Raw genomic sequence first — 56,461 nt, 5'->3', positions numbered from 1 at the left:
GGCGGCCTGCTCGGTCAGCGGAACCGACGAGGCCGCGTACTCCGTCGACGAGCCCAGCCGGACGACGGTGCGGCACCGGTCGGGCAGCGCGTCGACCAGCCAGGGGCTGGTGTTCACCGCCACCGTCGCGGCCCGCTGCTCCGGGGTGGCCTTCGCCCGCCCGGCGGCGAGGGAGAAGACCACGTCGGGGTCGGCGGCCCGCACCGCTGCCGCGGCGGCGACCGGATCGGCGAGGTCGACCTGCTCCCGGCCCAGCGGCACGACGTCCCAGCCGTCGACCTCGAGCCGCCGGACGAGGTGCCGGCCGACGAAGCCGCCGGCCCCGGTGACGGCGGCCCTCACGCCCCGGCGCCGACGGGTGCGGCCAGGGCGGGCGGGCGGGTCGCCGCCAGGAGCCGCCCGCGGTCCGCCGCGGCCGCGGCCGGGTCGGCCCGGCGCAGCTCGGCCAGGGACGCGAGCAGCCGCGGGACCTCCACCCACGGGTCGCGGCCCTGCATGTCGGCGATGAAGGACCGGCGCAGGAAGGTGAAGTCGGTGCGCAGGCGGACGAGCTCCGCGGCCAGCACCTCGCTGGGCACGGGGAAGCCGCCACCGGGCAGGGTCAGCCCGCCGACGCCGAAGGGCTGGGTGACCACGGCGCGGACCGCGTCCACGGTGCCGTCGACGAGCGGCCGGAAGAGCTGGTGGGAGCGGCGGTCGATGCGCAGGTCGTTGAGCCCCACGTAGATGCGCGACAGCGGCCGGGCGGCGAGGTCGGCCGCGATGTCCACGGCGTCCTGCGTCTCGATCAGGATCCCCAGGCCGCAGCGCCCGGCCACGGCGTCCAGGGCGCGGTCCACCGACTCCGCGGTGCGCACCATCGGCAGCAGCACCTCGTCGGCACCCCGGGCGATCGCGTCGTCGATCTCCGCCGGCGTCCACGGGCCGTAGCCGTTGACGCGGCAGACGAGCCGGCCGTCGGTGGCCGCGCGCATGCGGCTGAGGTCCTCGGGTGTGTCGGTGCTGATCTGGGTGCCTTCGCCGGCCTGCCGGCGTTCCTTGCCGCGGCGTTCCCAGTCGACGACGATCCCGGCCGCTCCGGCGGCGACGACGTCACTGCCCCACGCGGGGTCCACGGTGAAGAGGAAGAGGTCCACGGGGGGCAGCGTAGGCTTCGCTTACTTCGGCTCGCTCGGACGGGCCGCGGAACCGGTCAGGCGGACAGCGCCGCGGTTCCGGCGGACGCGGGGAAGGCCAGCGCCGATCCGCGCACGGTGACCGCCACGGAGGCGCCGGCCGCCGGCAGCTCGGCCCCGTCCAGCCGGGCGGTCACGGCCGTCCCGTCGGCCAGGGTCAGCCGGATGCGGGCGTCGTGCCCGAAGAAGTCGACCCCGCCGACACGGGCCAGGACCTCTCCCGAGGCGGCGGCGGGAGCCGACAGGCGGAGCTGCTCCGGCCGCAGGAGCACCCGCGCCGGGCCGTCGCCGCGCGGGCCGTCGACGGGCACGGTGCCCAGGGCGCAGCGCGCCGCGCCCGCGTGCAGGTCGGCGTCCAGGACGACCGCCTCGCCCACGAAGGTGGCCACGTCCAGGTCCTGCGGAGTGCGGTACAGGGTCTGGGGGTCGGTCAGCTGGACCAGCCGGCCGTCGCGCAGCACCGCCACCTGGTCGGCCATCGACAGCGCTTCGGCCTGGTCGTGGGTGACCAGCACCGCGGTCGCGCCGGCGGCGTCCAGCGCGGCCGCGACCGCCGCGCGGGTCTCCTCGCGCAGGGCGGCGTCCAGCGACGAGAACGGCTCGTCGAGCAGCACCAGCGAGGGGGCCGGCGCGAGCGCGCGGGCGAGGGCCACGCGCTGCTGCTGGCCACCGGAGAGCTGGTGCGGGGAGCGGGTCGCGAGCGCCTCGTCCAGGCCGACCAGCTCGAGCAGCGCCCGGATCCGGCCGCCGTCCCGGCGCTGCTGCCGCGGCAGGCCGAAGCCGATGTTGCCCGCCACCGTGAGGTGCGGGAACAGGCCGCCCTCCTGCGGCACGAAGCCGATGCCGCGGCGGCGGGCGGGCACCCCGCGCCCGGGCCCACCGGCCACCACCCGGTCGCCGACGGCGACGGTGCCGGAGTCCGGGTCGTCGAAGCCGGCGACCAGGCGCAGCAGCGTGGTCTTGCCGCACCCGGAGGGCCCGAGCAGCGCCGTGAGGGTTCCGGCGGGCACGTGCAGGTCCACCCCCCGGAGGACGGGCGTGGCGCCGAAGCCCTTGGTGAGGGCGGTGACGGTCAGGGAGCTCATGGGGTCAGACCTCGTCGTGCGTCGCGGGACAACAGGACGGTCGCAGGTGCCGAGAGCAGCACCATGACCAGGGCGTAGGGCGCCGCCGCGCCGTACTCGAGGGCGCTGCTCGCCGACCAGAACGCCGTCGCCAGCGTCGTCGTCCCGGTCGGGGCCAGCAGCAGGGTGGCGGTCAGCTCGGTCACGACCGCGAGGAACACCAGCGCCGCGCCCGCGCCGATGCCGGGTGCGAGCAGCGGCAGCGTGATCCGCCGGAGCCGCGCCGGCGCCGAGGCGCCGAGGGAGGCGGCGACGTCGTCGTAGAGCGCCGGCGACTGCTCGACCGCGGCGCGCACGGTGACGATGGCGCGCGGCAGGAAGAGGATCGCGTAGGCGGCCAGCAGCACCGGAACCGTCTGGTAGAGCCAGGGCGTGGCGCGGATGCTGAGGGTCACCAGGGCCAGGCCGACGACGATGCCGGGCACCGAGCTGCCGATGTAGGTGCTGCGCTCGAGCAGGGTGGAGGTGCGCCCGCGTGCCCGGACGGCGAGCCAGCCCGTCGGCAGCGCCATCGCCGTGGTGAGCACCGCCGCCACCGCCGCCAGCCCGAGCGTGGTCCCCGTGGTGGTGAGCAGGGCCGACCCGTCGAGGGCCGTGCCGGCGCCGCGGGCCATCCAGTAGCCAAGGCTGCCCAGGGGCACGACCAGCGCGAGCCCGACGAGCACGGCCAGCCCACCCAGCGTCGGCCCCGTGAGGCGCCTCAAGGAGACCGGCCGGGCCGGGCGGGGGGCACCCCGGGCGGCGCGGGCGTACCCCCGCTGCCCGCGCAGCCGGATCTCCGCGAGCAGCAGCGCGAGGCACAGCAGGACCAGGACGCCGGCCAGCATGGTGGCGCCCGGCCCGTTGAACGTGGCGCGGTACTGGTCGTAGATCGCGGTGGTGAAGGTCGGGTAGCGGAGCATCTGCAGGGCGCCGAACTCCGCGAGCAGGTGCAGGGCCACCAGCAGGCTGCCGCCGAGCAGGGCGACCCGCAGCTGCGGCAGCTGGACCCGCAGGAAGACCGCCCACGTGGAGAGCCCCAGCCCGCGGGCGGTGTCCTCGAGCGCCGGGTCGAGCCCGCGGAAGGCGGCCGCCAGCGGCAGGTAGACGAACGGGAAGTAGGACAGGCTCACGACGAGCAGGGCACCGGCGTAGGTGTCCAGGCCGGGCAGCAGCGAGATCCACGCGTAGCTGTTCACGAAGGCCGGGACCGCCAGGGGTGCGACCAGCAGCACGTGCCAGACCCTCCGGCCCGGCACCGAGGACCGCTCGACCAGCCAGGCCGCCCCGAGGCCGAGCACCGCGCAGCACACCACGGTGCCGGTCACGAGCCGGACGGTGTTCCAGAGCAGCTCCCCCACGCGGGGCCGCAGCACGAGGTCGCGCACGCCGGCCCAGCCGAGGTCGACCGTGTACCAGGCGATGTAGCCCAGCGGCAGCAGTGCCAGGGCCGCGACGGCGATCGCGAGCGCGAGCGTGACCGGTGAGCGTCGCAGCCGCCGCCCGGAGGGACGCGTGCGGGAACCCCGGTCCGCCGGTTCGACCGACGCACCGGGGCCAGGGGCCGCCGCGATCGTCATGCTCAGAGCAGGCCCACGTCCTGCATGAGCTCGGTGACCGCGGGGGCGTCGAGCGAGCCGGGCTCGACCGGCGGCGCGTCCAACGTCTCCAACGCCGGCAGCTCCTCGGCGGACGGGACGCCGAGCCCGACGGCGTACTCCAGGGCGCTGCTCTCGGCCAACCGGGCCTGGGCCTCCGGGCTGGTCAGCCAGGCGACCAGTCGCTGGGCGTCGTCCTGCTGGTCGGAGGAGGCCAGGACGCCGGCACCGGACACGCTGACGAAGGCGCCGGGATCCTGGTTGCCGAAGTAGTGCAGCCGGGCGTCGTCGCCGACGAGCCCGTTCTGGGCCTGGTCGCGGAACCAGTAGTAGTGGTACGTGATGCCGGCGGGCACCTCGCCCTCGTCGACGGCCTTCATGATCGCGGTGTTGCTGGCGTAGATCTCGGCGTTGTCCGCGAGCCCCTCCAGCCACGCGCGCGTCGCGTCCTCGCCCTGCAGCGAGAGGACCGCGCTGACGATCGCCTGGAAGTCCGCGCCCCCGGCGGCGATGCCGACCCGGCCCTCCCAGGCGGGGTCGGCGAGCTCCATCATCGAGGCGGGCAGCTCGTCCTCGCCGAGCTCCGCCGGGTTGTAGATCAGCGCGGTCGAGCGGGCGGCGAACCCCGTCCACGTGCCGGACGCAGGGCGGTACGGCTCGCCGACCTGGTCGAGGGTCTCCTGGTCCAGCGGGGCGAGCAGGCCGGCCTCGTCGACGACGTCGATGGCCGGGCTGTTCTCGGTGAGGAAGACGTCGGCCGGCGAGGCGTCGCCCTCCTGCACGATCTGGTTGGCCAGCTCGGAGTCGTTGGCGTCGCGGAACTCCAGCTCGATGCCGGTCTCGTCGGTGAAGCCCTCGAGCATCGTGCGGACCAGGCTCTCGTGCTGGGCGCTGTACACGGTGAGCGTGTCGGCCTCCGACGCCTCCGACTCCCCGCACCCCGCGAGGGCGGCGAGCACGGCGGCGGAGGCGAGCAGACCGGGGAGCGCCCGGCGCGGCGTTGTCACGGACGTGGTCCTCCTGCATCGGCACCGCGCCCCACCGGTAGGCAAGGCACACCTAAATATAGGCACGCCGGCGACCGCGGTCGTGGGGCACGTCCCCGGCTCCTCCGCTGGTCCGCCGGGGGGTCAGTCCCCCGACGGCACCGCGCGCCCCCCTGCGTCCGCGGCCCGGCCGAGCAGCAGCGCTCGCTCGCGCTCGTTGCGGGTGAGGCCGGCGGCCCGCTCGAACTCCGCCCGCGCCTCGTCGTCGCGCCCCAGGGACGCGAGCAGGTCCCCGCGGACGGCGGGCAGCAGGTGGTAGCCGGCGAGCGCCGGGACGTCGAGCAGCCGGTCCACCAGCTCGAGCCCGGCGGCGGGCCCGTAGGCGCGGGAGACGGCGACGGCGCGGTTCAGCTCCACCACCGGCGAGGGGGTGAGCGCGGCGAGCGCCTCGTAGCACCCGGCGATGGCCGCCCAGTCGGTCTCCTCGACGCTGCGGGCGCGGGCGTGGCAGGCGGCGATCCCGGCCTGCAGCGCGTACGGCCCGAGCGCACCGGGAGCGGTCTCCTGCGCGCGGTCCAGCGCCGCGAGCCCGTGATTGACCAGCGCCCGGTCCCAGCGGCTGCGGTCCTGGTCGGCCAGCAGCACCGACTCGCCGTCCGGGCCGATCCGCGCGGCCAGCCGGGACGCCTGCAGCTCCATGAGGGCGAGCAGCCCGTGCACCTCGGACTCACCCGGCACGAGGCCGGCGAGGATCCGGCCCAGCCGCATCGCCTCCTGGCAGAGGGCCGGACGGGTGAGGTCCTCCCCCGCGGTGGCCGCGTACCCCTCGTTGAACACGAGGTAGAGCACCTCGAGCACCGAGGAGAGGCGGGCGGTGAAGTCGGCGCCGGCGGGCATCTCGAACGGCACGCGGGCGGCGGTGAGGCTTCGCTTGGCCCGCACGATCCGCTGCGCCAGCGTCTTCTCGGGCACCAGGAAGGCGCGGGCGATCTCGTCGGTGGCGAGCCCGCCGACCAGCCGCAGGGTCAGCGCCACCCGGGCCTCGCGGGACAGCACCGGGTGGCAGGAGATGAACACCAGCCGCAGGACGTCGTCCTCGACGACCTCGTCCAGTGCCGCGGCCCAGTCCTCCTCGATGCCCTCGACCAGCTCCCGGCCGAGCTCGAGGGTCTTGCGCTGGAGGTTCTGCGACCGGCGGAAGGAGTCGACGGCCCGGTGCTTGGCGGTGGCCATGAGCCAGGCGCCGGGCTTGGCCGGCACCCCGGACCCCGGCCACTGCTCGAGTGCGGCGACCAGCGCGTCCTGGGCCAGCTCCTCGGCCAGCCCGACGTCGCCGGTGACGCGGGTCAGCGCGCCGACGATGCGGGCGGACTCCATGCGCCAGACGGCGTCGACGACGCGGTGCAGGTCCGCGGTCGCCGACGCCGTCGGGGCAGGAGGGGTGCTCACGCCTGGCGCTGGGCGTTGATCTCCCGCAGCTCGTTCTCCTTCTCCTGGAGCTCGGGGGTGAAGGCCTCGCCGAAGTCCTCGGGCACGGAGAAGGGGCGGATCTCCAGCTCACCGCCGCGGAAGGGCGCCTTGCGGGCCCACTCCACCGCCTCCTCCTTCGAGGAGACCTCGAAGACCCAGTAGCCCGAGACCAGCTCCTTGGTCTCGGTGAAGGGGCCGTCGATGACGCTGGCGTTGCCCTCGTCGTCGAACCGGACCCGGGCGCCGTAGGAGCTCGGCCGCAGGCCGTCGCCGTCCAGCATCACGCCGGCCTTGACGAGCTCCTCGTTGTAGGCGCCCATCGCCTCGAGCATGTCCTGGGACGGCATGGCGCCCTTCTCGCTGTCCTCGGTCGCCTTGACGATCACCATGAAGCGCATCGCGGATCTCCCTGTCGTGGAGGCGGAGGCCGGACCTGACGTCCGGCGTGGGCTCCGCTCTACCTTTCCGTCGATCGGGCTCCCCCGGAATCGACACGTCGGCAGAAACTTCTTTCCGGCCGCTCAGGAGTGCGATCGCCCGGGGCCCGGGTAGGGGCCCGGGCATGGCTGACGACGGGGTGCCGGACGGGTTCGCAGGGCGGCTGGGCGTGCACGTGGAGGCCGCCGACGACGGGTCGGCGCGGATCGCCTTCGAGGTGACCGACGAGCACCTCAACCCCGCCGGCACGCTGCACGGCGGCGTCCTGGCCACGCTGGTCGACACCGCGATGGGGACGGCGGTGCGCAGCGCCACGGGCGACGACGACGTCCCCGCGACCAGCCAGCTGACGGTGACCTACCTGCGCCCCGGGAAGCCGGGCCCGCTCGCGGTCACCGCCCGGGTACGCACGAAGGGCGAGCACCTGACCGTCTGCGAGGCCGAGGTGGAGCAGGACGGCACGGCCATCGGGCACGCCCTGGCCACCTTCGCCCTGCTGCACTGAGACCGGGCGCGCCCGGCGTCACTGCCCCAGCTGGCTCACCAGCAGGATGAACAGGAAGACCAGCACGATCGCGCCCAGGAACACGGCCGGGATGAGCAGCCGGCCGCGACGGCGCCCCGCCTCGGTCGAGCGCCCCGTGGGCCGGCCGTCGTCGTGGTCGTGCGGGTCGGGTGCGGTGCTGGACATCGGCATCTCCTCGGGAAGCGCCGACCGGAGGACGACGGACGGGTCGGGCGGTCCGGCCGTGGCGGCGGGTGCCCCAACTGGGTGATGCCCAGCCCGATCATGGTCACTCGCGGGGTTCTCGGAGCGGTACGGGCCGTTATCCTGGGCCGACCCCGCACGGTGCTCTGCTGCGGCCGGCCCCAGGAGGCACCCCGTTCCCGCTCAGCACGGACGATGCGCCGACACCCATCTCGGCTGCGCCTGCCGAGGCGACGCCGCGCTGCACGCGCAGCGCGCCGCGGAGCGGAGCGAGGCCCGCGCCCAGGGCCGGGAGCCGGTCGAGTGCCCCGAGTGCGGCGGTCCGGCCACCGCGCTGAATATCGAGTCGTGGGGCCACTGCCGGCCCTGCCACACGGCGACGTCCCGGTCCGTCCAGCCGCTGCGCTGGTAGCCAGCTCCGCGCCTCTGCTCAGCGGCCGGGGCGGGACCCGGCCAGCTCGCGGGCGGCTGCGGCGGCGTCGCTGTCGAGCTGCTGCGCCACCGCGTCCCGGAACGCGTCCCACGCCTCCTCGGGAGTGACGCCCAGCGCCCGGGCGATCTCCTCCCAGCCGGCGCCGCCGCGCAGGGCGGCGCGGATGCCGACCAGCCGGCTGTCGTGGGCCTTGCGGGCGACGACCTCGCCGAGGGCCAGCAGCTCCAGGGACTCGTGCACGTCGAGCTGGGTGTCGGTGGCCTTGAGCGAGGCCCAGCTGTCCTCGTCGTCGTCGTCCCGCACGGTGTTCAGGGTGGTGTCGCCGTTGTCGCGACGGCTCAGGAAGTCCAGTCGGGTGGCGGCCGTGGAGAGCGAGAACTCCGCTTCCAGGGCCTCGGGGGTGATGCTCATGCAGCAAGGATCCCCCGCCGTTCCTGCGTGCCAAACCGGGCAGGACGCATCTCACCCGTCCGACGGGCGTTTCTGCTCCGTACACGCGGAAGGGCCCGCACCCCGTCTCCGGGATGCGGGCCCTTCCGGTGCCGCGGCGATCAGGCGTCGACGCCGACGGCTTCCTTGGCGACCGCGGCCAGGGCGACCTGGGCGGCGCTGATCACGCTGGAGCGGCCCTTGTGGGTCTCCTCGTAACGGATGATCACGCGGATGTCGTGCGGCTCCTTGAGCTGCTTGACGGCCTTGGCGGCGTCCGAGGTGCCCAGCGAGTCGTAGCCCTTGATGGGCAGCTCGTCGGCGGTGACGTCGCCGAGCTCCTCGCGGGCGTTGCGGGCGACCTCGGCGGCCTTCTTGTTGCCCTCGCGCTGGGCGATCCGCTCGGCCCGGCGCAGCGAGGCGGCGCGGCCGACCACGAGTGTCTCCCGGGCGGCGTCGGCGAGCGCGGCGGCCCGGCCGACGACACCGCGCACGTTGTCCGAGGTCTCCTCGCCGGCCTGCTGGACGGTGTCCACGGCCTGGTTCACCGTGTTGGCGACGAAGCGCACCGGCGCGTTGACGGCCTTCGCGACACCGCCGGCGACCTTCTGCAGCGGGGTCGCGACGAGCGCGGCCGGGCCACCGAGGGCCTCCTCGGCCAGCACGACGGTCAGCCACTCGACGGTCGCCTTGTGTGCGGTGATCAGCTTCTCGGCGAGACGCTCGGCCTTCGGGAGCTCGGCGGCCTGGGCCAGCACCTTGACGTAGGTCGCCCGGTCGAGCAGCTGGTGCTCGAGCTGGAGGTCGGTGAGCAGGGCCTCCTCGATGGGCGTGGCCTGCTCGAAGGTCGCCTTGAGCGTGGCCGACAGGCGGCCGAGCGCCGGGGTGACGACATCGGGGACGCCACCGAGTGCACGCAGCTGCTCGGTGATCTCGATGGTCCGCGCGGCGGCGTTGTCGGCGTTCTGGGTCAGCTCGCGGCGAACGGCGTCGGTGCGGGCCTGCGAGATGCGGGTGCGTGCCACCTGCTCCTCGGTCTGGGTCAGCAGGACGAGGGCGCGCAGCTGGTTGATGAGCTTGCTGGTCGTGTCGGTCATGACGAGTGACAACTCCGTGAGATCGGGGATGACCTGACGGTTCTGGTCATGCCCCGAGCCCCCGGGGTGCTAACTCCTGCAAGCAAGTTGCTAGCAGTGAGGCCGATCACACTGCCGGGTCAGACAAGTGCGTCGCGCTGCTGCTGCTCGAACGAGGTCCGCGGGGTCACGCCGAAGCGGAGCACCGGCTGGGTGTCGTCGTCGCGCAGGTAGGCCGGCGCCAGTCGCGTCCGGGGCCGGGGCGGCAGCAAGGACGGCGGCAGCCGCTTACCGCAGCCGATGCAGAACCGACCGCGCTGCTCGATCGCGTCGCAATGCGTGCAGGTCATGGATGCCTCCCCGTTGGGCGTGCTCTGGATGGGACGAGGGGACACTGGCAGGTGAGCCGGCCGCTCCGACACGTTCGGGAGGCCGTGGGGCGACATGTCATCGAACCGTCATGCGGACGTGTCGGGGCCGGCCTCCGATCGGTCAGCCGCCCTCGACGGCCGCCAGCAGCCGATCGAGGAAGGGCACCTGCCCACGGACGAGCTTGGTCCTGGCGTCGTCGATGCCCCACCAGGCCGCGCGGTCGATCTCGGGGAACTCCTGGATGCGGCCCGATCGCGGGGGCCACTCGAGCTCGAAGGTGTTGCTGGTGCAGGCCGCGGCGTCCAGGTCGCCCTCGGCGGCCCAGATGGTGAGCACCTTGCCGGAGGCCCGCAGTTGCCCGAGCGGCACGAGATCGGAGGCGGGCACCGGCGAACCCAGCTCCTCGGCGAACTCGCGGTGGGCGACGGCCAGGGGGTCCTCGTCCGGGCCGTGCTCGCCCTTGGGGATCGACCAGGCGCCGTCGTCCTTGCGCGACCAGAACGGACCACCCATGTGGCCGAGGAGGACCTCGCGACCCGCCGGCCCGCGCCGGTGGAGCAGGATCCCGGCACTCGTCCTCGGCACGTCCGGGATTGTGCTCCGCCCGGTCAGGCCAGGCTGGTGCGGGTGACGCCCTGGCTGCGCCAGTACTCGTTGAGCGCGTTGTTGGTCCGCACGAACCAGATGAAGGGCCCGACGAGGATGAACATCCCGGGGAAGAACCACAGGGCGGTGAGCGCGGTGACCGGCGGCGTCCACCCGCGGCGCTCGTAGAGCCTGCCCACCTCGTGGCTGAGGATGAAGGGCGAGACGATCCCGAAGATCACGGCGATGACGAGCGCGAGCACCCCGCCCACGCCCTCGCCGGTGTGCCGCTTCATCTCCTCCTGGGTCTGGAAGTAGTAGACGAAGCCCCAGATCCCGAGGGAGAGGAAGAACAGCAGGATGGTCATGCCGGTGGGCCGCATCCTGCCCAGCGGGCCGCGGGCCTCGGCGTACTGCGCCCACGGCGGTGGGGCGGGCGCCGCGCCGACATCTCCGTGCTCGGACGGCGCGTATCCCTGCTGCTCCTGGCCGCCCTCTCCCTGACCGGGTGGGGGCAGGCCCGGCGCGGGGATCTGCCGGGTCGGTTCGGCCGGAGGCGTGGACGGGGGCGTGCCGTACGGCTGCGGCTGCTGCTCGGGTGTGGTCATCCCGGCTCCTCGTGAGGCGCGTCGCCAGCAGCAGTGTGGCCCCGCACCGGCGTCGATGGGGCCCTCCGGAGCGCGATCGGGGTGCGGCGGGGGGTCAGCCCCGGGCGCCGACGCTGCGCCAGTAGGCGTTGAGCGCCCCGTTGGTCTTGACGAACCAGACGATGGGACCGACGAGGATGAGGAAGCCGGGGATGACCCAGAGTCCGGTCAGGGCGCTGACCGGCTTCTGCTGGCCGCGCCGCTCGTAGAGGTTGCCCACCTCATGACTGAGCAGGTACGGCGAGGGGAGCCCGACGAAGATGGCCAGCAGCAGGCCGATCAGGCCGCCCAGGCCCTCACCGGAGTGCTTCTTCATCTCCTCGTGGGTCGCGTAGTAGTAGTGCCAGCTGTAGAAGCCGAGGGTCACGATCAGCAGCAGGATCGCGATGCCGGTCGGGCGGACCTTGCCCACGGGACCCTGCGGCACGGCGTACTGCGCGTACGCGGGCGCGCCCGGCATCGGCTGGCCCTGGTAGCCGTAGGGCTGGCTGGACTGGGCGGCCGGGTACGACTGGCCGTGGTCCGGAGCTGGGGAGGTGCCTGGCGTGAACATGCGCCCGCTTCCTGTCGGTCGAGCCGGCGTCTCCGGCCCCGGCGCGGAACCTAGGGGTCGCCGACTGGTGGCACCACGACCTCGGGGACGGGCCGGTCGCGCCCCGCCTCGCGCGCCTCAGCCGCCCCACCGGGGGACGGCGCCGGGTCCGACGCCTAGCGTCCGCGCCACTCCGGACGACGCTTCTCCAGGTAGGCGGCGATGCCCTCGCGACGGTCCTCGCTGAGGTAGGGGTTCGGGCCGACGTCGAGACGCAGCGCCTGCCACAGCGGCAGGTCGACGCTCTTCACCGCGGTCTCCTTCATCCGGCGGACGCTGATCGGCGCGTTGGCGGCGATCCGCTCGGCGAGCTCGAGCGCGGTGGGCAGCACGGCGTCGGCGTCCACGATCCGGTTGAGCAGGCCCCAGCGCTCGGCCTCCTCGCTGCTCACGTACTCGCCGGTGAGCAGCATCTCCAGAGCGATGCCCATCGGGATCCGCTTGGGCAGGACGACCGAGCCGAAGTTGGCACCCATGCCGATGGTCGCCTCCGGCAGGCCGAGCTTGATGCCCGGTGCGGCGATGCGGAGGTCGCAGGCCAGCGCCAGCTCGAACCCGCCGGCGACGGCATGCCCCTGGAGCGCGGCCACGATCGGGACCGGCGTCTCGGTGACCACCTCGAACAGCGACCGGCCGGGCCGGTTCATCGGCGGGCGGAACCGCTCCCCGCGCTGGTCCTTCTCGCGGATCTCCTTGAGGTCGAAACCGGCGCAGAAGGCGGGGCCGGTGCCGGTGAGCACGATGGCCCGCACCTCGCCGCCCTCCCCGGCATCGAGCAGCTGGTCGACCAGGTCCGCCTGCAGCTCGGAGGAGAGTGCGTTGCGCCGCTCGGGCCGGTCGAGGGTGAGCACGCGGACGTGCCCGCGGTTCTCGACGACCAGGCCCGACTCGTACCGCTGCGATTCGCTCACGGGACATTCGTACCGGCCCGGCTCCGGGGCGGCAGCACCGCCAGGCCGGAGGGCCGGCGTCAGCGTGGACGGGTCAGCGGTCGACGGCCTCGATGGTCACCTCGTAGTCCCCGAGGCGGGCCACCAGCGGCTTCGTCGGCGTGATCCCCGACGGCAGTTCGACCACCGTGACGTGCCCGCTCATGTCCGCCGAGCAGACTTCCTGGTCGGGGAACAGCTCCCCGAGGCGGATCGCGATCTGCTGCTCTGCGACCACCTCGACACTGAGCGGTCCGCTGGGGCAGCTGGAACTGCCGAAGGTGATTACCCCGAGGTACTGCCCGTGGTTGACCCACGCGATCGAGGGCTGATACGCCGACTCGAGGGGCGACCGGCCACCGGAGTCGGGAGCAGGCGCAGGCGTGTCGGTCCGCTCGTCGACGCCTTCTCCCGGGTCGGGGACGGTGAGTTCTGGAGCAGGAGACGGCGGGCGGATCACGTCGACACGTGGTCCGGGGAACGGCGTGAGCACGAACTGGCGCGCCTCGGGCGTCTCGGCCCCGAGGCGGAACTCCGCGACGTCGGGCGCACTGGCCGGCTCGTCGGCGCCGGCGGTGGCGCAGGCGGCCAGCGCGGGCGCGGCCGCCAGGAGCGTGGCCATCGCCAGCAGGGGCCATGTCGACCTGGGCCCGTCCATGTCGCGCATCGTGCGGCCCCGCGGCCGTTTACGTCCAGCAGGATCGGCCGACGTACGTCCAACAGGATCACCCGACGCCATGTCCACGCGCGGAGTGCCGTACCAGCGCCCACAGAACCCGCGGGGTGGGCGGGCGCGCGCCTGTGCCGGCCCGCCGGGGTGGCGGGCCGGTAGCGCGGAACAGAAATTCGGCAGCGCGGAGCGGGGATCAGGCGGAGACGAGGAAGGGTTCGGGGAGGACGATCTCGGTGCCGTCGGGGCGCCAGGTGCGCCATCGGCCGTCGGGTTGTCGTTCGACCCGGAAGCCGTGGTGGACCTTGGTGTGGTGCCGTTCGCACAGCAGTGCGGAGTTCTCCAGGTTGGTCGGCCCGTCATCCAGGAGCCATTCGGCGACGTGGTGGACATCGCACCAGTGGGTCGGGGCGTCGCAGCCGGCGAACACGCAGGACCGGTCGCGTACCTCGACGGCGCGGCGCAGGTGCGGTGGGACGATCCGCTTGGTGCGGCCGAAGTCCAGGGGCTGGCCTTCGGGGCCCATCACGACGCGGGTGACGTTGCCGTCGCAGGCCAGCCAGCGGGCCCGGGCGGCGGAGATGATCCCGCCGAACCCGGTGCGGCCGGCCCCGGCGCCGGTCGAGGTGTCCATCAGGTCGTCGAGGTCGATCGTGACGACCACGTGCGGCTTGTGCCCGCGCAGCGTCGGCAGCCGACCCGACGCCAGGGCGTTGTCGCAGAGCTGCACGAGGGCATCACCCTGCCGCTGGGAGCGGGTGCGCCGGTCGCCGGCGGGCCGGTCGGCCTGCACGTGGGACTCGACGGCGGCCTGGAACTTCTCCCCGCCCACAGCGTCCAGGGTGCCGTGGAAGGACACCGTCCCGTCGCCGTTCTTGGTGAAGAACAACGACCGCTGCTCGGTGGGGTCCGGTTCCGTGCCGTCAGGGTCCAGCCGGGCCAGATAGTGACCGACGGCCTCGCGCAGATCGGCATGCGAGGCGGTGACGGCGGCCTCGGTCAGCGCCGCGTCAATCTCCCCCACGTCCACGCCCTGGGCCGCGGCGCGGGCCAGGTTCACCTCCGACACCACCGGCGCGATCACCCCGACCGCCTCCGCCGTCACCGCACCCACCGCCGCCGCGGCAGCCAGCACCGGCAGCTGCTCCAGCGTGCGGCCGTTGCGCACCAGCCGCGCCGCCTGAGCCTTGGACAACCGGTGGTGCCCGCGCAGCCAGGACGCCATCGTGGCCTTGCCGTCGTGCTCGCAGGCCTGGGTCAGCTCACCCTCCCGCACCGTGCGCGCCAGCTCGGCGTCCAGCCGGTTCTTCGCGATCACCAGCGCGCCGGCGCGCTCGATCACCGCCGGCCCGAACGACCCCTTGAGGTCCTGACCGGCCAGCGCCGACAGCGCACCGGCGAGGCACTCCAGCGGCGTCGAGCATCCGGTCGAACACATGTACGAATAGTACCGCTACGAAGCCTGGCGCACCACACGAATCCCCAGGTCAGCGGCCTATACACAGATGCGCGCCGGCGACTCCATGCGCCGTGATCCTGTGCCGTCCGGCCGTACCGCGCGACTCGCCCGCGAGTGGGTACAACGAGGCACCGTCGGGGCTACGCTGCCGCCCCCGAAGCTGTCGGGACGAGGACGTGGAGCGGAGGCAGCCCAGGTGACGGACCACCGCCGAGCGGCCGACGGTGCCGCACCGACCGGCAGTGCCGGGAGGAGGCCGCGCCGCCGTCCGCCGCGCCCGCTCGGGACGCCGCTGTCGCTGTCCCTCGTCGTCGTGATCGCGCTCGCCACCTTCGGCGGCTTCAGTACGAGCTTCGGCGTGATGACCGACTGCACCAACACCTTCAGCTGCAGCGTCACCGAGTGCCGCCCCTGCGTCGGTGCCGCCTCCTGGCTCGAGGCCGACTGGAAGGTGCAGGGCGTGTTGTTGCTCATCGGCCTGGTCCTGGCCGTCCTCACCCGACGAGGGGTCCGCTCGCGCGTAGTCCGCTGGGCGGGCTGGCTGCTCGGCCCGGTGAGCATCGCGCTGATGATCGCGACCACCTCACTGGCCACGAGCAGCTTCTGACCGAGCGGCGATCATTCTCAGGACCGCGGAGCGTCTACGTCGACGACGGTGCCGAGCGGCGGCACAGGAGGAGGACAGATGACGGACCAGATCCAGCACGACCTGCAGCCGTGGGTCGCGCAGACGTACGAGGGCCTCGCCGACCTGCTCGCGGAGTCCCCCGCCGGCACCTGGGACGCGCCGACGCTCTGCGAGGGCTGGCAGGTCCGGCACGTCGTCGCCCACGTGACCATGCCCGTCCGGCTCATCCCCGAGCGGTTCGGTGCGGAGATGGCGGCCGCGGGCGGCGACTTCGGCCGGCTGTCCGACACCGTGGCCGACCGCGACGGGGCACTGCCCACCGACGGCCTCCTGGCCGACCTGCGCGCACCGGCCCTGCACGCGTGGCAGCCGCCCGGCGGTGGCGCGGCGGGCGCGCTGAGCCACGCCGTCATCCACTCCCTCGACGTCACCGTCGCGCTCGGCCGGCCCGCGGTGGCACCGGCCGACGCGGTCGTCGCCGTCCTCGACCAGCTCACCGCAGCGAACGGCGCGCTCTTCGGCCTGGACCTGACCGGGACCAGGCTCGAGACCGAGGACGCCGACCGGGCCTGGGGCGAGGGCGAGGTCGTCCGCGGCAACGCCGGCGAGCTGGTGGCCCTGCTGGGCGGCCGCACCCTGCCCGACGGCCGCACCCTGCGCCGCCGATGAGGGTCAGCGGGAGCCGCGCACCCGCAGGGTGATCACCGTCCCGATGCCCAGCGCAACGCCCGGCACGGCCAGCCACATCGGCCAGAAGTGCACCGGCTCGTCCGCCGCAAAGCTGACCAGCAGCCAGACCGTCAGGTTGATGGCGACGACGCTCGCCCCCACCGTCCAGAGGATCGTCAGCGCGAGCGGGAAGCGGGCCGGGGTCCGCACGACCGGTGCCCCGGCCGCCGGAGGCGCGGACAACGCCGGGCGCGCCGGGAGGTCGGTGAACAGCCGGTCGAGGTCGGCGTAGGTCACCGCCGCGTACGCCTCCGCCAGCCGCCGGTCGTACTCCGCGAGGTCGAGCCGGCCCTCGTCGTGGGCGGCCCGCAACCGGTCGGCCGCCGCCTGCCGGTCGGCGTCGCCCGCCCGCAGCTCGGGCGCGTGGGTCATGCCACCTCCGCAGTCCGGACGTCGCCGCCATCCTCGCACCGGCGAAGCCGCTCCGGAACGACTGCCGCTCGTCGTGTGATTCCGGCCGGGTTACCGGCACAGGCGTCACATCCGCCACACCCGTCGGGGAGCATGGGAGGACCCTTCCGTCCTACCCGGTAGACAGGTGACATGGAGAGCACTGCCGATCTCGACCTCGGCGACGCCGTGGCGCCGCGGACGGCGGCGGTCTCCATCGAGATCACCTCCACCCCGGTGCTCAGCTACGCCCTGGCGCACAACGGCATCCCGGTCGTCCCGCGGCTGGCGCTCACCTCCGAGGCGACCCTCCGCGGCGCGACCGTGCGGCTGTCGGTGCGCGACGCCGAGGGCCCGATCGCCCGGCCGGTCGAGCTGCTGGCCGACCTCGACGCCGGCCGCACGACGGTGCTCACCGACGTCGGCCTGGTCATGGACCCGGCCGCCATGCTGCAGGTCGAGGAGCAGCGGCCCGGCGTCATCGACGTCGAGGTGCTGGTCAGCGGCGAGGACGGCCCCGCCATCGTCGGTGAGGCCGCCAAGCCCGTGCAGGTGCTCGCCGCCAACCAGTGGCTGGCCTCTCCCCTGCCGCTGGCGCTGGAGATGCTCGCCGCGCACGTCATGCCGAACCACCCCGCCGTCACCGCGCTCGTGGCCGAGGCCGCCGACCACCTCGAGCAGGCGACCGGCAGCGGCGCGCTCGTCGGGTACGCCGCGACGGCGGAGCGCGTCGACGAGGTGGTCGCCTCGATCGCCGAGACGCTGCGCGCCCGCGGCATCCGCTACAGCGAGCCGCCGGCCACCTGGTCCGAAGTCGGCCAGCAGGTGCGGACGCCGGGCGACGTCCTGACCTGGAAGGTGGGGACGCCGCTGGACACCGTGGTGCTCCTGGCCGCGGCGCTGGAGCAGGCGGGCATCCGGCCGCTGCTCTGGCTCGCCGAGGGGCACTCCTTCCTGGGCTACTGGCGCGAGGAGCGCAGCGCCGAGTCCGCCGCGACCACCGACGCCGCGGGGCTGGTCAACCTGGTCGACCTGGGGCTCATCGGCCTGGTCGAGACCACGCTGCTCACCGGCACCGGCGAGCCCGGCACCGACCTGCACCGGCCCGCCTACGACCGCTGGCTCAGCGGTGAGCTGGACCGGATCGTCGGCGTCACCGACGTCCACCGCGCGCGGCGCGACGGCATCGTGCCGCTGCCCGCCCGAGCCCGCGACGAGGCCGGCGTGCTGCAGGTCGTCGAGTACCGGGCCGCGGTGCACAGCGCCCCGGCGCCGCCGGAGGGGACGACGACGACGTCCGCCCCCCGGCCCGAGGCGCCGCCGCGGGTGCAGCAGTGGAAGAACGCGCTGCTGGACCTGAGCCTGCGCAACCGGCTGATCAACTACACCGACCGCACCGGGCTGGCGCTGACCGTGCCGGATGCCGCGCTGCCGGTGCTGGAGCGGTTCGTCCACGACGGCACCCCCATCACGCTGCTGCCCGGTGACAAGCTCGCCGCCGTCCAGACCGAGCGCGGCCTGACCGGCGCCGCCGACCTGCCCTCGACCCAACTGGCCGACCTGCTCGTCGAGCGCCGCGAGGTGCACGCCGACGTCACCACCGGGGGCTACCTGCCGCGGCTGCGCAACCTCGCCTACCGGGCGAAGACGGTGCAGGAGGAGACCGGCGCCAACAACCTGTACCTGGCGCTGGGCTCGCTGGTGTGGGAGCTCGACGGCCGGTCGCTGCGCTCGCCGCTGGTGCTCATCCCGGTCACGCTGACCCCGCTCAGCCGCACCGGCTCCTACCGGCTCGCGCTCGACGAGTCGGGCAGCACCGCCCCCAACTACTGCCTGCTGGAGAAGCTGCGCCAGCTGCACGGGCTCTCCATCCCGACGCTGACCGAGACCGCCGACGGCACCATGGACGTCGAGGCGGCGCTGGAGGCGATGCGGGTCGCGCTCGTCGGCCACGGCCTGCCCTACCGGGTCGAGGCGACGGCGGACCTCGCCGTCCTCCAGTTCGCCAAGTACCGGCTGTGGAAGGACCTCGACGAGCACTGGGCCGACTTCGCGGAGAACCCGCTGGTCGCCCACCTGGTGCACGAACCGACCGAGCCGTTCACCGACCCGGCGCTGGACACCGGCGCCTACGCCGACCTCGACGACCTGGCCGCCCAGCTGCCCGCTCCCGCCGACGCCTCGCAGCTGCGCGCCATCGCCGAGGCGGACGCCGGGCGCACCTTCGTCCTCGAGGGCCCTCCCGGCACCGGCAAGTCGCAGACCATCACCAACCTGCTCACCCGGGCGGTCGCCGAGGGCAAACGGGTGCTGTTCGTGGCCGAGAAGCGGGCGGCCCTGGACGTCGTCGCCCGCCGCCTGGACGCCGTCGGCATGGGGATGTTCGCCCTCGACCTGCACGACAAGGGCAGCCGCGCCTCGATGGTGCGGGCGCAGGTCCGGCTGGCGCTGGAGCACGCGGTCGCCGTCGACGACCAGGGGCTGGCCGCCGACACGGAGAACCTGCGCTCGGCCCGCCGGCTGCTGGCCCGCTACGCCGACCGGCTGCACACCGAGAACGCCGTCGGGCTCTCGCTGTACACCGCCCGCACCGCCGAGCTGACCGCCGGCACCGACGTCGAGCCGCTGCCGGTGCCGCTGCCGTTCGTGGCCAACGCCGCACCCGAGGTGCTCACCCAGATCCGCCGGGCGCTCGCGCTGCTGCCCGAGATCGCCGACCTGACCCGCCCCTCGCTGCGGCACCCGTGGGCGTTCGTCGACTCCCCCGCGATCGACCTGCCCGCCACCCAGGCGGCGGCCACCGCCGTCGACGAGGCGGTGCGCGCGGTCGCCGGCCACCCTGAGCTCACCCAGGTGCTGCGCCACGCGCGCACCCCTGACGACTTCGCGGCGCTGGGTCACCTGCTCGCCGGCCCGGCGGTCGGGCTCGACGTCCTCGACGAGACGTTCTCCGGCCGCTGGACGACGGCGACCGGCGCGGTGCTCGGCGAGATCGCGGCCTTCCTCGCCTTCCGGCACCCCGGCATGGACCTGGTCGACCCCGAGGTGCTGGCGCTGCCGCTGGCCGACGTCTACGTGGCCGCGCAGACCGCCGCCGCGTCGTCCTGGTGGGGCCGCCGGGGCCGGCTGATCGCGGTGCGCGACCGGCTGGCCCGGCACCTGCGTGCCGACGCCAAGGTCAAGCCGAAGGACGTCCCCGCGCTGGTGGAGAACCTGTGGCGGGTGCAGACCGCGGTGCAACAGATCGCCGGCCGCGTCAACGCCGTCCCGGGGCTGGCCGTGCCCGAGGGCTGGAACCCGTTCGTCGACCCGCAGCTGCCCGAGCGCCAGGTCGCCTGGCTGCGCCGGGCGGGGCAGGCGGTGGACGGCTCGTCGTCCTTCCACGTCCAGCTGCGCAAGCTGATCGTGGCCGGCATGCCGGTGGGCCCGGAGCCGGCCGACGCCGTGGAGCGGCTGCAGCGCTCGGTGACCGCGCTGGTCGGGGTGTGCGCCACGAGCGCCGACCAGCTCGCCGCCTGGACCGGGGACGACGGCTTCACGCTGCGCTGGTCGATGACCCGGCCCGAGCGCGGGACCGACGGCTCGGTGCTCATGTCGCTGCGCCGCTGGGTCACCTTCCTCGACACCCTGGAGCCGCTGCGCTTCGCCGGGCTCTTCGACGCCCGGCGGCTGCTGGTCACCGGGACGGTCACCGCCGACGACGCCGTCCGCGCCCTGGACCGGGGCCTGGCGATGGCGTCGGTGACCGAGCGCCTCGACGCCACCGGGCTGGACCTGTTCGACGAGGGCGCGCACGAGAAGGCGATCACCCGCTTTGCCGCCGCCTCCCGGGCCGTGCGCGAGCACCTGACCCAGTCGCTGCCGGCCTCGGTGCTGGCGTCGCGGCCGTTCGACGCGGCCTCGGGCGCCGGCCAGGTGGGCGCGCTGCAGCGCGAGCTGGCCAAGCAGCGCCGCGGGCTGGGCGTGCGCCAGCTGCTGGCGCAGTACGGCGAGCTGATCACCACGGTGATGCCGTGCGTGCTGGTGTCGCCGGACTCGGTGGCCCGCTTCTTCCCGGCCGCCGCGGCGCAGTTCGACCTGGTGGTGTTCGACGAGGCCTCGCAGATCCGGGTCGCCGACGCCGTGGGCGCGCTGGGCCGCGCGAAGGCCGCCGTCGTCGTCGGTGACTCCAAGCAGATGCCGCCGACGTCCTTCCTCGAGCCGACCGCCTCGGTGTCCGACGACGTCGTCGAGGTGGAGACCGCGGTCGAGGACGAGGAGTCGATCCTCAGCGAGTGCGTGCAGGCGCGGGTGCCCCGGCACTGGCTGTCGTGGCACTACCGCAGCCAGGACGAGTCGCTCATCGCGTTCTCCAACGCGCAGTACTACGAGAACCGGCTGTCGTCGTTCCCCGCGCCCACGCACGGCCGGGCGTCGTCGGAGCCCGACGGCCGGGGCGTCTCCCTGGTGCGGGTGCCGGGCACCTTCCACCGCTCGGGTGCCGGCCGGCTGCTGCGGACCAACCCGATCGAGGCCAAGGCGATCGTCGCCGAGATCCGCCGCCGGTTCGACGCGGTGCCCAAGTGGGACGGCGTCGACGCGGTGCCCTCGATCGGCGTGGTCACCTTCAACGCCCAGCAGCGCTCCTACATCGAGTCGCTGCTGCGCGACGCCGACGACGAGCGGCTGGCCGCGGCCCTGGACCGCACCGACGGCGAGGGCCTGTTCGTCAAGAACCTGGAGAACGTGCAGGGCGACGAGCGCGACGTCGTGTTCTTCTCCACCGGCTTCTCCCCCACCGCCGACGGCACGCTGCCGCTGAACTTCGGCCCGCTCAACCGCAGCGGTGGCGAGCGGCGGCTCAACGTCGCCATCACCCGCGCGCGGCGGCAGGTCGTCGTCTTCTCCTCGTTCGACCCCGAGCAGCTGCGGGCCGAGGAGACGTCGTCGGTGGGCATCAAGCACCTGCGCGCCTACCTCGACATGGCCGAGCGGGGCACCGACGTGCTGCCGCGCTCCCCGCGGTCGGTCGCCGTCGTGGACCGGCACCGCGAGGAGATCGCCGCCCGGCTGCGCGACCGCGGTCTGGTCGTGCGCACCGACGTCGGCCTCTCGGAGTTCCGCGTCGACCTGTCGATCAGCCGACCCGTCGACCCGGAGACCCCGGTGGCCGCGGTGCTGCTGGACGGTCCGGCCTGGGCGCGCCGCGGCACGGTCGGTGACCGCGACGGGCTGCCGGGCGAGGTGCTTGAGGGGTTGCTCCGCTGGCCGGTCGTCTCCCGCGTGTGGCTGCCGTCGTGGCTGCGCGAGCCGTCGGCCGTCGTCGACCGGCTGGTCGAGGCGGTCGACTCGGCGCCGTCCACCGCGGTGGTCGCGGCCCCCATCCCCCTGCCGACGGCGGCGATCGAGTCGTTCAAGGGCGTGGCGGCGCTGCGCTCGTCGGTGACCGCGTCGGTCGCGGTGCCCACCACCCCGGCGCCGAAGCCCGCGTCCAAGCCGGCGCCGCGCAGGCCCGCCGGACCGGTGCCGCTGGAGGGCGAGAGCCCCTTCGTGCCGTGGATCCCGAAGACCGCCGGGGAGAAGTCGGTGCTCGACGAGCTGCCGGCGTCCAAGGCCGCGCGGGTGGTGCGCCGGGTGCTGGCCGCCGGCATCAAGGCCGAGGGTCCGATCCACGTCGACCGGCTGGCCAAGCTGACCGTCGGGGCGTTCGGGCTCAACCGGGCCACCGCGTCGCGGAAGTCGGCGCTGCTGTCGCTGCTGCCCCCGTCGGCGGTGCAGGGCGAGCACCTGTGGCCCGAGGGCGTCACGCCGGAGAGCTACGAGGGCTTCCGCCGTCAGGTGTCGAGCACCGACCGGCCGATCGACCAGGTCGCGCCGGAGGAGATCGGCAACGCGATGCGTGTGCTGTGCCGCGCCTCGGCCGGGATGGGCCGTGGCGAGCTGCTCACCCAGACCGCGGCCGTCTTCGGGCACAAGCGCCGCTCCGCGGCGGTGACCGGCGTCCTGGAGCAGGCGCTGACCGCGGCGATCGAGCGCGGCACGCTCACCGAGCAGCCCAACGGCCTGCTCACCTGCTGACCCCTACTCCGCTTTTCCGCGGAAAAGCAGACAAGAGGTCAGCGGACGCCGGCCTCAGCCCTGCGGGCCGGTGGCGTCGGGCACGCCTGCCTCCTGCGACGGTTCGTTCGTCCCGCCGGCGGGACGCGGTCCCTCAGTCATGGCGTCCTCCCTCGTTCGAGGCCGGACGGTGCACCCCGGGCGACGGGGGTAAAGCGGGTGCGCCGGATCGCTCGCGAGTGTTCACTGCACCGGCTGCGCAGCACCCCCTGACCGCACTCGGAGCGAATCGAAAGGACGATGGAGAAGATCAACGGACGCCTGCTCAACTGGGCGTCGATCCTGGAGGACACCACCCGCGAGCAGGCCGAGCGCACCGCGCAGATGCCGTTCATCCACCCGCACGTGGCCCTCATGCCCGACGCCCACCTAGGCATGGGCGCGACCGTCGGCTCGGTCATCCCGACCGACGGCGCGATCATCCCGGCGGCGGTCGGCGTGGACATCGGCTGCGGCATGATCGCCGTCCGCACGCAGTTCACCGCCGACGACGTCGCCGGCCGCCCGCTGGACGTGCTGCACGACCAGATCTCGCGCTCGATCCCGCTGTCGGCCGGCGGCCGGAACCAGAAGATCCGGCCCACCGCCGAGCCGCGGATCGCCGAGCTGCGCGACACCCCGGGTGCCGGGCAGGCCGACGCGGAGAGCCGGCAGTGGCCGCAGCAGCTGGGCACGCTCGGGTCCGGCAACCACTTTGCCGAGTTGAGCCTCGACGAGGAGGACCGGGTCTGGCTGTTCCTGCACTCCGGCTCCCGCGGTGTGGGCAACCGGCTCGCGCAGAAGCACATCAAGGCGGCCAGGGAGCAGTGCGCCAAGCGGCACATCCAGCTGCCCGACCGGGACCTCGCGTACCTGGTGCAGGGTGAGCCGGAGTTCGACCGGTACATCGAGGCGCTCCGCTGGGCGCAGCGGTTCGCCTACCTCAACCGCGAGGAGATGATGGACCGCTGCGTCGACCAGCTCGGCCGGTTCCTCGGCGCAGAGGTGGAGCGGCACGAGACGGTCAACTGTCACCACAACTACACCGAGCGCGAGACCCACTTCGGGCGTGAGGTGTGGCTGTCGCGGAAGGGCGCGATATCAGCGCGGGAGGGCCAGCTGGGCCTCATCCCGGGCTCGATGGGTGCGGCGTCCTACGTGGTGGTCGGCAAGGGGAACGTGCCCTCGCTGATGTCCTCGCCGCACGGCGCGGGCCGGAACTTCTCGCGGTCCGCCGCGCGCAAGCGGTTCACGCGTCAGGACCTGGACGCGCGGATGGCCGGCATCGCGTGGGGGCACTCGGACGCGTTCCTCGACGAGCACCCCGACGCGTACAAGCCGATCGACCAGGTGATGGCCGACGCGGCCGATCTGGTCGAGGTGCGGCACACGCTGCGTCAGATCGTCAACGTCAAGGGCGACTGACCACACCGGGCCGGCGTCCCCGCGGGGACGCCGGCCCGGTGCATGCCCTGCAGGGCTCAGCGCGGGGTGACCGAGCCGCCGTTGTTCGGCACGAGCTCGATCCAGGTGTTGCCGGGCGCCAGCTCCACCGGCCCGCCGTCGGGCAGAGCGAGGACGACGGGGTCGGTCGGCGACGCCTTAGTCCAGGTGGCGGCGACGGTGCGGCCGCCGCTGGCGATCAGCGCCTGCCCCCCGCCCACCATCTTGGTCTCGGGCACCGGGTTGCCGGCCGCGTCGCGGGCGCTGGTGTTGGCGACGTCCACCCGCAGCACGACGACGTTGGCGGCGCGCACCCGCGCGCCGTCCGCGGTGGTCGCCGGGGTGTTCCCCTCGGCCCGCAGCCAGCCGTTGTCGGGCTGGCTCCACGTCCAGCTCGGGGTGCTGCTGGGCGACAGCTTCAGGTCCACGGCCGCGGCCGGCGTCCCCGAGATCACCGCGGTGGGCTGCCGGCCCGCCGTCGCGAAGCCGAACTCACCGACCGGCGCGGCCTGGTGGGCGGGGTCGGCCTGGACGAGGAGGTCGGCGGGCTTCGCGTACACGTTGTGCGGCGCGTCGCGGCTGTCCAGCCGGAAGTAGCCCCCGGCGCCGGACCCCTGGCTGAGCACCTGCGCACCGGCATCGGCGATGGCCTTCACGTATCCCGGCTGCCCACCCGAGAACGCGAACAGCCCCTTCAACGGGCCCGCGATCGCGGCGTCCATGGGCCGCACGGAGCGGATCGGCCCGATGTCCGGCGGCAGGGTCGAGTGGAACACGGCGACGAACCGGGTGATGCCGCCCTCGACGACTTGCTCCCACACCACGTCGGCGGCGTTGAGGCCGCTCTGCGGGCGCGCGGCCACCGAGTTCTCGATCTTCACCGCCAGCGCGGGGCGCGCGGGCACTGCCTCGACCTCCACGCCGGTGAGCGGCCACGGCACCATGACCGGCGTCGGAGCGGCGGCGGTCTCGCTCGGCTCGGCCGCGGCCTGCGCCTCCTCCGGGCCGCAGCCGGTGCTGAGCGCCAGCGCGCCGATCGTGGCGAGCGCGGCGGCCGTGCGGCCGAGGCGTCGGGAGAGCGTCCGGTGGGACATGGGGGGTGTGCTCCTGCGTCGGCGTGCGTTCGGGCTGCCCGCCGAGCGTGCTCGGCGTTCCACCCCTACGCATCGGCAGTTGCGAGACGCAACCGCACCGCGGGGGCTCAGGTCCGCGCGAGCGCCAGCACCGTCACGTCGTCGGCGTCCGGCGGTGCCAGCGAGGCGAGCACCGCGTCCAGCAGCGGCTCGGCACCGGCCGGCCCGGCCGCCACCGCCTCGCGCAGCGCGTCCAGCCCGCGCTGCAGCCCGCCCCGCCCGCGCTCGACCAGCCCGTCGCTGAACAGCAGCAACCGGTCGTCCCCGGCCAGCGTGAGCCGCGCCTCGGCGTAGGTCGGCCGGTCGAGCACGCCCAGGGCCGGACCCCGGCCGCCCATCACGTACTCGGCGGTCCCGTCGTGCGCGTGCAGCACCGGAAGGTGCCCGGCGCTGGCGACGACGACGTCCCCCGTCCCGGGATCGAGCTCGGCGACCACCACGGTCGCCAGCTCACCGGGCAGCAGCGCGCTGGTCATCTCGTTGAGCAGCTCGAGCGCCGCGGCCGGACCGGCGGCGCGCAGCAGCTGGGCGCGCAGCGCGTGCCGCAGCTGCGCGGTGACCGACGCGGCGGCGAGCCCGTGGCCGGCGACGTCCCCGACGACGACGGCGAGCGTCCCGCCGGGCAGGGGCACGAGGTCGTACCAGTCGCCGCCGACGACGTCCTCGGCGCTGGGCCGGTAGCGGGCCGCCAGCGCGACGCCGGGCACCCGGGGCAGCTCCTGCAGCAGGAGGGTGCGCTGGAGCGCCCCTACCAGCCGGTTGTCCTCCTCGGAGCGGTTGAGCGCGGCGGCGGTGAGGAGTGCGGCCAGCGCGCGCGCCGCGGCCACCTCGTGCTCCCGCCAGGGCGCGGAGGTGCCCCGCACCGTCTCGCTCCAGGCCGCGAACGACCGGCGCGGGCTCAGCCGCGGGCCGTCGTCGGTCTGCGCGACCTTGGACGCGTACGGGTTGCCGCCCCAGGTCACCTCGCGCAACGTCTCCGGCCGGAACCAGGCCAGGAAGTCGCCACCGCTCAGCGGGACGGCGAGCACCCCGCTGGCCGTGTCCGACAGATCCTTCGCCGCGGGCACCACCCGGGCGGCCGCGTCGGTGGCGGTGGCCCCGGCGGCCAGCAGCGCGGCGACGAGCTCGGGCACCCGCTGGGCGGGCGGGGTGTCCCCCAGCAGCCGGAGCTGCCCGTCCAGCCGGATGGCCGCACCCGCGGCGGGCACCAGGTCGAGCACGGTGACGTCCTGCTCGGTGAGCGCCCCGCCCAGGGCGCGCGGGGTGGCCCACCGCCGCGGCCAGCTCGGCGGCTCGCTCGGCGACGTCGACGATCCCCTCCTGCTCGCCCTCGGCGACCACCGTGTGCAGCAGCAGCGAGGCGGTGCGGCCGAGGAACTCGGCGGCGGTGCGGTCGGCGACCGAGGGGCGGTGCGGCCCGGCGTAGTGGTGGCAGGAGATGAGGCCCCACAACCGGCCGCGGTCGATGAGCGAGACCGACATGGACGAGACCACGCCCATGTTGGCCAGGTACTCCAGGTGCACCGGCGAGACGCTGCGCAGCATCGCGCCCGACAGGTCCAGCGGCCGTCCGGTCAGGGGGTTCGCCGCCGGCTCCAGCGGCACCCGCTCGTAGCCGGCGTCGGGGATCAGCCGCATCCAGTTGGTCGTGTACAGCGCACGGGCCTGGGCGGGGATGTCGCCGGCGGGGAACCACAGGCCGAGGAACGGCTCCAGGTCCTCGCGGCGGTCCTCGGCGATCACCTCGCCGTTCCACTCCGGGTCGAAGCGGTAGACCATCACGCGGTCGAAGCCGGTGACGGTGCGGACGTCGCGTGCGAGCGTCTCCGCCAGCCGCTCGAGCGTGGTCGACGCGGACAGCCGCTGCAGCACGCTGGGCAGCCGGCGGTGCCACGCGGCGCCCGCCTGCTCGGCGCCGGGCACCGGCTCCCACTCGGTGAGCAGCAGCCCGTCGGCGCGGTGCACCACCAGGTCGATCTCCACGCCGGTCACCGTCGTGCGCAGCGGGTTGACCTCGGCCAGGTCGCCGGAGAGCCCCTCGCGCAGCCGGGTCAGGGCGTCGTCGTCCAGCACCTCGAGCAACGTGCTCACCGGACCGCCGAAGAGCGACGCCGCGTTCGCGGACGCCACGACGACGTCGAGGCCGGGCTCGGTGACCGCGAGCAGCACCCCGTGCGGCTGGACGGCCCCCGGGATCGCGATCGGTTCCTCGGCGCAGCGCCGGAGCGCCTCGTCGTCCACCCGCGGGGTGGTCACGTGCCGGCGTCGCGTCCGGCGATACCGGTGGGGATCTCGCCGGCCGAGGCGACGAGCGGCACGAAGGCGCCGAGGTCGAGCAGGTCGATGGTGAGCCGCACCGGACCGTTCGTGCGGGGCGCCAGCACGACCAGCCCCACCCCCGCCGACTCGGCCTTGCGGGCGACGGTGAGCAGGGTGCGGGCGCCGGAGGAGTCGAGGAACGTGGTGTGCGTCAGGTCGACGACCAGGGAGTCGACCCGGCGCTGCAGGGCTTCGTCCACCGCCGTGTCGAGGCGCGGGGCGGTCGCCAGATCGAGCTCACCACGTACGGTGAGCGCGGGCCGGCCGGCCACGGTCGCCCGCTCCACGTCGAACTGCACTGCACCGCCTCTCCCACCTGGTCGTATTACGAGACTAGGTCATCGGTGCCGAGGGGACAGACCTGCCATGGACATCTCGTTCAGCGTCCGCCTTCCGAGGGACGCGCGCAGCCTGCCGCTGATGCGGGGGCTGCTGCGGCAGACCCTCGAGCACCTCGACGTCGCCACTCCGACGATCGAGGAGATCGGGCTGGCGCTCACCGAAGCGTGCGCCAACGTGGTGCAGCACGCCGGCGAGCGCGAGGAGTACCAGGTCGACGTCGCGATCACCGACGACACCTGCCTGATCAGCGTCCTGGACGACGGGCAGGGCTTCGACTTCGAGGCCGCCACCGCACCCGAGGGCTCACCGCTGGAGTACGGCCGCGGGCTGGTGCTCATGAAGGCACTGGTCGACGACCTGCAGTTCGTCCGCGCCGAGGACGGCCGGCACCGCGTCGTCCTGGAGAAGAAGCTGCGCAGCGGACCCCAGCTGCGCCTGCTGCCGGACTGACCGCCTCCCTGCGGGCCGACGGGGCCCGTGGACGACGATGACCGGGTGAGCGCGCCGACCCCGACCCCTGACCGCTTTCCCGCCGAGGTGCGCGACGCCGTCCGCCGGCTCGAGGGCGTGGCCGAGCGGACTCCGTTGCAGCGTAACGCCCGGCTCTCCGGGTTGACCGGCGCCGACGTGTGGCTCAAGCGCGAGGACCTGCAGGTCGGGCGCTCGTACAAGATCCGCGGCGCCTACACGATGATCGCCGCGCTCCCCGAGGCGGAACGCGCCGCCGGGGTGGTGTGCGCCAGCGCCGGCAACCACGGCCAGGGAGTCGCCTACGCCTGCCGGGCGCTGCAGGTGCGCGGCCGGGTGTTCGTACCGGGGACGACGCCACGACAGAAGCGGGAGCGGATCGCCGCGCTCGGCGGCGACATGGTGGAGCTGGTGATCTCCGGCGACTCCTACGACGACGCGGCAGCCGCAGCCGCGGAGTTCGCCGCCGCCTCCGGCGCGACTCTGGTCCCCGCGTTCGACTCACCGGCGACGGTGGCCGGCCAGGCGACCGTCGCCGTGGAGATCCTCGACCAGCTGCCCGAGCCGCCCGACGTCGTCCTCCTGCCCGTCGGCGGCGGCGGGCTGCTCGCCGGCGCCGGCACCTGGCTGCACGCCGCCTCCCCCACGACCCGGCTCATCGGCGTCGAGCCGGCAGGGGCGACCAACATGGCCGCGGCGATGGCCGCCGGCGGCCCGGTGGACCTCGACGAGATGGACACCTTCGTCGACGGCGCCGCGGTGCGCCGCGCCGGCGCGGTCACCTACCCCCTGGTGCGCGACTCCGGCGCGGAGCTGCTCGCCGTGCCCGAGGGCCAGATCTGCACCGAGATGCTCGACCTCTACCAGACCGACGGGATCATCGCCGAGCCCGCGGGCGCCCTGGCCACGGCCGCGCTGAGCGGCGGGCTCGTGACGCTCGAGCCGGCACAGACCGTCGTGTGCGTGCTGTCCGGCGGCAACAACGACGTCAGCCGCTACGCCGAGGTGGTCGAGCGCTCGCTGGTGCACCGCGGGCTCAAGCACTACTTCCTCGTCGAGTTCCCCCAGGAGCCCGGTGCGCTGCGCCGCTTCCTGGACGAGGTGCTCGGCCCCGACGACGACATCGTGCGGTTCGAGTACGTGAAGCGAGACAACCGGGAGACCGGCGCGGCGCTGACCGGCATCGAGCTGGGGCGCGCCGAGGGGCTGGCCGAGCTGCTGGAGCGGATCGAGGCCAGCCCGCTGCGGATCGAGCACCTCACCCCCGGCTCGACGGCCTACCGCTTCCTCGTCTGAGCTGCCCGACTGTTCACCTCTGCACAGTCGGTCTCTGCCCCGCCTGCAGGGGCAGAGACCGACTGTCCGTGGACCTACTGCTGGATCACCCGGACCGGCTCGCCGGCCACCCACGCGGCGACGTCCTCCACCGCCTCGCCGTAGAAGATCTCGTAGGTGCCGCGGGTGACGTAGCCCAGGTGCGGGGTCAGCACGGTGCGCGGCGCCGAGCGCAGCGGGGAGTCCCGCGGCAGGGGTTCGGCATCGAACACGTCCAGCCCGGCACCCGCGATGCGCCCGCCGTGCAGCGCGTCCAGCAGCGCCGATTGGTCGACGATCGGGCCGCGGCTGGTGTTCACCAGCACCGACGTCGGCTTCATCCGGCCCAGGTCGTCGGCGCTGATCAGGCCACGGGTGCGCCGGGACAGCAGCAGGTGGATCGTCACGACGTCGGCCGTCGCGAAGAGCTCGTCCCGCTCCACCCGCCGGACGCCGACCTCCGCGGCCCGCTCGTCGGTCAGGTTCTGGCTCCACGCGACGACGTCCATCCCGAACGCCTGCCCGACGCGCGCCACCCGGCTGCCCAGCCGCCCGAGCCCGACGACGCCGAGCCGGGCACCGTCCAGGTCACCGCCGAGGGTCTGCTGCCAGCCACCGGAGCGGATCGAGGCGTCCTCGCGCGGGATCTGCCGGAGGGTGGCGAGGATCAGCCCCCAGGTGAGCTCGACGGTCGCCGCGGCGCCGGACCCGGTGCCGCACACGGTGATGCCGAGCTCGGTGGCGGCGGCGACGTCGATGGCCCGGTTCCGCATCCCGGTGGTGACCAGCAGCCGCAGGTGGGGCAGCCGCTCGAGCAGGCTGCGGGGGAACTCGGTGCGCTCCCGCATCGCGAGGACGACGTCGAACGACTCGAGCCGGGCGACCAGGGCGTCGGGGTCAGCGACGGCGTCGTGGAACTCCACGACGCGGACGGGGCCGGGGACCTGCGACCAGTCGCAGAAGTCGGCGGCGACGGACTGGTAGTCGTCGAGGACGGCGATGCGGTGCATCTGCCCGGTCTACTACACCGCCGCGCCGCCCGGGCCGGACGCCGACGGCCCCCGGCCGCGGGTGCGGACGGGGGCCGTCGGAACGTGCTGGTCGATCAGCGGCGCTTGGTGCCGCCGTTCTTGTTCTGGAAGTCGGCGATCATCTTCTTGATCTTCGCCTGGTTCTGCGGCTTGCGGGCTTCCTGGATCACCCGCGCAGCGACCCCGGACACGATGAGCTTCCGGATCATCCCGGCCATGTGCGCCTCCTGTTGCTGTGGACTCGTCGGTCCGGTGCCCCGTCCGGGCGCCCGTCAACCGCACGAGCCGACGAGGTCGCCCGATGGTGCTGCCGGCGGGAGCGGGCGACGTCTGGACCGAGCGCACCGGACACGCGTGCAGCGGTTGCGGTCACGCCACGCCGCGAGAGCGGAGTAAGCGGTCGATCGCGCTCCGTCGCGCGGTCGTCGGTCGGGACACAGGGCCGGCGGTGTTCGGCGTGGTGGGGCCGCGCGTCGCCCGCGCGTGGTCGTGCCGCGGGGGGGCTTCCGGCCGGGCGTGGCGTCCTGCTGCCGGGACCGGCGGCCGCACCTAGCGTCGGCGCCGTCCGGCCGAGTCCCCTCTCGTCACCGCCTCGGTGACCCCCGGCCGGGCACCGCCGAACCGGCGACCGGATGTCCGGCGCCGGACCGGGGACCCACCGAAGTCCCGGGGTGAAGCGGAACCGGCGCGACCGGTCCGCCGGGCGATCTCCCCGCCCGAACCCGTCAGCTAACCCGGTAGGCGGTTCACGGAGAACAGGAGAACCGTCGTCCATGACGACCTTCCGCACGTCCTCGACCGCCCGTCGTTCCCTCCGCGGGGCCACCTTCGCCCTCCTCACCGGCGCGGGAATCGCGCTCTCGCCGGTGGCTGCCTCGGCGCACGCCGGCCCCGCTCCCACCGCCGTGCCGGCTCAGGTCTCGGCCGCCACGGCACTCCCGGTCGCCTACACCGCCGCTCCGCGCGACACCGCGCTGGCCGCGGCGCACGTGGCGATGGCCCAGCAGGGCAAGCCCTACCGCTGGGGCGGCGCCGGCCCCGACGCCTTCGACTGCTCCGGGCTCGTCTACTCGTCGTTCAAGGCGGTGGGCGTCACCCTGCCGCGCACCTCCCGCGCCCAGTCGACGGCGGGCGTTCCCGTCGCCCACCGCGACCTGCGGGCCGGTGACCTGCTCTTCTTCTACTCGCCGGTGGGGCACGTCGGCATCTACCTCGGCTACGGGGTGATGGTCCACTCCTCGACCTACGGCACCCCGGTCTCGATCGTGCCGGTCAGCTCGATGCCGGGCATCACCGCCGCGCGGCGCGTCGCCTGACCCGTCGTCCGCCGGCCGGTCTCCCGTGCGCCTTCGGGGAGACCGGCCGGCGACACGTCGACGTGTCGACATGGGGACACAAACCGCCAAACGGTCGCGCTTGTTTCGGATGGATGCGCCGGAGCCTCCCGGATCACGGCCGCATAACGTTACGGACAGCCGACGGCCCGTACCGGTCCGTCACCACCGCCCCACTTCCCCTGGAGCATCCCGTGTCCTCGTACCGCCCCTTCCTGTCCCTGGTCCCCGACTCCTCCCCGGCCGACGAGCCGACCTGGACCTCCTCGTGGTCCGAGCCCGCCACCGACTCGTGGTCGCAGCCCTGGGCCGCGGCGCCGGCCGGCGGCGACGAGTCGTGGCGGCTGTCGGCGCTGTGCGGCGAGACCGACCCGGAGGCCTTCTTCCCGGAGAAGGGCGGCTCCACCCGCGACGCCAAGCGCGTCTGCACCGGGTGCGAGGTGCGGGCCGAGTGCCTGGAGTTCGCGCTGCGCAACGACGAGCGCTTCGGCATCTGGGGCGGCCTGTCCGAGCGCGAGCGCCGTCGGCTGCGCGTGCAGCGCCGCGACGCCATCACCGCCTGATCCGCGCCGCCGCCCGCCTCCGGCGCGACCGGCGGGCGCGACGCTGCGGGGACTCCGACGACTGGCGGCCGGGTAGGCAGAGGGCGTGACTCCTCCGCCGGTCCTGCTGCTCGACGTCGACGGCGTGCTGAACGCGGTGCGCGTGGACCTGCCCGAGGGCTGGCGGCGCGGGCGCTTCAACGGCTACGTGCTGTCGTGGGACCCCACGGTCGTCGCCCGGCTGCGGGCGTTGCACGAGTCGGGCCGGGTGGAGCTGCAGTGGCTGACCACCTGGACGGAGATGGCCGACCGGCTGCTCGCCGAACCCCTGCAGCTGCCGCGCGGGCTGCGCACGCACGGCCGCGAGCTGCTGCCCACCGGCTACGGCGGAGCCCGCGCCGCCGCGTCCGGGTGGTGGAAGCTGGCGGCGGCGCAGCAGGTCGCCCGGGCCGAGCCGGGACGGCGGATCGTCTGGATCGACGACGACCTCGCCGAGCAGGCCGAGGACATCAGCGAGTGGCTGGCCGCGAATGGCCAGGTCCTGGTCGTGGCCCCCGACTACCAGCTCGGGCTGACCCACGAGGAGCTCGACCGCATCGAGGCCTGGCTCGACCTGCCCGGCTGACCCGCCCCCGGCCGTGCACGGCGCCGCTCCCAGGTTGCCGACCTAGCCTGGCCCGGACGCGACGAGAGGAGCAGCACCTCATGGGCTCCTACGAGCCGGACCGCCGGGCCACCCGCCCGTTCCGCCGTCCGCCCGCCGGGCCGCCGCCGAACCCCGGCCCGCCGGCCGAGGCGCCGCTGCGCTTCGACGAGTACGGTCGCCCGGTCCGGGGCCCCCGGCTCGACCGGCCTCCGCCGCCGCGGAACGACGGGTACGGCCCTCCGCACGACTGGTACGGCGCTCCCCCGGCCGGCGAGCGCCCGTCCTCCCCGCCCCCGCAGCCGCCGTTCCCGCCCGCTCCGGAGCCGGGTCGGCGGGGCCGCCGTCCGCGACGTCCCCGCCGGCGGACGCTGCTGCGCCGGGTGGCGAAGCTGCTCGCGGTGCTCGCCGTCGTCCAGGGGCTGATCGTGCTGTCGTTGCGCTGGGTCGACCCTCCGACCACGGCGTTCATGCAGGCCAACCCGGACGGCGCCATCCAGCAGTCGGTGCCGGTGGAGCACGTGTCCCGCACGTTCCTGGCCGCGGTCATCGCGCACGAGGACTCCGCGCTGCCCACCCGCGAGGGCGCCTTCGAGTGGGCGGACCTGTGGGAGCGCGCGCAGGCGCACCTGGCCGGCGAGGAGGACCCGTCGGGCTCGACCATCCCGCAGCAGGTGACCAAGAACCTGTTCCTCAACCAGGAGCTGAGCGCGATGCGGAAGGGTGTCGAGGCGCTGCTGTCGGTGGAGGTCGCCGCGCTCATCGACGACCGCCGGATGCTCGAGCTCTACGTCAACTACGCCCAGTTCGGCCCGACGATCTACGGCGTGTGCGCGGCGTCCTGGTACTGGTTCGACGTCTCCCCGGCCGACCTGACGCAGCAGCAGGCCGTCCGGATCGTCGGCCTGCTCCCCTCCCCCGGGCACGTGCAGCGCGCACCGGGCGGCGGGATGGACTTCGAGGTGGACGACGGCCTGGGCTGGCTGAGCCGGTCGCACGTCCTCAACGCCGAGGCGCGCGTGCCGCCGCACCTGGAGCGGCTGGGCACCCAGCCGGTGGAGGACGTCGGCATCGAGGGCGAGGCGTCGGACGAGGAGCCGTCGGGCGACGACTGCACCTCGCCCCCGGACGAGGTCACCGAGCTCATCGCCGCGAAGGGCACCGGCTGAGCGTCAGGGGCGGCGGTGCACCCGGGCGTCGTAGCCGGCCGGGGCAGCGGAGCTGACCAGCTCCGCCCGGCCGCGGCCGGCCACCTTGGCCTCGTAGAGCGCGCGGTCGGCGCTGCGCATGAGCTGGGAGGCGCTGTCGCCGGCCCGGTACTGCGCCACGCCGCACGACAGCGAGACGGTCGGGTCGACGCCGCACACCCGCCGGACCACGGCGAGCGCCTCGGCGCCGGCCATGCCGGGCAGGAGCAGGGAGAACTCGTCGCCGCCGTGCCGGGCCAGCAGCGCACGGTCGGGCAGCTCGGTCTGCCAGACGCCGGCCACCCGGCACAGCACCTTGTCGCCGGCCTCGTGGCCGTAGGTGTCGTTGACCGCCTTGAAGTGGTCGACGTCGATGAGCACCGCGGACAGCGCCTCGCCGGTGCGGGAGGCCTCGGACATCAGCTCGTCGAGCGCCTGGTCGAAGCCGCGCCGGTTGCTCAGCCCGGTGAGCGGGTCGCGGCTGGCGTCGGAGGCGAGGGCGACCAGCGTGCGGATGACCGCGCCGATGCTGACCAGGATCAGGTCCAGACCCAGCGCGGTGCCGATGCCGACGTCGCCGGTGACCAGCGCCGCGGTGATGCCGACGACGGCGGCCACGAGGTGGGCGAGCGCCTGGCGGCTGAGGAAGAAGAAGTGCGCGTCGACCACCACGAAGGTGATGAGCACGGCAGCGGCCACGCTGGTCACGGGGTCGGGCGCGACCGCGACGGCGGTGACGATGAGGGTTGTCGCCGCGCCGACCGCGCCGTGGAAGAACGCCCGCGGCCACGACGGCCCCCAGCGGCCGACGACGACCGAGCCCACCAGGGCGACGCACGACAGCACCGCGAGGATCGACCGGCGGACGCCCGGCTCGGCGTCGAGGGTCATGAGCAGGCCGGCCGAGCCACCGAACGCGTAGAAGGTGGCCAGGGTGCGCGCCATGATGCGCGTCGTCGCCACCTCGGGTGCTGCGGATCGGCTCACCTGTACGAGGTCGGCTGATCGGACGCCGTTCTTGAGTGGGTCATGGCGTCACATGTACCCCTCGGGGGTGACGCGCTCTTGCGGGCTCGCCGGAGGGGCGAGGCCCCTGGGGTCAGCGGGCGTCGTCGTCCCGGCGGGAGGGGGCGGGCACGGCGGGACGGCGGGAGGCGAATCCCGGGTCGAAGCGCTGGGTCAGGTCGAGTTCACCGGTGTCCGGGCCGGCGTGCTTGCCCAGGGAGGGCAACGTGAACTCTGCGGTCTCATCGACGAAGTGCTTGGCCACGCGTCCACGGTACGAAGCGCTTCCGGGCCGTCGTGGGACCTCGGTGAGGCGTCGCGGCCAGGTGGGACGGGCGGGACGGGTGGGGTCAGGGGGAGCCTTCTGCCGTCAGGCGGTCGGGAGGTTGATCGACGACGGCGACGCGCCGCCGGCGCAGATGCGGTGGGTGGTCGGGACGCCCCGGGTGGCCTCGCCGACCGGCTCGCCGGTGCCGAGGTTGCGGGCGTAGCGCGGGTGCGCGCCGCCGGAGACCTGCAGCCGGATGCGGTGCCCGGCGCGGAAGCGGTGCGCGGTGTCGACGAGGGCGAGCTCGACCATGCGCTGCCCGGTGTGCGGCTCCTCCCCCGGCGCGGGGTCGAGCCGGACCAGCCGGTCGGTGATGTTGAGCGATCTCCCGCTGGGCTCGACGTCGCAGAGGCGGACGAAGAGGTCGGCGTAGGGGTTGTCCGACTCGACCTGCAGCTGGACGCGCACCCCGCCCTGCACCTCGACCGGCGTGCGCAGCGGCGCGGTGGTGAAGGTGACGACGTCGTCGCGTGCCTCCAGCGCGCGGTTGTCCCGCTGCCCCGCGCTGTTGGCCAGGATCCGGCCGCCGACCGACGGGGTGGGATCCATCGGGTCGTACGTGAAGGTGGTCTCCGCCGCCTGCGCCGGGACGTCGTCGGCCAGCCGGCCCTCAGGTGCCAGGTACAAGGTGCGGTCGGTGGTGGCGGGCGGCCAGTCGGGCAGGCTGCGCCAGGTGCGGGCGCCGGTGACGTGCACCCGCACCCGCTCCGGCCGCGGCGATGCGGGCGGGACGCCGTCGACGGGCAGGTGGGTGGCGAGCCACGCCAGGCTCTCCGGCGTCGTCACCGCGGGGTCGATGCCGAGGTGCGCCCACGGGCCGAGGGTCAGGGCGACGTCGACGTCGCGCTCGCGCAGGGCGGAGTACTGGTAGAGCGTCTGCTCGACGAACCAGTCCTGCCAGCCGCCGATGAGCATCGTGGGCACGGTGCTCGAGTGGACGGCGGGGGTGGCGCGGTAGCGGTCCCAGTACGGGTCGGTGAGGTCGGGGTGGGCCAGCCACTCGTCGAACCACGGCGCCGGCGACCCACCGAACCGCTCGGCCAGGCCCTGCAGCGGCAGCTGGCCGAGGAAGGGGTCGAGCCGTCGCTCCGCCGTCGCCAGCCGGACGAGGCCGCGCAGCCAGCTGACCTGCTCCTGGTGGGCGACGAGGTCGGTCCAGATGGCCAGGTTGGTGAGCTGGAAGGCGCCGTCGATCATCCCGGCCTGGGCGAGGTCGTGCGGGCCGATGTGCAGCACCATCGCCTTGAGCTCGGGCGGCGGGTCGAGCGCCAGCGCCCACTGGGTGTAGCCGAGGTAGCTGGGGCCGAGCGTGGCCAGCCGGCCGTCGAACCAGGGCTGGTCGCGCAGCCAGACGACGGTGTCCTGCCCGTCGTGCTCCTCGTTGATGACCGGGGCGAAGTCGCCGCCGGAGCCGAAGGTGCCGCGCACGCTCTGCAGCACGACGGCGTAGCCGCGGGCTGCGTACGGGACGGCCATGGTGACGGCGAAGCCGGGGCCGCGGCCGTAGGGCGACCGGAGCAGGACCGTCGGGTGCGGGCCCGTCGACGTCGGGAGGTAGACGTCGGCGCGGAGCGTCGTGCCGTCGCGCATGGGGATGTCCTCGCCGCGCAGCACCTGGACCGGGCTGAGCGGGGCGGGCAGCTTCCACCGGCGGCTCAGGGCGGCGGCGGCGAGACGGGCCGGCCGTGGGAGCGGCTGCGGGCGGGTGGGATCGGGCCGGGGCACGAGGTCTCCTGAGCAGGGAGGTGAGGGACGGCGGCTCGGACCCTAGCCGCAGTCTCGGACGGGCCAGCCGGCCGGCCGGGCCCCCGCCGGGCGATCGGGGGGCGGGGCGAACCGCAGCCCATGCGAGAGGCGGCGGAGAAGCCGGGGCGTCGCCGACTCGTTCGACGAGACCCGTCATCCGTCGGGGTCGCCGAGGCGGACGCAGCGCTCGCACGCACTCTGGGACCCCACGAACGATTCGGGCGGCGTCGACCGGCGGCAGGTGCGGCACCAGCGGAACGAGCGACGGCGTCGGGATGCGATGTCCTCCGCGACCCAGGCCACCCCCTGCGGGTCGTCCAGCAGGTCCTCTCTGGTGAACCGGGGTCCGTCGGCCATGAGCGGGCCCGGACGGACGTCGTCCCACGAGGTGAGCGGGCGGTCCAGGACGAACCGCGAGCTCTGCACGCCGACCGCGACCTGTGCCGGCTCACCGCTGACGAACCACGCCACGCCCTCCTGCCCGCCGGCGCTGGCCTCGCGCCGCCAGCCGGCACCCAGGGCGCGGATGACATCGCGGTGGGTCACGCCCAGGAGGCCGCTCAACTCCGCCTCGTCGGCGGTCGGGTCGGACTCGCTGCCCCACGCCAGCTCACAGGTGCGGCAGACGAACGCCCTCTCGTCGTCCGGCGTCAGGCAGCCGCCGAGCGCGACGACGCCCGCTTCGGCCCGACGGAAGTCGTCGAACCCTGGCATCCCGAACACCAGCGGGATCGAGTTCTGCTCTCCACAGCCGGGACACACGCGCCCCGCCTGCACACCGACCGATTCGCCCATGCCACTCCCAGGTCCGGCCGCCCTGCGACGGCGAGGTCCCGGACGATGACATAGGGCACCGACAGGATCCGGCCGCCCGCAACTACCGCCCGGCGCCGTGGCGCGGGCCCTAGGGTCGAGGCGACGTCGTCCTCGAAGGGATCTGTCATGCGCGCTGTGCAGTACCGGACCGTCGGCAGCCCTCCCGAGGTGGTGGAGATCCCCACCCCGGAGCCGGGCCCGGGGCAGGTGCGGCTCAGGGTGACCGCCGCGGGGCTGTGCCACTCCGACGAGTTCGTCATGAGCCTGCCGGAGGGCGTCTACGAGCTGCCGCTGACGCTGGGGCACGAGGGCGTGGGCGTGGTCGACGCGCTCGGACCCGGTGCCGCCGGGGTGTCGGTCGGCGATGCGGTGGCGGTGTACGGCGCATGGGGCTGCGGGGTGTGCCACGCGTGTGCGCGAGGTGCGGAGAACTACTGCCCGCACGCGTCGTCCCTAGGCATCCAGCCGCCGGGGCTGGGTGCGCCGGGTGCGCTGGCCGAGTACCTGATCGTCGACGACGTCCGGCACCTGGTGCCGCTGGGCGACCTGGACCCGGTGGCCGCGGTGTCGCTGACCGATGCCGGGCTGACGCCGTACCACTCGATCGTCTCGTCGCTGGACGCGCTGCCGGCCGGGTCGACGGCGGTGGTGATCGGCGTGGGCGGGCTCGGGCACGTCGGCATCCAGATCCTGCGGGCGATCACCGGGGCGACCGTGATCGCACTGGACGTGGACGAGGAGAAGCAGAAGCTGGCCCGCGAGGTCGGAGCGCACCGGGCGCTGCACTCGGACGAGTCGGCCGTCGCCGCGATCCGGGACCTGACCGGCGGGGTGGGCGCGCAGGTGGTGTTCGACTTCGTGGGCGCTCCCCCGACGCTGGAGATCGCGCGGCAGGCGGTGGCGGCCGGCGGTCGGATCGAGATCGTGGGCATCGGCGGCGGGACGCTGGCGACCGGCTTCTTCTCGACGCCGATGGGTGCGTCGGTGCGGGCGCCGTACTGGGGCACGCGGGCGGAGCTGATCGAGGTGCTCGACCTGGCGCGAGCCGGCGCGATCCACGTGGAGACGGAGCGGTTCACGCTCGACGAGGCGCCGGAGGCCTACCGCCGGCTGCACGAGGGCGCCATCCGCGGTCGCGCCGTCGTCGTCCCGTGAGGTAAGCCCTGGTCACCGTTCCTCGGAATGACCGCCCGACGACGGCCACGGCACCGCGCAGCCGGGTCAGACCGCCGGCGGGGTCTCCCGACCTGGTGCGCAACGCCTCCCATGTTGACGTTCCGTCAGCGGCGGCGGGCGCGTAGCCGACGGGTCACCTCGGTGGGATCGAACCGTTCGGGGTCCAGCGGACGTCCCAGCCAGGCGCGGGCGTCGGCGTGCTCGTGATGCCGGGGGTCGGCCAGTACTTCCTGCAGCCGCTCGTAACCACCGGGACCACCGCAGTCCTCGGGTGGGCAGGCACCCGCGCCGTCCAGGCAGGTCGGCACGGCAGCGATCTGGCGTCGCCCGATCCGGACGTCGTGCTCCCAGCCGTCGCCGAAGTCGTAGTCCCAGCGGAACACCGTTCCATCGGGCAGCGAGTCGAGCCGGACGAGCCGGGGATCGCCCAGCTCGTCCATGTCCTCGACGTCCCCGTACGACCGGCCCTCGAGCTCGACCATCGACAGGTGCCCGCCGCGCCAACCCATGCCGGCCCGCAGGAGGACGTCGAGTTCCTGCAGCGAGGACTCAGCGGAGACGGCGAGGCGACGCCACACCGGCGGGTCGACGTCCCGGAGGGTGACGGTGAGCTCGATCGCCGACACCGGGCGGGTCGGCGCGAGCGGCTCCTCGTGCGCCAGCGCGGCGCGCGCGAGCGCGACGGCGGACGGGGTCGGCGCCTCAGCCCGGTTCCGCCAGCTGCCGAGCAGACCGAGCCGGTCGAACACCGTCCAGGTGGTGTCGCGGACGAGCCCGAAGGCCTCGCGCTCGTCGAGCTCCCGGCCGGTCCGAGCGTCGACCCACCCCATGAACGCCAGCCCGCGGGCGACCGTCCTCTCCGGGCGCGGCCGGCCGGCGGCCACCGCGAGCAGCCACAGCAGGCCGGCGACCTGCTCGCCCTGCCGCCGGGCCAGAGGTAGCCGGGCGGCGACGTGCCACCACAAGCCGACCGGATCGGCAGCGAGACGGCGGCCGTCCCGGGTTGGTGTGAGGACCGATCGGTGCACCCTTACCAGGCCCAGCCGACGAGCGGTGTCGCGCAGCTCGGCAACCGGACGGGTCACGTCCTCTCTATTGCCGGCGCCGATCCAGTCGGCGTCCCAACCCAGCGTCCGCATCGTCTCGCCGACCAGCGCGGGCGGCAGGTAGCCGGCCGGGGTCAGCTTCACGCCGTTCCCGACCCTGGCCACGAACCATCGGTACGGCTCGACGACAGCCGGCTCGGGCGCCGGTGGTTCCCCGTCAAGGTCTGCCTCGACGACGACGCGGCGCAGCTCGGCATCGCGAGAGCTGCGGAGGACGTCCAAGAGGTCGTCTACCTCGGGCCGCATGCCCTGGGAGCCTGCCAGTTCCTGCGGCACACTGCGGCGGTGGGACGGCGACGTGCACCCGGCACCTACCCGTACGACTACACCGCCGCCGACGACGCGCGCTTCGCTGAGAGCGGGGTCGGCGGCACGCTGCGGGTGCTGCACGGACCCGGGCGAGGCATGGGCGTCACCGAGGGTGTCGTGTGCCGGGTGAGCGTCACCGCGTCCGACGGCGCCCATATCGATGAGTCGCACGCCGGCAAGCTGGGCAAGGAGCACCGACTGCACGGCACCGCGTCTGGGGACCGCATCGTCGTCGAAGTCAGCGCCCACTTCGGCGGCGAGGCGCCCTGCTCGTGCGCGGCGGATGGGTGCATCCCCGTTCTCGACGAGCTGACCGCCGCACGCGAGGTCGAACTCACCGGCGACCTCGACGACGTCATCCGGTTCGGCGTCGGACCGGGATGGGTTGAGGTGCAGGCGATCGACCGCGGTGAGTCCGACGCCGATGCGCCTTCCGCCTGCCGCTGGGGTGCAGGAGTGCGCGTCCGCGGCGCCTGCCTGCCTCTCCTGGGAGCCGTTCACCCGATCCAGCGCCGGTAGCCGCGCTGTCCACAGCTGTGCGGTTCCGGACACCGGCTGCTGCGTAGTCTCCCGACGTGCGTGATCTCCGCGGAGCCGCCCGAATGCGACTCGGGGCCATCAGCCTGGTCATCAGCGCGACGCTGCTGAGCGGCTGCTCAGAGAAGCAGGAGGCCAACACCACGCTGCCGTCGACGACGTCTGCGCCGACGGTCGAGGCGTTGCCACCGCTCGGTCCCGCGGACTTCCCCGTCCCCGACGAAGCCCGGACCCAGGACGCCGCCGGCGCCGAGGCCTTCGTGCGGTACTGGATCGAGCTGCTCAACCGCCAGCAAGCCATCCCATCAGGACAGCCGCTGCGGGACCTCTCATCGCCTGAATGTGACGAGTGCTCTCGCATCGCGGGAGCGTTCGACGACGCTGCCGCTGCCGGCCACCGCTATGAGGGTGGAGAGCTGTCATTGAACGATGTAGCGGAGCCCTTGATGGGGGATGGAGAAGCAGCCATCGCCTTCGGAGTGCGCGTCCAACCATTGACGGTTCGAGCCCCCACCGGCTCGCCGGTTCCCGGGGGTGTCGGGGAACTGGTGTCGAACGCTGGGTCGGGCATGAGGCTTGCATGGTCCGAGGAATCTCGATCCTGGATTATCACCAGAATGACCATCGGATGAGCCGTTTGATCATTCGGACGGCCCTGGTGGCAGCGATCATCGGTCTCGGCGTGCTCGTTCCAGTGAGCCAAGCTGGAGCGTGCATCCAGGTCCGCTGCCCTGTCGAGTTGGACGAGAGCGCCGTCACCGTCGCGTATGAGGGTGGAGGCGTGCCTGCCGTGGTCAGCGTCCAGGGCACGGAAGCGGTCGACTACGAGTGGCGCCTCATCGATCGCTGCGTCTCCGAGGCAGAGCGAATCGGCTACTGCTCGCCGAGTGTCGCCAGGTCGTGCCCACCAGCCGAGCCCGGTCGGGTCGTGCGCTACTTCGTCGTCGAGCGACGGCCGGTGGTGCGAGCTGACAACACGGCGCTCGTGGACGGCCCGGACGGTCCGACCGTCGTAGGGGTGAGTGACGAGTACGCACCTGGAGACCCATACGACGTCTGGAACCCGCAGAGGGAGGGCTGCTTCGACATCACGCCACTGAACCCGCCGCCGTCGGGCGCCGAGGTGTTCAGCTACTTCCAGCGCCTGCCACTCCCCCAGCTCACGACGGAGCACCAGCCGCCGGGCGACGGGCTCGCTGGCTTGCAGGTGATCTTCTACACCGACTCCCCCACGACGCAGACCTTCACCGTCGACATCCGCGGCTTCGAGGTCGTCATCGAGGCGGTCGCGGAGCAGTTCACCTGGCACACCGGCGACGCCACCGGTCAGCTCGTCAGCACCGACCCCGGCGCGCCCTATCCCGAACAAACCATCGAGCACTTGTACCGGTCCGGCACCTACACCGCCCACCTGACGGTCACCTGGGGCGCGACCTTCAGCGTCGACGGCGGCGCGGACGCCGACGTCCCCGGCACCACGACCACTGACGGTCCGCCGGTCACCTTCGACGTGCTGCAAGCTCGGCCACTGCTCACCAACCCCTGGGACTGAACGCCACGCAGGAACGGCCGTTCGCCGTCGCGCACCGCGGTTGTGGACAGCGGATCCGGTTGTGAACAGCGGATCGATCGCGTCGGCGGTCGCTCCTAGCGTCCGCCGCCATGACCCCTGAAGAGCACCTCCCTTCCCCGCACGTCACCGAGCCCGACCTCATGGAGAGCCTGGCCAGCGCGCTGCGCGCCGGCACGGATTCACCGACACCCGGCCCGCTGCTCGTCACCGCGTCGATGCTGCTGGACATCGCCGCAGGCGACCCGGACCCGTCGACCGCGACCGCCACACTCGTCCGAGGACTCCTGTCCTGGAACCGACCCGAGTGCTCGGCCGGCGCACTGGCGATGGCCACGCTGTCCAGGGACGACGCTCTGCGGCGGGAGGTGCGCCGGGACGCCGCCGACCGGGGGCACCTGCTCCCCCGCTGGCTGGTCGAGCTCAACCGCTCGGAGGCCGTCGACCGGGCTGTCGAGCTCAGCACGGTCTTCCGCGACGTGGACGAACTGGTCGTGGGGGTGACCGTGTCCGGCGGGCACTGCCTCACCGCCGTGGTCCACGTCGACAACGAACTGGGGTTCCGCGTGGTCGACGGTCGCCTCTACGCGCGCCACGTCGATGTCGTCGTGGCGGCGATCGAAGGTGGAGAGGATCCGGACGTGCGCGTCCGGGACATCACCCCGGCCGACGCCCGTGCCCGCCTCACCGATGCGCTGCGCGACCCGGACCTCGATGCGCTGTCCGGCAGATCCACGCCCTGGCGGCAGCTGCGGCCGTTGGTCCGCTGGCTCGTCACCGTGCTGCCCGACGGAGGCGACGCGGTCGTCGCAGCCGCTGGGGACGATGTCGACCTCGACGACGTCACCGCCGCCTTCCTCGCCAGTCCGTGGGGCCGCCCGTGGGTGCGGAGCGATCTGCCCGAACTGGTCGAGGCGGTGCTGGGCGACGGGCTGGGCAACGGCCTCGGTGACCCGCTGCTGTGGGCGCCGCACAACGTCCGGCGGCTGCTGCACCCCGAGAGCATCTGGCTCGACCACGAGGATCTCGACACCGAGCGCGTCCCGGAGCTGCTGCGCGACATCATCCGGTACGGCCATGCGGAACGCGGGCTGCGACCCGGGCTCACCGACGACGCACTGGCCGCCGTCGACCGTCACGCTCCTCGCTACCTCGCCGCTGTCCGCGCCTGGCACGACGACGTCGCATGAGCGATCGGTGCCTGTGGACAACCCCGGCACGGGACCTGGGTTCTGCGCCAGAGTCCAATCCATGTCGACCCGACCGCACCCCACCGTTCCCGTCACCCGCGACGAGGAGCTCACCGAGCGCTGGCGCGCCCTCCTGCACCTCGATGGCCCGCCCGCCCGCCGGACGCTGTTCCTGACCTGGCTCCGCCCCGACGGCACCATGGTGCCGCTGCTCATCCCGGTGGAGGACGTGCCTCTCGAGCCCGACCGCGCATCCCTCGGCAATCTCGCAACCGTGCACGCCACTGTCGCCGATGCCGGAGGGGTCGACCCGGGTGAGCTGCACCTGGCCGTGCTCCTGGAACGCCACGGCCCGGCCGGCCTCTCCCCCGACGACCACGCGTGGTGCTCGGCCGTCGAGGCGGTGCTGCGCGATGGCGCCGGCGTGGACTGCAGCATGCACGTCGGCAACGGACGTACCGCCGTCCCCGTGCTGGCCCGGCGGAACTGGCCGACGGAGTGAGCCGACGGGCGGCCCCACCACGCGGCAGCCAGGCCACAAGCGACGTCCGTTGAAGCCCGCGGGGTTCAGGGCACGCCCGCTCGGGGGCTCGGCAGGCCGGTGGGCCGGAGGCCCCTGCGCTCGTCGGCGAACAGGCGGTGGACGAACTGGATGGCCACCGATCCCTCACCGACGGCCGAGGCCACCCGCTTCACCGACCCGCTCCGGACGTCCCCGGCCGCGAGCACGCCCGGCACGCTGGTCTCCAGCGGCAGCGGAGCCCGGCCGAGGGACGCGATGGCGGCGGCGTCCAGCTCCGCTCCCGTGAGGACGAAGCCGGAGGCGTCCCGCTGGAACGTCGGCGGCAGCCAGGCGGTGTGCGGCTGGGCGCCGATCATGAGGAACAGCGCGTAGGCGCCGACAGTCTCCAGCGCGCCGTCCTCCCGGTGGCGCAGCACGAGGTGGTCGAGCCAGCCGTCGCCCCCGCCGTCGACGACCTCGGTGCTCGTCCGCACCTCGATGTTCGGCGTCGCCTCGATCTGGTGGACGAGGTAGTGCGACATGCCGGCCTCGAGGGTCGCGGCGCGGACCACGAGCGTGACCCGCTTCGCGTGGCCGGCCAGGTGGATCGCCGCCTGCCCCGCGGAGTTGGCGCCGCCGACGACGAACACCTCCTCCCCCGCCACCAGCGGTGCCTCCGAGCTGGCGGCGCCGTAGAAGACGCCGGCTCCGTTGAGTGCCTCGAGAGGTTCGATGCCGAGCCGCCGGTAGCTCGCGCCGGTCGCCAGGACGACGGCGCGGGCGCGGACGACGCCGCCGGTGTGCAGGTCGACGACGATCTCGCCGTCCTCCCGCGCGAGGTGGGTGACCTGCTGCATGAAGGCGAAGCGGGCACCGAACACCCAGGCCTGCTGGTGGGCGCGGCGGGCGAGCTCGGCGCCGGTGACGCCGCGCGGGAAGCCGAGGTAGTTGCGGATGGAGGAGCTGCTCGTCGCCTGCCCGCCGATGCTGCCGGAGTCGATCACGACGGTGCGCAACCCCTCGGACGCGCCGTACACACCGGCGGAGAGCCCGGCCGGGCCGCAGCCGACGATCACCAGGTCGAAGCGCTCCCCCGACGGGTCGAGCTCCCTGCCGGCGGAGCGGGCGATGTCGGTGTCGGTGGGGTCCTCCATGACGGCGCCGTTGGGCATGACGAGCAGCGGGAACCGGCGCGGCCCGGTGCCAGCGAGGATGGCGCGCCCCTCGTCGGAGTCCGCGAGGCAGAAGCGGTGCGGCATCGCGCAGCGGCCGAGCACCTCGCGCAGCCGGTACGCCCGGCCCGACCAGGTCTCGCCGACGACCTCGATCGTGTGCGGAGCGCGGCGGCGGGTCTCGGCCCAGGCGAGCAGGAACGACGACAGGGCCTGGTGGAACTGCTCGTCCGGCGGGGGTGCCGGCCGGATCACGTAGTGGTCGATGCGGCCCCGTGCGATGGCCTCGAAGAGGGCGTCGCCGACCTCGGGCACGCCGACACCGGCCCAGGCGATGAGCAGGGCGCGCTGGGCCTGCGGGAACCAGCGGGCCACCTCGCCGAGGAAGTCGGCCCCGGGGGCGCCGTCGAGCTGCTCGGCCGCGAGCACCAGCGCGACCTCCTCACCGGTGCGGGCCAGCTCCTCGAGGGTGCGCGTCGCCTCGGCGGTCGAGCCGAGGGTGCGGACCCGGTAGTCGGGTGTGTACCGGGTGCGCAGCTCGCGGTCGACGGCGGCGAGCAGGGCCGGATCGTCGTCGACGGCGACGATCAGGGGCGCGGTCATGGCAGCTCCGGGACGTCGGACGCAGGACCCCGTGCCCGCAGATCGTAGGAACCGGCACCCCGCCGCGCCTAGACCCTCGGATCCGGTAGGGGCCTCGCCCCTACCAGGTGTCCACGTTCGGCCGGACCCGTCCCGGCGGCCGCGGGGTCGCCGCCGCCTCGCGGGTCAGCGTGGTGATCCAGCGGCGGGTGTCGGCGGGGTCGATCACGTCGTCGATCCCCCAGTGCGCGGCCACGTTGAGGCCCGTGCCGCGCTCGTAGGCGGCGGCGACGGCGGCCTCGTAGGCGGCATGCCGCGCGGCGTCGTCCTCGATGGCCTCCAGCTCGCGCCGCATCCCGAGGCGCACCGAACCCTCCAAGCCCATCGGGCCGAACTCGCTCGACGGCCAGCCGACGGTGAACCGCGGCACCTTGGTGCTGCCGCCCGCCATGGCCTGCGCGCCGAGGCCGTACGCCTTGCGGACGACCACCGTCCCGATCGGCACCGACAGGTTGGCGCCGATGACGAACAGCCGGGAGAAGTGGCGGACGGTAGCCGTCTTCTCCGACTCGACGCCGACCATGAAGCCGGGGGTGTCGCAGAGGGAGACGACCGGCAGCCCGTGGGCGTCGCACAGCTGCAGGAAGCGGGCCGCCTTGTCCGCGGCGTCGGCGTCGATGGCGCCGCCGAGGTGCGTCGGCACGTTGGCGATCACTCCGATGGGCGCGCCCTCGACCCGGGCCAGGGCGGTGATCATCCCGGCGCCCCAGCCGTCGCGGAGTTCGAGCACGCTCTCCTCGTCGGCGAGGGCGTGCAGCACGGCGCGCATGTCGTAGACCCGCTTGCGGTTCTCCGGGACCAGGTGGCGCAGCGCGCGCTGGTCGGGTGCCGTCCAGTCGGCGACGGGTCCCTGGAAGTAGGAGAGGTACTTGCGGGCCGCGGCGACGGCGGCCGCGTCGTCGGCGACCCGGATGTCGACGACGCCGTTGGCGTGCTGGACGTCGATCGGGCCGATCTCCTCGGGCGAGACGACGCCGAGGCCGCCGCCCTCGATCATCGCCGGGCCGCCCATGCCGATGTTCGCGTCCTCGGTGGCGATGACGACGTCGCAGGTGCCGAGCAGTGCGGCGTTGCCGGCGAAGCAGCGGCCGCTGCCGATGCCGACGGTCGCGACGAGGCCGGAGAGCCGGCCGAAGAGGGTGAAGGCGGCGGTGTCGAGCGCGGAGACGACCGGGTGGTCGACGTCGCCGGGCCGGCCGCCACCGCCCTCGGCGAAGAGGACGACCGGCAGCCGCCGCTTCTCCGCGAGCTCGAACAGCCGGTCCTTCTTGAGGTGCCCGCGCATGCCCTGGGTGCCGGCGAGCACGGTGTAGTCGTAGGAGACGACGACGGCCGCGCTGCGGTCAGGGCCGACCAGGTCGCCGTTGATGTCGGCCAGCCCGCCGACGACGCCGTCGGCCGGGGTGCGCTCCTGCAGCTCCTCGCGGCTGCGGCGGCGCTCCTGGGCGGCGAAGACGAGCGGCCCGTACTCGAGGAAGCTGCCCTCGTCGACGAGGTCGTCGAGGTTCTCCCGGGCGGTGCGCCGGCCCTGGGCGTGCCGCTTGGCCACCGCCTCGGTGCGGTGCTCGTCGAGGCCGATCTCGTGGCGGCGCCGGACCTCGGCGAGGTCGGCGCGGTCGGCGTCGAAGTCGATCTGGTCGGCCGCGTCGGCGGCGTCGCCGTCGGAGTGCTCGACGGTGGCGAGGACGTCGCCCTGCCGCACCGTGTCGCCGACGCGGACGGTGATGCGCCGGACGGTGCCGCCGGCGGGAAGCGCAACGACGTGCTCCATCTTCATGGCTTCCAGGACGAGGACGACTCCCCCGGGCTCGACCGTCGCGCCTTCCGTTGCCTCGACGGCGACGACGGTGCCGGGGACCGGTGCGCGGAGGGCGTCCTCGCCGGCGTCGAGCTGGACCTGTTCCCGGTGCTGTTCCTGCTCGGCGCGCGGCTGGGTGTCCGGCCCGGCGTACTGCTCGGCGGCGGCGACGAGGTCCGCGACGGAGTCGTCGAGGAGCGTGGTGGTGGCCCGGCCGGCGAGGACGTCGGGGTCGGCGAGGACGGCGCGGAGGAAGCCGGTGTTGGTGGCGACGCCGCGGACGTCGACCTCGGCGAGTGCGCGGTCGAGGTGGCGCAGCGCGTCGCGGAGGTCGCCCTGCCGCTCGTGGACGACCACCTTGGCCAGCAGGGAGTCGTAGCGGGCGCTCTGCTCGGCGCCGGGCCGGGCCGCGGTGTCGACCCGGACGCCCGGGCCGCCGGGGAGGGTGAGCGCCGTGATGGTGCCGGCGGATGGCAGCAGGGTGCCGTCGGCGGTGACGGTCTCGGCGTTGACGCGGGCCTGGACCGCCCAGCCTCGTAGCCGTGGGACCCCGTCGGCGAGGCCCAGGTCGGCCAGCGTCGCGCCGGTGGCGACGCGCAGCTGCAGCCGGACGAGGTCGAGGCCGGTCGTCTCCTCGGTGACGGTGTGCTCGACCTGCAGGCGCGGGTTGCACTCGAGGAAGACGAACTGCTCGGGGTCGTCGGCGGAGACGAGGAACTCCACGGTCGCCAGCCCGCGGAGTTCAACCCGCTCCGCGAGGGCGCGGGCTCCCTGGTGCAGCTGCGTTCGGACGTCGTCGGGCAGGTCCCACGCGGGGGCGATCTCGACGATCTTCTGCCGGGAGCGTTGCAGCGAGCAGTCGCGGTCGCCGAGGACGACGGCTTTCTGCCTGGCGTCACCGAGCACCTGCACCTCGATGTGACGTGCCCGCTCGAGGTACTCCTCGGCGAGGACCTCCCGTTTCCCGAACGCGACCCGCGCCTCCTCCGCGACCTGCGCGACGGCGGCGTCCACGTCGTCACCACCGCGGAGGACGCGGGTGGCCCGCCCTCCCCCGCCGTAGCGGGCCTTGAGCAGAACCGCGCCGGTAGCGTCGAGGAGCGTCCGCACCTCGTCGGGATCATCCGTGGCCGCGCGCAGGACCGGGACGCCGACCGCCTCGGCGGCCCGGCGGGCGAACTCCTTGTCACCGAGGACGGCGAGCGTGCCGGCGTGGGGGCCGACGGGAGCGACGAGGACGTCGTACTGGATCCCTACGTCCTCGCACGCGCGCGGAAGGCTGCTCTCCTCGGACAGGAAGCCGTAGCCGGGATGGATGAGCTCGCACCCGGTCTCCATGGCGGCCCGGACGATCTGTCCGACGTCGAGGTAGGCGGCCGGGCCGGAGCCGGGGAGGACGTACGTCTCGTCGGCGGCGGCGAGGTGGGCGGCGTCGGGCTCGTCGGCCGCGGTGACGGCGACGCTAGTCATCCCCTCGGCAGCTGCGGCCCGGGCGATGCGGACGGCGATCTCGCCGCGGTTGGCGATCAGCAGGCGGGGAGAGTCGACCACCGGGCGATGCTCGCACGCACCTCTGACATCGCTGTGACCGCCGTCACCGCTGGCCGCGGCCGGTGGGGTCAGGCCGCCGGCCGGTTCGTGCCCGGGAGATGCTGGGGCGGTCCCCCCGCTCTCGAGGAGTGCTCGTGCCGTCCATGCACCGCAGTCACCGCGTCGCCGGGGCGCTCGTGGGTTCCGCCGTCGGCGACGCGCTCGGCGCGCCGTTCGAGTTCGGTCCGCCGGGGGCGTTCTCCGCGCGCTTCCCGGCGCCCGCGCGCGGGTCGAAGACCGAGATGTGCGGCGGTGGCTCGCTGAACTGGGAGCCGGGCGAGTTCACCGACGACACCCAGATGGCGCTGCTGGTGGCGTCGTCGCTGGTCGATCAAGGCGGGCTGGACCTCGCGGACGTGTTCGACCGGTTCTCGGCGTGGGCGGCGGCCGGGCCGCCGGACATCGGCAACCAGACGCGGGCGGTCCTGTGCTCGGGGCTGTCGTGGTCGTCTGCTGCGGCCGAGCACTTCGCCGCGTCGGGGCACGCGGCGGGCAACGGCTCGCTGATGCGGACGACGCCGGCCGCGATCTGGTTCTCGCGCTTCGGCACCGAGGCGACGACGGACGCGGCGCGGCGGATCTCGGCGCTGACGCATGGCGACCCGTCGGCCGGCGAGGGCTGCGCAATTTTCCACGAGCTGCTGCGGGTGGCGCTGGACGGCGGCGACCCGCTGGCGGCGATCCCGTCGGCGCTGTCGTTGGTGGCCGAGGAGCACCGCCAACGGTGGGCGACGGTGCTGGCTGAGGACTGGACGCCTGAGCAGGCGACGGAGTCGAACGGCGCGGCGTGGCCGACGCTCGGCTCGGCGGTGTGGGCGCTGCGCAACGGGCGGGACATCGCCGAGGTGCTGCGGCTGGTGATCGACCTGGGCGGCGACACCGACACGGTGGCGTGCGTCGCCGGCGGGCTGGCCGGCGCGGTGTTCGGGATGGGCGGGATCCCGAGCCGGTGGGCGTCGGTGGTGCACGGCCGGGTGCCGGGGCACGGCGACAAGGTGTGGCGGCTGGCGGACCTGCAGCAGCTCGCGGCGGCGCTGGACAGCGGGGTGCAGCAGAGCTACGACCCGGGCGTGATCCCGCGGATCGGGCCGGCGGAGGTCCTGCCGGGTATCTGGGCGGCCAACCTGGACGGCGCGCGATACAGCGAGAAGGACTTCGCCGTCATCTCGCTGTGCCGGCTGGGCGAGCCGTTCGAGCACGAGCTGCAGCGGATGGCCTACATCGCCGACAACGAGCACAACAGCGACCTGGACGTCGTGCTTGCCGACGTCCTGGACGACATGGAGGCGCTGCGAGCCGAGGGGCGCCGCCTGCTGGTGCACTGCCACGGCGGTGCCTCCCGGACCGGCCTGCTGCTGCGGGCCTGGCTGATGCGCACCGAAGGCATGACGGCCGAGGAGGCGACGGCCCACGTCGCCGAACGCTGGCCGAACCTCGGCCTGTGGAACGCCAGCTTCACCGCCGCTCTGCAGCGGTTGGGCCAGTCATCGGGCTGACGGCACAGGCCCCACGATCACGCAGCGGCAGCCGGGTAGACGACCAGCGACCCGTCCCTGTTCCGTTCGATCTCGATGGCCACGTCGGACTGCCGGACTTCATGGTCGACACCGTCACCCAGGGCGCGCAAGCGGTAGGCGACCCGGAGCAAGTCGTCGACGTCTCCTTGCGTCCACACCAAGCTACGGATGCCGCTGGAAAGCTTCAGTTCCAGCGATGACAGGCGGAGAAGGACGGACGTAATGCCGGACTCCAGCTCGTCGACGCGGCGTTCGTCGTCCTGCAGGGTGCGAAGGAAGGCCCTGAACGGGTGGCTGGCGCCCTCCAGCTGGGCGTGCTCGACGGCCTGGAGAACCAGGACCCGGCGCTTGAGTGCAATCGCCAGTCGCGCAATCTCCAGGTGCGCACGGAAGGCGCCTCCTTCCTCGTCGATGCCGGGAAACGCCTTGGTGAGCGCTCCAATCTCGACCGCGCCCTCTGGCAAGGCGTCGAGGGCCGCCTTCCACTTGGTGAGCCGGCTGCGCGTCCGCTCGATCGCGGTGCCGATCTCGTGCACAGCGGAGTCGAGGCCCAGGGAGGCGCCGATGCGGCCCTGGTCAAGGAGAATCGAGGTCGCCTTGTCGATGGCGTCGCGACACCCGGCCAGTTCGCTGCGCTCGTCCTCCAGCTTGTCCTCGTGCAGTTGCTCCAGCAGGTCGGTGATGCGCTCGATCGCTGCCTGGCGCTGCTGTTCGGCATGGGCGCTGACACCGACGGCGACGGCCATGAGCACGAGCGGCGCGGCCACCGTGAACGCTCCGGCGCCCGCTGCCACCGCACCAGCGGTGGCAGCCGAGCCTCCCGCCGCCCCCGCTGCCGCCGTGCTCGTGGCGGGGACGAAGGTCGCCTGCCCGACGATCCCGGTGGCGTTCCGCAGACCGCCATGGATGCCTCCGGCAACTCCCTTGGCAGCCATAGGCTTCACGAGCCCCTTGCCGAACTCTGCGGCAACCTTCGCTGGAACGACCATCTTGTAGAGCATCTCGCCGGAGGCGGCAGCGGTCGTGCTTGGCGCGGACTTCGCCGTCTGCGTGACGGGCTGCGTCAACTGCTGGGCGAGAGGGCTGGCTGCACGGAGGGCGATGCCGCCGTCCCGTTCGCGCTTGGAAGAGAGCGGGTGCGCTTCGAGCGTCGCGATCGGCGAGTCCGCGAGCGTCGCCAGGACCGTCCTGAGCTCCGCGAGGCGCGCAGGTGACATGCCCTCGTCGCCCAGCAGGTCCGGCAGGGTCACATCCTCGGTGGCGAGGGTCCAAACCGACACGGGCGCGTTGCTCTCAGCAGTCACGTTCTCTTCCTCCCAAAGTCGGCACCGGCTCTGGCGGCGGCACCGAAAACTTCGAGACGAAGCTAAACGTGCGGGGTGACATCCTCGACGACGAGGGGCGCGTCGTAACCCCCTCCGTCCCCGGTGCCTCAGCACTCTCCGCGTCCCCGCTACGCCCCCGCCGAGTGATGCGATCGTGGGACGCAACGAACGAGACGCCGGGAGCAGTCACGAGATGACTCCTCCCTGACTCCGCGTGCAGCAGGGGTGGTCATGGCACGCCGGCCGATGAGCCGGCCGTCAGCCTGAGGGCGACCGCCCGGCCACCGACACGGCGGATCAGCTCGAGGTCACCGCAGACGACCAGCAGGTCGCGGGCTCGCGATAGCCCGACGTACAACATTTCCCGCGCACGGGCTTCGTTACGAAAGCCGTTGACCGCCAGAACGACAGCGGGTCGCTCGAGCCCTTTGAACCCGAGCACGTGCCCGTAAAAGAGGTCGTCGTTCTGCCAGTAGGTCGCCCAGTAGGCGTCCTGCCCCTCGGCCTGCCGCTCCACCTGTACGGGGTGCCGACGGTGCGTTGTCAGCAGCGCCACGGCCTCCGGCGGCCACCCTTCCTCAAGCAGGGCGTCGGCGACGTCGTCGGCAGCCTCAACCGCCTCGTCGGGCGAGCACTGGACGAACCGCACCGGTACGCCCGAGGAGCCGCGGATCCGCATCTGCTCAGGGGCTAGGCTGGAGAAGGTCCCTGCGATCTGCTTGGTGTTGCGCAGGTTCTCGTTGAGCGGGATTGGCATGAGGTCGACGGTCGGGCGCCCCTGGCGCGCGAAGATGCGCTGCCCCTCATCCGAGAAGACGTAGATGCACCCGCGCTCGGGATCGCGTAGAGCCGCTACGACGGCGTCCCACCAGCTCTGGGCGAAGTCCTGCCCCTCGTCGATGACGATGGCGTCGAACCGCTGCCCCTCGGGCAGAGCGCCGGCCAGCTTCACCATCTCGGCCGGGAGGAACTCTTCCCAGTAGCGGCTGTCGTCGTCCGAGCCGGCCGGCACTCCCCAGTCGATGCCGAGATAGTGAAAGGTGCCGACGTAGGAGGGCCGCTGCCGCTTGGGCAGCTTCTCGACGCGACGCTTGAGGAACTCGGCAAGGCCGCGCGAATAGCACATGAGCGCGACTCGCTGCCCCTCCGCCGCGAGCCGACGGGCCTTCTCCACCGCCAGCCAGGTCTTGCCCGACCCGGCCCCACCGCGGATCTCCACCCGGGAGTACTCGCTGAGCAGATCCAGCACCTTGGCCTGGTCCCGGGTCAGCAGATCGCAGGCGGCTTCCCGCTCGGCGAGCTCGGCCAGGAGGTGCTGCTGAGGGATCGCCGTCCCCGCGAGGCAGTCAACCATCTCCTCGACGTCCTCAGCGGTGGACGGGTCCGGCTCGTCGCGGACCTTCTCCAGCGCCGCCCGGATGCGCGCCGCGGCGTGGGGCACGTCCGTGACGTCGAGCGCCATCCAGCGAGCCAACCCGGGCGCCACAAAGTCAGCGGGCAGCGTCGTCGCCGGCACCGCGACGAGGTGCGCGCTGCGCGGGCGCCCGGCGGACCAGCGGGGGTGGTCGGCCAGGTAGTCGCAGAGCAAGTACTTGCAGGCGACCGCCTGGTCGACGGGGTGGATGACCCGGTCGACACCGTCCTGGCGCTGCCGCCACTCCCCGCGGTCCAGCGAGACGCTGCCGCCCTTGACCTCGACGACCGCGATGCCCACGCCGGGCCACGCGACGATCACGTCCGCCTCTCGGTCCTCCCGACCGTCGCTGAAGCGAAGGTTGCAGAAGACGACGGCGTCGTCGGGCAGCTGCTCGCGCACCTTCTCGACGAAGAGTGCCTCGGCAGCGGATCCGAACAGCGGATCGTCCGGAAAGAGCCGAGCCGTCACACCAGCGCGCCAGCAAGCGGAAGTGCGTCCAGGACTGCCTCGCTGGCGCTCCGCACCGCGAGTGCCCGAGCTTTGGCCGCCTTGCCCGAACCGGACAGTGGCTGCATCAAGACTGAGGGGAACTGCTTGAAAGGTGAAACCCGTCTAGTCTCCATGGCGATGCCGGCAACGGTCACGGGGATCTCCTCCGCACTTCCTACTCGAGTCGGCGTCAGGCGATAGAGCTGCCGAGAGTGACGCTGCCACAACGCGCCGACGAATCGAAGCTTCCGGCGAGCTTCTCCGCATCCGTCTCAGCTGTCCCAACCGCCCATCACTGATCCCGGCGACGACGCGGTGTCAACGGTTCCTCGCCGGGCTCGTGGCAACACGGCGGAGAGCCGCCCCGCGCGCGTCGGTGCGGAGTTTAGGGTTCACGCCCAGCGGCATCGAGGGCCTGGGAAGGCGTTGCTGGGCTCGGACCCTGACAGCTGGGGCAGAACGTGGGTCTTGTCAGCTGCGGGGCCGGCTGCTTCACACGACCGGATGACTCGACACACCGATGGATACGGTCATTTGTCCGGCTAGCGATCCGTCGCTGTTCCGGTGGTTAGGTTCTTCTCGAAAGCACCGGCTTGGGCGACGAAGGGGGCGATGGTCACGGGTGAGAACGCCGTGGGCCGTCTGCGCCGCCTCCGACAGGCAATTGACAAGAACGGCTGGCGCCGCCCGAACCAACAGCGCTCCGACGGCCGATCCGACAGGCCTAACGCCGACGCACACACACAGAGCGCGGAGAACTTCGAGGAAGCGCCCACGCCGACTCCGCACGATCGCCAACCGTCGACGGCGGATGATCCGCCTGCAATCGAATATCTCGGCAGAGCCGCCTCGGATGAGGAGCGCGAGGTAGAAGTCACAGCAAGTCGCGCAACCGAGCCAACGGACGATCTTCCCGACGGTAAGCCGATCCTGGGGGCGCTCCGAGAGTCCGCCTTGAGGCAGTGGAGGGCAGATGGTCAGCACGGAATGGTCCACGCGGCTGAGTCCGCGGACCGAGTCCTCATAGGGATCGCGGCCGCTCAACAGGCCGTTTATGAAGGCAACCAGGTTGTCGTAATAACCCCGTCCGCTGGCGCACAGGCTAGGTGGCTGGCCCGCGTGTTCGAGCTACTACCAGAGATCGACGTCGGCCAGCTTGGTGCCGGGCACACGGATGAGCTCGACGACTGCCACGTTCTGGTGGCGATCTCGCCCGCCCTGCTCTCTGCCACCCTAGAGCTTCGGGTAGGCGACCTTGTGATCACCGACGATTGGGACAAGTACAACGCGGACCCTGCCGTCCGCACGCTGATCCAGGCTTTCGACAAGCGGCTGATCTTGACGTCGACCCCACCCTCCCGCTTGGACCCCAGCACGATCACGCCCTCAAGCACCAAAGCGCATGTCACGGGATGGGACAGCCCCACGCAGGTGCCGCTCCCTCCGCGTTGCACAACCACGGAGATCCCCTCGGTCCGCAGCGCAGACGGGGCGACCAGCCCTTCAGGAGAGCCGGCGAACGCACTTGGCCGGGACGTTGCCGCCCTACTGCCGCCAGTCACAGGCGTGGCATCGACAGTCGTCCACCCGCCGAAGTCCCGTGGCGACGATGACGAATCCGTCGTCACGGCTACCTCCCCTGTGGCCGTCGTCGACGTGACTACAACCGTCCAGAAGCTCGGCGAGCCGCTCGCCGACCGCCTCCGGGCCATCGTGGAGACGCCCGACCAGGGCCAACGTGCACAGGAAGCAGCGGACTTGCGGTGGGAGGCTGAGGAGGAGGAGTTCCAGGCCCTCCGCCAAACCCGCAAGGACGCCGAGCTCACCAACTCCGCGGACACAGTCCGGATCTACCTCAAGCAGATCGGCAAGGTGGCGCTGCTCAACGCCGAGGAGGAGGTCGACCTCGCCAAGCGGATCGAGGCCGGGCTCTACGGCTCCGAGCGGCTGCGCCAGGTCGAGGAGGAGGGCATCAAG

The 56,461-nt window shown here is 73.5% G+C and carries 52 protein-coding genes and 1 riboswitch (1 of these 53 cut by a window edge); of the genes, 19 read left to right on the top strand and 33 right to left on the bottom strand.

Annotated features, from left to right (window positions below; translation table 11 throughout):
- The 7 genes from DQ239_RS17580 to DQ239_RS17550 form a co-directional block, all read right to left on the bottom strand.
- Nucleotides 1–342 carry the 5' end (the start) of an NAD(P)-dependent oxidoreductase gene (locus DQ239_RS17580; RefSeq protein ID WP_113835713.1) on the bottom strand. Its footprint begins 510 nt before the window's first position, so the window shows 342 of its 852 coding nt (coding positions 1–342); its start codon is at nt 340–342; its stop codon lies beyond the left edge, outside the window.
- Complete coding sequence (locus DQ239_RS17575) at nt 339–1,136, bottom strand: aldolase/citrate lyase family protein (RefSeq protein WP_113835712.1); 798 nt, start codon at nt 1,134–1,136, stop codon at nt 339–341. The genes DQ239_RS17580 and DQ239_RS17575 overlap by 4 nt, the downstream gene beginning before the upstream one ends.
- 56 nt (nt 1,137–1,192) lie before the next feature.
- A complete protein-coding gene (locus DQ239_RS17570) occupies nt 1,193–2,260 on the bottom strand; it encodes an ABC transporter ATP-binding protein (RefSeq protein WP_113835711.1) in 1,068 nt (355 codons plus the stop codon).
- Nucleotides 2,257–3,858 carry an iron ABC transporter permease gene (locus DQ239_RS17565; protein WP_113835710.1) on the bottom strand — a complete coding sequence of 534 codons (1,602 nt, stop codon included), beginning with the start codon at nt 3,856–3,858 and terminating at the stop codon, nt 2,257–2,259. The genes DQ239_RS17570 and DQ239_RS17565 overlap by 4 nt, the downstream gene beginning before the upstream one ends.
- Before the next feature lie 2 nt (nt 3,859–3,860).
- On the bottom strand, nt 3,861–4,883 hold the full coding sequence (locus DQ239_RS17560; RefSeq protein WP_113835709.1) for an iron ABC transporter substrate-binding protein: 1,023 nt from the start codon (nt 4,881–4,883) through the stop codon (nt 3,861–3,863).
- 123 nt (nt 4,884–5,006) lie between these two features.
- Nucleotides 5,007–6,311, bottom strand: a complete 1,305-nt coding sequence (locus tag DQ239_RS17555; protein ID WP_233489450.1) for an RNA polymerase sigma factor — start codon at nt 6,309–6,311, stop codon at nt 5,007–5,009.
- Nucleotides 6,308–6,730, bottom strand: a complete 423-nt coding sequence (locus DQ239_RS17550; RefSeq protein WP_113835708.1) for a YciI family protein — start codon at nt 6,728–6,730, stop codon at nt 6,308–6,310. Before DQ239_RS17550 ends, DQ239_RS17555 begins: the two co-directional genes overlap by 4 nt.
- A gap of 164 nt (nt 6,731–6,894) precedes the next feature.
- On the opposite strand from DQ239_RS17550, the gene DQ239_RS17545 reads away from it, so the two are divergent.
- Nucleotides 6,895–7,275, top strand: a complete 381-nt coding sequence (locus DQ239_RS17545; RefSeq protein WP_113835707.1) for a PaaI family thioesterase — start codon at nt 6,895–6,897, stop codon at nt 7,273–7,275.
- 18 nt (nt 7,276–7,293) lie between these two features.
- On the opposite strand, the gene DQ239_RS20485 is transcribed toward DQ239_RS17545, so the two are convergent.
- The 10 genes from DQ239_RS20485 to DQ239_RS17500 form a co-directional block, all read right to left on the bottom strand.
- A complete protein-coding gene (locus DQ239_RS20485; RefSeq protein ID WP_158544889.1) occupies nt 7,294–7,461 on the bottom strand; it encodes a hypothetical protein in 168 nt (55 codons plus the stop codon).
- A 448-nt stretch (nt 7,462–7,909) separates the two neighbouring features.
- Nucleotides 7,910–8,323 carry a hypothetical protein gene (locus DQ239_RS17540; RefSeq protein WP_113835706.1) on the bottom strand — a complete coding sequence of 138 codons (414 nt, stop codon included), beginning with the start codon at nt 8,321–8,323 and terminating at the stop codon, nt 7,910–7,912.
- A gap of 140 nt (nt 8,324–8,463) precedes the next feature.
- Nucleotides 8,464–9,438: a ferritin-like domain-containing protein gene (locus tag DQ239_RS17535; protein WP_113835705.1), complete on the bottom strand. Its 975-nt coding sequence runs from the start codon at nt 9,436–9,438 to the stop codon at nt 8,464–8,466.
- Between the two features lie 119 nt (nt 9,439–9,557).
- On the bottom strand, nt 9,558–9,767 hold the full coding sequence (locus DQ239_RS17530) for a hypothetical protein (protein ID WP_113835704.1): 210 nt from the start codon (nt 9,765–9,767) through the stop codon (nt 9,558–9,560).
- Between the two features lie 142 nt (nt 9,768–9,909).
- Entirely contained in the window at nt 9,910–10,374 is a 465-nt protein-coding gene (locus DQ239_RS17525; RefSeq protein WP_113835703.1) for an NUDIX domain-containing protein, read from the bottom strand.
- 23 nt (nt 10,375–10,397) lie between these two features.
- The gene (locus DQ239_RS21060; protein ID WP_233489449.1) at nt 10,398–10,982 is read right to left on the bottom strand and encodes a DUF4234 domain-containing protein; all 585 of its coding nucleotides are present in this window, start codon (nt 10,980–10,982) and stop codon (nt 10,398–10,400) included.
- 94 nt (nt 10,983–11,076) lie between these two features.
- A complete protein-coding gene (locus tag DQ239_RS17515) occupies nt 11,077–11,574 on the bottom strand; it encodes a DUF4234 domain-containing protein (RefSeq protein ID WP_233489448.1) in 498 nt (165 codons plus the stop codon).
- 155 nt (nt 11,575–11,729) lie between these two features.
- Nucleotides 11,730–12,524: an enoyl-CoA hydratase/isomerase family protein gene (locus DQ239_RS17510; RefSeq protein WP_113835702.1), complete on the bottom strand. Its 795-nt coding sequence runs from the start codon at nt 12,522–12,524 to the stop codon at nt 11,730–11,732.
- A gap of 73 nt (nt 12,525–12,597) precedes the next feature.
- A complete protein-coding gene (locus tag DQ239_RS17505) occupies nt 12,598–13,200 on the bottom strand; it encodes a hypothetical protein (RefSeq protein ID WP_113835701.1) in 603 nt (200 codons plus the stop codon).
- Between the two features lie 208 nt (nt 13,201–13,408).
- Entirely contained in the window at nt 13,409–14,650 is a 1,242-nt protein-coding gene (locus DQ239_RS17500) for an HNH endonuclease signature motif containing protein (protein WP_199583134.1), read from the bottom strand.
- A gap of 217 nt (nt 14,651–14,867) precedes the next feature.
- Here DQ239_RS17500 and DQ239_RS17495 point away from each other — a divergent pair, with 217 nt between their 5' ends.
- Together DQ239_RS17495 and DQ239_RS17490 are read left to right on the top strand one after the other, a co-directional pair.
- A complete protein-coding gene (locus DQ239_RS17495; RefSeq protein WP_113835700.1) occupies nt 14,868–15,278 on the top strand; it encodes a hypothetical protein in 411 nt (136 codons plus the stop codon).
- Nucleotides 15,279–15,356: 78 nt separating this feature from the next.
- On the top strand, nt 15,357–15,968 hold the full coding sequence (locus DQ239_RS17490) for a maleylpyruvate isomerase family mycothiol-dependent enzyme (RefSeq protein WP_113835699.1): 612 nt from the start codon (nt 15,357–15,359) through the stop codon (nt 15,966–15,968).
- 3 nt (nt 15,969–15,971) lie between these two features.
- Here DQ239_RS17490 and DQ239_RS17485 read toward each other — a convergent pair whose 3' ends face one another.
- A complete protein-coding gene (locus tag DQ239_RS17485) occupies nt 15,972–16,400 on the bottom strand; it encodes a DUF1707 domain-containing protein (RefSeq protein WP_113835698.1) in 429 nt (142 codons plus the stop codon).
- Nucleotides 16,401–16,571: 171 nt separating this feature from the next.
- Here DQ239_RS17485 and DQ239_RS17480 point away from each other — a divergent pair, with 171 nt between their 5' ends.
- Nucleotides 16,572–22,475 (top strand): DUF4011 domain-containing protein, encoded by a 5,904-nt coding sequence (locus tag DQ239_RS17480; protein ID WP_113835697.1) that lies wholly within the window; start codon nt 16,572–16,574, stop codon nt 22,473–22,475.
- 279 nt (nt 22,476–22,754) lie between these two features.
- Nucleotides 22,755–23,918, top strand: a complete 1,164-nt coding sequence (locus DQ239_RS17475; protein WP_113835696.1) for an RtcB family protein — start codon at nt 22,755–22,757, stop codon at nt 23,916–23,918.
- A 56-nt stretch (nt 23,919–23,974) separates the two neighbouring features.
- On the opposite strand, the gene DQ239_RS17470 is transcribed toward DQ239_RS17475, so the two are convergent.
- The 3 genes from DQ239_RS17470 to DQ239_RS17455 all read right to left on the bottom strand — a co-directional run bounded on the left by DQ239_RS17470 (nt 23,975) and on the right by DQ239_RS17455 (nt 27,687).
- On the bottom strand, nt 23,975–25,030 hold the full coding sequence (locus DQ239_RS17470; RefSeq protein ID WP_233489447.1) for a DUF3048 domain-containing protein: 1,056 nt from the start codon (nt 25,028–25,030) through the stop codon (nt 23,975–23,977).
- A 107-nt stretch (nt 25,031–25,137) separates the two neighbouring features.
- Nucleotides 25,138–26,322, bottom strand: coding sequence for a SpoIIE family protein phosphatase (locus DQ239_RS17465; protein ID WP_255411255.1), 1,185 nt, complete (start codon nt 26,320–26,322; stop codon nt 25,138–25,140).
- Nucleotides 26,323–27,321: 999 nt separating this feature from the next.
- On the bottom strand, nt 27,322–27,687 hold the full coding sequence (locus tag DQ239_RS17455) for an STAS domain-containing protein (RefSeq protein WP_158544888.1): 366 nt from the start codon (nt 27,685–27,687) through the stop codon (nt 27,322–27,324).
- Nucleotides 27,688–27,754: 67 nt separating this feature from the next.
- On the opposite strand from DQ239_RS17455, the gene DQ239_RS17450 reads away from it, so the two are divergent.
- Together DQ239_RS17450 and ilvA are read left to right on the top strand one after the other, a co-directional pair.
- Nucleotides 27,755–28,180: an ATP-binding protein gene (locus tag DQ239_RS17450; RefSeq protein WP_113835693.1), complete on the top strand. Its 426-nt coding sequence runs from the start codon at nt 27,755–27,757 to the stop codon at nt 28,178–28,180.
- A 45-nt stretch (nt 28,181–28,225) separates the two neighbouring features.
- Complete coding sequence (gene ilvA / locus DQ239_RS17445; protein ID WP_113835768.1) at nt 28,226–29,494, top strand: threonine ammonia-lyase IlvA; 1,269 nt, start codon at nt 28,226–28,228, stop codon at nt 29,492–29,494.
- A gap of 74 nt (nt 29,495–29,568) precedes the next feature.
- On the opposite strand, the gene DQ239_RS17440 is transcribed toward ilvA, so the two are convergent.
- Together DQ239_RS17440 and DQ239_RS20720 are read right to left on the bottom strand one after the other, a co-directional pair.
- Complete coding sequence (locus tag DQ239_RS17440; RefSeq protein WP_113835692.1) at nt 29,569–30,522, bottom strand: D-2-hydroxyacid dehydrogenase family protein; 954 nt, start codon at nt 30,520–30,522, stop codon at nt 29,569–29,571.
- 95 nt (nt 30,523–30,617) lie between these two features.
- Nucleotides 30,618–30,761, bottom strand: coding sequence for a hypothetical protein (locus DQ239_RS20720; RefSeq protein ID WP_199583132.1), 144 nt, complete (start codon nt 30,759–30,761; stop codon nt 30,618–30,620).
- Between the two features lie 386 nt (nt 30,762–31,147).
- Nucleotides 31,148–31,302: riboswitch (cyclic di-AMP (ydaO/yuaA leader) on the top strand.
- Nucleotides 31,303–31,316: 14 nt separating this feature from the next.
- Here DQ239_RS20720 and DQ239_RS17435 point away from each other — a divergent pair.
- The 4 genes from DQ239_RS17435 to DQ239_RS17420 all read left to right on the top strand — a co-directional run bounded on the left by DQ239_RS17435 (nt 31,317) and on the right by DQ239_RS17420 (nt 34,231).
- Nucleotides 31,317–31,859, top strand: coding sequence for an NlpC/P60 family protein (locus DQ239_RS17435; protein WP_233489446.1), 543 nt, complete (start codon nt 31,317–31,319; stop codon nt 31,857–31,859).
- 362 nt (nt 31,860–32,221) lie between these two features.
- The gene (locus tag DQ239_RS20715; RefSeq protein ID WP_199583148.1) at nt 32,222–32,440 is read left to right on the top strand and encodes a WhiB family transcriptional regulator; all 219 of its coding nucleotides are present in this window, start codon (nt 32,222–32,224) and stop codon (nt 32,438–32,440) included.
- Nucleotides 32,441–32,525: 85 nt separating this feature from the next.
- Entirely contained in the window at nt 32,526–33,044 is a 519-nt protein-coding gene (locus tag DQ239_RS17425; RefSeq protein ID WP_113835689.1) for an HAD domain-containing protein, read from the top strand.
- 80 nt (nt 33,045–33,124) lie between these two features.
- Nucleotides 33,125–34,231, top strand: coding sequence for a transglycosylase domain-containing protein (locus DQ239_RS17420; protein WP_113835688.1), 1,107 nt, complete (start codon nt 33,125–33,127; stop codon nt 34,229–34,231).
- Nucleotides 34,232–34,234: 3 nt separating this feature from the next.
- On the opposite strand, the gene DQ239_RS17415 is transcribed toward DQ239_RS17420, so the two are convergent.
- The 4 genes from DQ239_RS17415 to DQ239_RS17405 all read right to left on the bottom strand — a co-directional run bounded on the left by DQ239_RS17415 (nt 34,235) and on the right by DQ239_RS17405 (nt 38,042).
- On the bottom strand, nt 34,235–35,212 hold the full coding sequence (locus DQ239_RS17415) for a GGDEF domain-containing protein (protein ID WP_113835687.1): 978 nt from the start codon (nt 35,210–35,212) through the stop codon (nt 34,235–34,237).
- Nucleotides 35,213–35,348: 136 nt separating this feature from the next.
- Nucleotides 35,349–35,519, bottom strand: coding sequence for a hypothetical protein (locus DQ239_RS20480; protein ID WP_158544886.1), 171 nt, complete (start codon nt 35,517–35,519; stop codon nt 35,349–35,351).
- Nucleotides 35,520–35,624: 105 nt separating this feature from the next.
- Entirely contained in the window at nt 35,625–37,307 is a 1,683-nt protein-coding gene (locus DQ239_RS17410; protein WP_113835686.1) for a CocE/NonD family hydrolase, read from the bottom strand.
- A gap of 174 nt (nt 37,308–37,481) precedes the next feature.
- Entirely contained in the window at nt 37,482–38,042 is a 561-nt protein-coding gene (locus DQ239_RS17405; RefSeq protein ID WP_233489444.1) for a hypothetical protein, read from the bottom strand.
- 228 nt (nt 38,043–38,270) lie between these two features.
- Here DQ239_RS17405 and DQ239_RS17400 point away from each other — a divergent pair, with 228 nt between their 5' ends.
- A complete protein-coding gene (locus DQ239_RS17400) occupies nt 38,271–39,299 on the top strand; it encodes an NAD(P)-dependent alcohol dehydrogenase (RefSeq protein ID WP_113835684.1) in 1,029 nt (342 codons plus the stop codon).
- Between the two features lie 125 nt (nt 39,300–39,424).
- On the opposite strand, the gene DQ239_RS20475 is transcribed toward DQ239_RS17400, so the two are convergent.
- Nucleotides 39,425–40,285 (bottom strand): plasmid pRiA4b ORF-3 family protein, encoded by an 861-nt coding sequence (locus tag DQ239_RS20475; protein WP_158544884.1) that lies wholly within the window; start codon nt 40,283–40,285, stop codon nt 39,425–39,427.
- 57 nt (nt 40,286–40,342) lie between these two features.
- Between DQ239_RS20475 and DQ239_RS20470 the strand changes: the two genes are divergently transcribed.
- The 5 genes from DQ239_RS20470 to DQ239_RS17370 all read left to right on the top strand — a co-directional run bounded on the left by DQ239_RS20470 (nt 40,343) and on the right by DQ239_RS17370 (nt 44,534).
- Complete coding sequence (locus DQ239_RS20470; protein ID WP_158544882.1) at nt 40,343–41,254, top strand: hypothetical protein; 912 nt, start codon at nt 40,343–40,345, stop codon at nt 41,252–41,254.
- A gap of 56 nt (nt 41,255–41,310) precedes the next feature.
- Entirely contained in the window at nt 41,311–41,904 is a 594-nt protein-coding gene (locus DQ239_RS17385; protein ID WP_147252156.1) for a DUF6318 family protein, read from the top strand.
- Nucleotides 41,901–42,824 carry a hypothetical protein gene (locus DQ239_RS17380; RefSeq protein ID WP_113835680.1) on the top strand — a complete coding sequence of 308 codons (924 nt, stop codon included), beginning with the start codon at nt 41,901–41,903 and terminating at the stop codon, nt 42,822–42,824. The genes DQ239_RS17385 and DQ239_RS17380 overlap by 4 nt, the downstream gene beginning before the upstream one ends.
- 110 nt (nt 42,825–42,934) lie before the next feature.
- Nucleotides 42,935–44,032 (top strand): hypothetical protein, encoded by a 1,098-nt coding sequence (locus DQ239_RS17375; RefSeq protein ID WP_147252155.1) that lies wholly within the window; start codon nt 42,935–42,937, stop codon nt 44,030–44,032.
- 61 nt (nt 44,033–44,093) lie between these two features.
- On the top strand, nt 44,094–44,534 hold the full coding sequence (locus DQ239_RS17370) for a hypothetical protein (protein WP_113835678.1): 441 nt from the start codon (nt 44,094–44,096) through the stop codon (nt 44,532–44,534).
- Nucleotides 44,535–44,599: 65 nt separating this feature from the next.
- Here the strand turns inward: DQ239_RS17370 and DQ239_RS17365 are convergent, their stop codons facing one another.
- Nucleotides 44,600–46,309: an FAD-dependent oxidoreductase gene (locus DQ239_RS17365; protein WP_113835677.1), complete on the bottom strand. Its 1,710-nt coding sequence runs from the start codon at nt 46,307–46,309 to the stop codon at nt 44,600–44,602.
- Nucleotides 46,310–46,409: 100 nt separating this feature from the next.
- A complete protein-coding gene (locus DQ239_RS17360) occupies nt 46,410–49,697 on the bottom strand; it encodes a carboxyl transferase domain-containing protein (RefSeq protein ID WP_113835676.1) in 3,288 nt (1,095 codons plus the stop codon).
- A gap of 143 nt (nt 49,698–49,840) precedes the next feature.
- Here DQ239_RS17360 and DQ239_RS17355 point away from each other — a divergent pair, with 143 nt between their 5' ends.
- Nucleotides 49,841–51,232 (top strand): ADP-ribosylglycohydrolase family protein, encoded by a 1,392-nt coding sequence (locus DQ239_RS17355; protein WP_113835767.1) that lies wholly within the window; start codon nt 49,841–49,843, stop codon nt 51,230–51,232.
- Nucleotides 51,233–51,249: 17 nt separating this feature from the next.
- Here the strand turns inward: DQ239_RS17355 and DQ239_RS17350 are convergent, their stop codons facing one another.
- The 3 genes from DQ239_RS17350 to DQ239_RS20165 form a co-directional block, all read right to left on the bottom strand.
- Entirely contained in the window at nt 51,250–52,557 is a 1,308-nt protein-coding gene (locus DQ239_RS17350; protein WP_113835675.1) for a hypothetical protein, read from the bottom strand.
- Between the two features lie 250 nt (nt 52,558–52,807).
- Nucleotides 52,808–54,463 (bottom strand): NERD domain-containing protein, encoded by a 1,656-nt coding sequence (locus DQ239_RS17345; protein WP_113835674.1) that lies wholly within the window; start codon nt 54,461–54,463, stop codon nt 52,808–52,810.
- A complete protein-coding gene (locus tag DQ239_RS20165; protein ID WP_147252154.1) occupies nt 54,460–54,639 on the bottom strand; it encodes a hypothetical protein in 180 nt (59 codons plus the stop codon). The genes DQ239_RS17345 and DQ239_RS20165 overlap by 4 nt, the downstream gene beginning before the upstream one ends.
- A 409-nt stretch (nt 54,640–55,048) precedes the next feature.
- Here DQ239_RS20165 and DQ239_RS21370 point away from each other — a divergent pair.
- A partial coding sequence (locus DQ239_RS21370) for a sigma-70 factor domain-containing protein (protein ID WP_348519337.1) occupies nt 55,049–56,461 on the top strand: 1,413 nt, incomplete at its 3' end.

This window comes from Blastococcus sp. TF02-09, from assembly GCF_003319105.1.
In the GTDB taxonomy this organism is placed as follows: domain Bacteria; phylum Actinomycetota; class Actinomycetes; order Mycobacteriales; family Geodermatophilaceae; genus Blastococcus.
Note: the sequence above shows the minus strand (reverse complement) of the source record. Positions and strands in the feature narration are given on the sequence as shown.

Bases quoted from the DNA above. Each gene is read 5' to 3' on its own strand.
- DQ239_RS17570 (WP_113835711.1), bottom strand. From the start codon at position 2,260: ATGAGCTCCCTGACCGTCACCGCCCTCACCAAGGGCTTCGGCGCCACG.
- DQ239_RS17565 (WP_113835710.1), bottom strand. From the start codon at position 3,858: ATGACGATCGCGGCGGCCCCTGGCCCCGGTGCGTCGGTCGAACCGGCG.
- DQ239_RS17550 (WP_113835708.1), bottom strand. From the start codon at position 6,730: ATGCGCTTCATGGTGATCGTCAAGGCGACCGAGGACAGCGAGAAGGGC.
- DQ239_RS17545 (WP_113835707.1), top strand. From the start codon at position 6,895: ATGGCTGACGACGGGGTGCCGGACGGGTTCGCAGGGCGGCTGGGCGTG.
- DQ239_RS20485 (WP_158544889.1), bottom strand. From the start codon at position 7,461: ATGTCCAGCACCGCACCCGACCCGCACGACCACGACGACGGCCGGCCC.
- DQ239_RS17540 (WP_113835706.1), bottom strand. From the start codon at position 8,323: ATGAGCATCACCCCCGAGGCCCTGGAAGCGGAGTTCTCGCTCTCCACG.
- DQ239_RS17535 (WP_113835705.1), bottom strand. From the start codon at position 9,438: ATGACCGACACGACCAGCAAGCTCATCAACCAGCTGCGCGCCCTCGTC.
- DQ239_RS17530 (WP_113835704.1), bottom strand. From the start codon at position 9,767: ATGACCTGCACGCATTGCGACGCGATCGAGCAGCGCGGTCGGTTCTGC.
- DQ239_RS21060 (WP_233489449.1), bottom strand. From the start codon at position 10,982: ATGACCACACCCGAGCAGCAGCCGCAGCCGTACGGCACGCCCCCGTCC.
- DQ239_RS17515 (WP_233489448.1), bottom strand. From the start codon at position 11,574: ATGTTCACGCCAGGCACCTCCCCAGCTCCGGACCACGGCCAGTCGTAC.
- DQ239_RS17505 (WP_113835701.1), bottom strand. From the start codon at position 13,200: ATGGACGGGCCCAGGTCGACATGGCCCCTGCTGGCGATGGCCACGCTC.
- DQ239_RS17500 (WP_199583134.1), bottom strand. From the start codon at position 14,650: ATGTGTTCGACCGGATGCTCGACGCCGCTGGAGTGCCTCGCCGGTGCG.
- DQ239_RS17490 (WP_113835699.1), top strand. From the start codon at position 15,357: ATGACGGACCAGATCCAGCACGACCTGCAGCCGTGGGTCGCGCAGACG.
- DQ239_RS17485 (WP_113835698.1), bottom strand. From the start codon at position 16,400: ATGACCCACGCGCCCGAGCTGCGGGCGGGCGACGCCGACCGGCAGGCG.
- DQ239_RS17480 (WP_113835697.1), top strand. From the start codon at position 16,572: ATGGAGAGCACTGCCGATCTCGACCTCGGCGACGCCGTGGCGCCGCGG.
- DQ239_RS17475 (WP_113835696.1), top strand. From the start codon at position 22,755: ATGGAGAAGATCAACGGACGCCTGCTCAACTGGGCGTCGATCCTGGAG.
- DQ239_RS17470 (WP_233489447.1), bottom strand. From the start codon at position 25,030: ATGTCCCACCGGACGCTCTCCCGACGCCTCGGCCGCACGGCCGCCGCG.
- DQ239_RS17450 (WP_113835693.1), top strand. From the start codon at position 27,755: ATGGACATCTCGTTCAGCGTCCGCCTTCCGAGGGACGCGCGCAGCCTG.
- DQ239_RS17440 (WP_113835692.1), bottom strand. From the start codon at position 30,522: ATGCACCGCATCGCCGTCCTCGACGACTACCAGTCCGTCGCCGCCGAC.
- DQ239_RS20720 (WP_199583132.1), bottom strand. From the start codon at position 30,761: ATGGCCGGGATGATCCGGAAGCTCATCGTGTCCGGGGTCGCTGCGCGG.
- DQ239_RS17435 (WP_233489446.1), top strand. From the start codon at position 31,317: ATGACGACCTTCCGCACGTCCTCGACCGCCCGTCGTTCCCTCCGCGGG.
- DQ239_RS17420 (WP_113835688.1), top strand. From the start codon at position 33,125: ATGGGCTCCTACGAGCCGGACCGCCGGGCCACCCGCCCGTTCCGCCGT.
- DQ239_RS17405 (WP_233489444.1), bottom strand. From the start codon at position 38,042: ATGCCAGGGTTCGACGACTTCCGTCGGGCCGAAGCGGGCGTCGTCGCG.
- DQ239_RS17400 (WP_113835684.1), top strand. From the start codon at position 38,271: ATGCGCGCTGTGCAGTACCGGACCGTCGGCAGCCCTCCCGAGGTGGTG.
- DQ239_RS17380 (WP_113835680.1), top strand. From the start codon at position 41,901: ATGAGCCGTTTGATCATTCGGACGGCCCTGGTGGCAGCGATCATCGGT.
- DQ239_RS17375 (WP_147252155.1), top strand. From the start codon at position 42,935: ATGACCCCTGAAGAGCACCTCCCTTCCCCGCACGTCACCGAGCCCGAC.
- DQ239_RS17370 (WP_113835678.1), top strand. From the start codon at position 44,094: ATGTCGACCCGACCGCACCCCACCGTTCCCGTCACCCGCGACGAGGAG.
- DQ239_RS17365 (WP_113835677.1), bottom strand. From the start codon at position 46,309: ATGACCGCGCCCCTGATCGTCGCCGTCGACGACGATCCGGCCCTGCTC.
- DQ239_RS17355 (WP_113835767.1), top strand. From the start codon at position 49,841: ATGCACCGCAGTCACCGCGTCGCCGGGGCGCTCGTGGGTTCCGCCGTC.